At 41.7% G+C, this 57,671-nt stretch carries 42 protein-coding genes (2 of these 42 cut by a window edge); 29 read left to right on the forward strand and 13 right to left on the reverse strand.

What is annotated here, in order from left to right; genetic code table 11:
• From R2Q78_RS18960 to R2Q78_RS18980, 5 genes are all read left to right on the forward strand, one after another.
• Positions 1 to 982, forward strand: partial view of a S8 family serine peptidase gene (locus R2Q78_RS18960; RefSeq protein ID WP_316794126.1) — the 3' portion only. It extends 392 nt beyond the left edge of the window; the window shows 982 of its 1,374 coding nt (coding positions 393-1,374); its start codon lies off the left edge, out of view; the stop codon is at positions 980 to 982.
• A gap of 7 nt (positions 983 to 989) precedes the next feature.
• Positions 990 to 3,749 carry a CHAT domain-containing protein gene (locus R2Q78_RS18965; protein WP_316794127.1) on the forward strand — a complete coding sequence of 920 codons (2,760 nt, stop codon included), beginning with the start codon at positions 990 to 992 and terminating at the stop codon, positions 3,747 to 3,749.
• A gap of 91 nt (positions 3,750 to 3,840) precedes the next feature.
• Positions 3,841 to 4,233, forward strand: a complete 393-nt coding sequence (locus tag R2Q78_RS18970; RefSeq protein WP_316794128.1) for a hypothetical protein — start codon at positions 3,841 to 3,843, stop codon at positions 4,231 to 4,233.
• Positions 4,234 to 4,289: 56 nt separating this feature from the next.
• A complete protein-coding gene (locus tag R2Q78_RS18975; protein WP_316794129.1) occupies positions 4,290 to 4,763 on the forward strand; it encodes a hypothetical protein in 474 nt (157 codons plus the stop codon).
• A gap of 23 nt (positions 4,764 to 4,786) precedes the next feature.
• The gene (locus tag R2Q78_RS18980) at positions 4,787 to 5,737 is read left to right on the forward strand and encodes an HTTM domain-containing protein (RefSeq protein ID WP_316794130.1); all 951 of its coding nucleotides are present in this window, start codon (positions 4,787 to 4,789) and stop codon (positions 5,735 to 5,737) included.
• Here the strand turns inward: R2Q78_RS18980 and R2Q78_RS18985 are convergent.
• The 9 genes from R2Q78_RS18985 to R2Q78_RS19025 are packed head-to-tail and all read right to left on the reverse strand — an operon-like array spanning position 5,727 to position 20,259.
• Positions 5,727 to 6,668 (reverse strand): metallophosphoesterase family protein, encoded by a 942-nt coding sequence (locus R2Q78_RS18985; protein WP_316794131.1) that lies wholly within the window; start codon positions 6,666 to 6,668, stop codon positions 5,727 to 5,729. The genes R2Q78_RS18980 and R2Q78_RS18985 overlap by 11 nt on opposite strands.
• A 37-nt stretch (positions 6,669 to 6,705) precedes the next feature.
• Positions 6,706 to 8,322 (reverse strand): DUF5008 domain-containing protein, encoded by a 1,617-nt coding sequence (locus R2Q78_RS18990; protein WP_316794132.1) that lies wholly within the window; start codon positions 8,320 to 8,322, stop codon positions 6,706 to 6,708.
• Between the two features lie 26 nt (positions 8,323 to 8,348).
• A complete protein-coding gene (locus R2Q78_RS18995) occupies positions 8,349 to 9,038 on the reverse strand; it encodes a fasciclin domain-containing protein (RefSeq protein ID WP_316794133.1) in 690 nt (229 codons plus the stop codon).
• A gap of 17 nt (positions 9,039 to 9,055) precedes the next feature.
• Positions 9,056 to 10,525 (reverse strand): RagB/SusD family nutrient uptake outer membrane protein, encoded by a 1,470-nt coding sequence (locus R2Q78_RS19000; RefSeq protein WP_316794134.1) that lies wholly within the window; start codon positions 10,523 to 10,525, stop codon positions 9,056 to 9,058.
• Positions 10,526 to 10,535: 10 nt separating this feature from the next.
• Positions 10,536 to 13,658 carry a SusC/RagA family TonB-linked outer membrane protein gene (locus tag R2Q78_RS19005; protein ID WP_316794135.1) on the reverse strand — a complete coding sequence of 1,041 codons (3,123 nt, stop codon included), beginning with the start codon at positions 13,656 to 13,658 and terminating at the stop codon, positions 10,536 to 10,538.
• Between the two features lie 41 nt (positions 13,659 to 13,699).
• Positions 13,700 to 14,746 carry a DUF5007 domain-containing protein gene (locus R2Q78_RS19010; protein ID WP_316794136.1) on the reverse strand — a complete coding sequence of 349 codons (1,047 nt, stop codon included), beginning with the start codon at positions 14,744 to 14,746 and terminating at the stop codon, positions 13,700 to 13,702.
• A 12-nt stretch (positions 14,747 to 14,758) separates the two neighbouring features.
• Positions 14,759 to 15,775 carry a BT_3044 domain-containing protein gene (locus R2Q78_RS19015; RefSeq protein WP_316794137.1) on the reverse strand — a complete coding sequence of 339 codons (1,017 nt, stop codon included), beginning with the start codon at positions 15,773 to 15,775 and terminating at the stop codon, positions 14,759 to 14,761.
• A 13-nt stretch (positions 15,776 to 15,788) separates the two neighbouring features.
• Positions 15,789 to 17,294 carry a RagB/SusD family nutrient uptake outer membrane protein gene (locus R2Q78_RS19020; RefSeq protein WP_316794138.1) on the reverse strand — a complete coding sequence of 502 codons (1,506 nt, stop codon included), beginning with the start codon at positions 17,292 to 17,294 and terminating at the stop codon, positions 15,789 to 15,791.
• Positions 17,295 to 17,304: 10 nt separating this feature from the next.
• A complete protein-coding gene (locus R2Q78_RS19025) occupies positions 17,305 to 20,259 on the reverse strand; it encodes a SusC/RagA family TonB-linked outer membrane protein (RefSeq protein ID WP_316794139.1) in 2,955 nt (984 codons plus the stop codon).
• Between the two features lie 365 nt (positions 20,260 to 20,624).
• Here R2Q78_RS19025 and R2Q78_RS19030 point away from each other — a divergent pair, with 365 nt between their 5' ends.
• The 11 genes from R2Q78_RS19030 to R2Q78_RS19080 all read left to right on the forward strand — a co-directional run bounded on the left by R2Q78_RS19030 (position 20,625) and on the right by R2Q78_RS19080 (position 34,960).
• On the forward strand, positions 20,625 to 22,283 hold the full coding sequence (locus R2Q78_RS19030) for an alkaline phosphatase family protein (RefSeq protein ID WP_316794140.1): 1,659 nt from the start codon (positions 20,625 to 20,627) through the stop codon (positions 22,281 to 22,283).
• A 23-nt stretch (positions 22,284 to 22,306) separates the two neighbouring features.
• Positions 22,307 to 23,185 (forward strand): hypothetical protein, encoded by an 879-nt coding sequence (locus R2Q78_RS19035; protein ID WP_316794141.1) that lies wholly within the window; start codon positions 22,307 to 22,309, stop codon positions 23,183 to 23,185.
• 229 nt (positions 23,186 to 23,414) lie between these two features.
• Positions 23,415 to 24,536 (forward strand): TlpA disulfide reductase family protein, encoded by a 1,122-nt coding sequence (locus R2Q78_RS19040; protein WP_316794142.1) that lies wholly within the window; start codon positions 23,415 to 23,417, stop codon positions 24,534 to 24,536.
• A 269-nt stretch (positions 24,537 to 24,805) separates the two neighbouring features.
• Positions 24,806 to 26,890, forward strand: coding sequence for a nitrite reductase (locus R2Q78_RS19045; RefSeq protein WP_316794143.1), 2,085 nt, complete (start codon positions 24,806 to 24,808; stop codon positions 26,888 to 26,890).
• Complete coding sequence (gene cobA / locus R2Q78_RS19050; RefSeq protein ID WP_316794144.1) at positions 26,890 to 27,675, forward strand: uroporphyrinogen-III C-methyltransferase; 786 nt, start codon at positions 26,890 to 26,892, stop codon at positions 27,673 to 27,675. Before R2Q78_RS19045 ends, cobA begins: the two co-directional genes overlap by 1 nt.
• A gap of 6 nt (positions 27,676 to 27,681) precedes the next feature.
• Positions 27,682 to 29,145: a TSUP family transporter gene (locus R2Q78_RS19055; protein WP_316794145.1), complete on the forward strand. Its 1,464-nt coding sequence runs from the start codon at positions 27,682 to 27,684 to the stop codon at positions 29,143 to 29,145.
• A gap of 2 nt (positions 29,146 to 29,147) precedes the next feature.
• Positions 29,148 to 29,852 (forward strand): phosphoadenylyl-sulfate reductase, encoded by a 705-nt coding sequence (locus R2Q78_RS19060; protein ID WP_316794146.1) that lies wholly within the window; start codon positions 29,148 to 29,150, stop codon positions 29,850 to 29,852.
• Positions 29,853 to 29,867: 15 nt separating this feature from the next.
• Positions 29,868 to 30,773: a sulfate adenylyltransferase subunit CysD gene (gene cysD / locus R2Q78_RS19065; RefSeq protein WP_316794147.1), complete on the forward strand. Its 906-nt coding sequence runs from the start codon at positions 29,868 to 29,870 to the stop codon at positions 30,771 to 30,773.
• The gene (locus R2Q78_RS19070) at positions 30,773 to 32,023 is read left to right on the forward strand and encodes a sulfate adenylyltransferase subunit 1 (protein WP_316794148.1); all 1,251 of its coding nucleotides are present in this window, start codon (positions 30,773 to 30,775) and stop codon (positions 32,021 to 32,023) included. Before cysD ends, R2Q78_RS19070 begins: the two co-directional genes overlap by 1 nt.
• 249 nt (positions 32,024 to 32,272) lie before the next feature.
• The gene (locus R2Q78_RS19075; protein WP_316794149.1) at positions 32,273 to 33,679 is read left to right on the forward strand and encodes a glycogen synthase; all 1,407 of its coding nucleotides are present in this window, start codon (positions 32,273 to 32,275) and stop codon (positions 33,677 to 33,679) included.
• Between the two features lie 12 nt (positions 33,680 to 33,691).
• Positions 33,692 to 34,960, forward strand: a complete 1,269-nt coding sequence (locus tag R2Q78_RS19080) for a glucose-1-phosphate adenylyltransferase (RefSeq protein ID WP_316794150.1) — start codon at positions 33,692 to 33,694, stop codon at positions 34,958 to 34,960.
• A 22-nt stretch (positions 34,961 to 34,982) separates the two neighbouring features.
• Here R2Q78_RS19080 and R2Q78_RS19085 read toward each other — a convergent pair whose 3' ends face one another.
• Both R2Q78_RS19085 and R2Q78_RS19090 read right to left on the reverse strand, forming a co-directional pair.
• Positions 34,983 to 36,338 (reverse strand): sensor histidine kinase, encoded by a 1,356-nt coding sequence (locus tag R2Q78_RS19085; RefSeq protein WP_316794151.1) that lies wholly within the window; start codon positions 36,336 to 36,338, stop codon positions 34,983 to 34,985.
• A complete protein-coding gene (locus R2Q78_RS19090; protein WP_316794152.1) occupies positions 36,338 to 37,711 on the reverse strand; it encodes a sigma-54 dependent transcriptional regulator in 1,374 nt (457 codons plus the stop codon). The genes R2Q78_RS19085 and R2Q78_RS19090 overlap by 1 nt, the downstream gene beginning before the upstream one ends.
• 178 nt (positions 37,712 to 37,889) lie before the next feature.
• Here R2Q78_RS19090 and R2Q78_RS19095 point away from each other — a divergent pair, with 178 nt between their 5' ends.
• From R2Q78_RS19095 to R2Q78_RS19135, 9 genes are all read left to right on the forward strand, one after another.
• Positions 37,890 to 39,134, forward strand: a complete 1,245-nt coding sequence (locus tag R2Q78_RS19095) for an efflux RND transporter periplasmic adaptor subunit (RefSeq protein ID WP_316794153.1) — start codon at positions 37,890 to 37,892, stop codon at positions 39,132 to 39,134.
• A gap of 9 nt (positions 39,135 to 39,143) precedes the next feature.
• Positions 39,144 to 39,842: an ABC transporter ATP-binding protein gene (locus R2Q78_RS19100; RefSeq protein WP_316794154.1), complete on the forward strand. Its 699-nt coding sequence runs from the start codon at positions 39,144 to 39,146 to the stop codon at positions 39,840 to 39,842.
• 10 nt (positions 39,843 to 39,852) lie between these two features.
• Positions 39,853 to 42,246 (forward strand): ABC transporter permease, encoded by a 2,394-nt coding sequence (locus R2Q78_RS19105; protein WP_316794155.1) that lies wholly within the window; start codon positions 39,853 to 39,855, stop codon positions 42,244 to 42,246.
• 17 nt (positions 42,247 to 42,263) lie between these two features.
• Positions 42,264 to 44,630: an ABC transporter permease gene (locus tag R2Q78_RS19110; protein WP_316794156.1), complete on the forward strand. Its 2,367-nt coding sequence runs from the start codon at positions 42,264 to 42,266 to the stop codon at positions 44,628 to 44,630.
• A 19-nt stretch (positions 44,631 to 44,649) separates the two neighbouring features.
• Complete coding sequence (locus R2Q78_RS19115) at positions 44,650 to 47,019, forward strand: ABC transporter permease (RefSeq protein WP_316794157.1); 2,370 nt, start codon at positions 44,650 to 44,652, stop codon at positions 47,017 to 47,019.
• Between the two features lie 10 nt (positions 47,020 to 47,029).
• Positions 47,030 to 47,707: an ABC transporter ATP-binding protein gene (locus R2Q78_RS19120; protein ID WP_316794158.1), complete on the forward strand. Its 678-nt coding sequence runs from the start codon at positions 47,030 to 47,032 to the stop codon at positions 47,705 to 47,707.
• Positions 47,708 to 47,716: 9 nt separating this feature from the next.
• Positions 47,717 to 50,128 (forward strand): ABC transporter permease, encoded by a 2,412-nt coding sequence (locus R2Q78_RS19125; RefSeq protein WP_316794159.1) that lies wholly within the window; start codon positions 47,717 to 47,719, stop codon positions 50,126 to 50,128.
• 34 nt (positions 50,129 to 50,162) lie between these two features.
• Complete coding sequence (locus R2Q78_RS19130; protein WP_316794160.1) at positions 50,163 to 50,960, forward strand: helical backbone metal receptor; 798 nt, start codon at positions 50,163 to 50,165, stop codon at positions 50,958 to 50,960.
• A gap of 187 nt (positions 50,961 to 51,147) precedes the next feature.
• Positions 51,148 to 51,498: a TfoX/Sxy family protein gene (locus tag R2Q78_RS19135; RefSeq protein ID WP_316794161.1), complete on the forward strand. Its 351-nt coding sequence runs from the start codon at positions 51,148 to 51,150 to the stop codon at positions 51,496 to 51,498.
• Positions 51,499 to 51,521: 23 nt separating this feature from the next.
• Here the strand turns inward: R2Q78_RS19135 and msrA are convergent, their stop codons facing one another.
• Positions 51,522 to 52,019: a peptide-methionine (S)-S-oxide reductase MsrA gene (gene msrA / locus R2Q78_RS19140; protein WP_316794162.1), complete on the reverse strand. Its 498-nt coding sequence runs from the start codon at positions 52,017 to 52,019 to the stop codon at positions 51,522 to 51,524.
• 337 nt (positions 52,020 to 52,356) lie between these two features.
• On the opposite strand from msrA, the gene R2Q78_RS19145 reads away from it, so the two are divergent.
• Together R2Q78_RS19145 and R2Q78_RS19150 are read left to right on the forward strand one after the other, a co-directional pair.
• Positions 52,357 to 52,944: a DUF1572 family protein gene (locus R2Q78_RS19145; RefSeq protein WP_316794163.1), complete on the forward strand. Its 588-nt coding sequence runs from the start codon at positions 52,357 to 52,359 to the stop codon at positions 52,942 to 52,944.
• Complete coding sequence (locus R2Q78_RS19150; protein ID WP_316794164.1) at positions 52,898 to 54,517, forward strand: GxGYxYP domain-containing protein; 1,620 nt, start codon at positions 52,898 to 52,900, stop codon at positions 54,515 to 54,517. Before R2Q78_RS19145 ends, R2Q78_RS19150 begins: the two co-directional genes overlap by 47 nt.
• A gap of 106 nt (positions 54,518 to 54,623) precedes the next feature.
• Here the strand turns inward: R2Q78_RS19150 and xth are convergent, their stop codons facing one another.
• Positions 54,624 to 55,400: an exodeoxyribonuclease III gene (xth, locus tag R2Q78_RS19155; RefSeq protein WP_316794165.1), complete on the reverse strand. Its 777-nt coding sequence runs from the start codon at positions 55,398 to 55,400 to the stop codon at positions 54,624 to 54,626.
• Positions 55,401 to 55,529: 129 nt separating this feature from the next.
• Here xth and R2Q78_RS19160 point away from each other — a divergent pair, with 129 nt between their 5' ends.
• Both R2Q78_RS19160 and R2Q78_RS19165 read left to right on the forward strand, forming a co-directional pair.
• On the forward strand, positions 55,530 to 56,576 hold the full coding sequence (locus R2Q78_RS19160) for a sensor histidine kinase (protein WP_316794166.1): 1,047 nt from the start codon (positions 55,530 to 55,532) through the stop codon (positions 56,574 to 56,576).
• Between the two features lie 25 nt (positions 56,577 to 56,601).
• Positions 56,602 to 57,671 carry the 5' portion of a TlpA disulfide reductase family protein gene (locus tag R2Q78_RS19165; RefSeq protein ID WP_316794167.1) on the forward strand. It continues 76 nt past the right edge of the window, so only the first 1,070 of its 1,146 coding nucleotides appear in the window; the start codon lies at positions 56,602 to 56,604; its stop codon lies off the right edge, out of view.

Below are 57,671 nucleotides of genomic sequence, written 5' to 3' on the forward strand. Positions count from 1 at the left end.
AGGGGATTTGCAAAAGCCTTCAGGCGGAAAAAAAGAAGAAATTATAGTTGCCGTATTGGATACGGGTGTAGATATCGCCCTCGTAGATCCCGGGTATTTATGGAAGCAAACTGATGCAATTCCAGGACTGAAGTGCTATGCGAATGTGCGTGAGGGCTGGAATTTCGTAGGCAATACCAGTAATTATACAGATGACAATCCCAATAAACATGGCAGCATTGTAAGCCAGTATATCATCAACCAATTTGCAGGGGCTGAAAATAAGACGGTAAAGATCATGCCACTGAAAACTCACGACAAGGATGGGGTAGGCGATCTGTTCGGTATACTCTGCGCGATTAATTTTGCTATAGCCAAGGGTGCTCATATCATCAATGCGAGCTGGGGATTTTATTATTACTATGAAATTCCTGTGCCTTATCTGAAAACACTGATTACTGCTGTGTTGCGCAAGAAAGGCATTCTCTTTGTCACGGCAGCGGGCAATCAAAGTCCGGCAGATGACGAAATAGCCAAACAAATTTATCAGGCAGAGCATGGAATTACCCTGACTGAAGACCAACTGCGTAATCTTGCTATTCATAATTTTTATCCCGCAAACCTGAGTACTGCAACAAATAGTGTAATTACGGTAACTACAACTGATGAGCATTCCGTGAGTGCCACGCAAAATTACAGCAATAAGTATGTGGATCTTGGTGTGGTGGCCGATCAGGTACTGCGTGAAGGAATGAAGTTTGCAATTCCTTTTGAAGGCGCAGATCCGGCTTTGATCAGTGGATCTTCCTTTGCTACAGCGATAGCCAGCGGGATTATCGGGGCGCATTGTCCAACGAGCTTGTATAGACCGAACATCAAAAAGGCAGATTTTCTTGCATGCCTGGGAAGTTTGCCTGTTTCAGGTAGTTCGGGAACTCATGTTCTTGAAGAGAATTTAGTGCTCGCCAAAAAGTACATCAGAAATGGTGCTTATGTAAAATAGGCGAGCCATGCAGAGATTATTCTTTCGCTCAGCAGTTTTACTGCTGTTTACTTTATGGTATGGTTTGCGTGGCTATACCCAATGCTTGCCCGATTCAGCGGTAGTATATAAGGTAAATGGCATTCATGGAAATTCCGGGCTCAGCAATCATAAAAAGCTGAGCTTGCTGCAGGTGTTGCACCGGGATTACCTGAAATGCCATCAACTCAGAGGGTTTGGTTACGCGCAAATGGCCCATAGGATGGGAGATTTGTATGGCAAAACAGATGACCTGGTAAAGGCCATATTTTTTACTAAGGAAGCTGTGCAGGTCAATATTTCAGGTAGGAAGAACACAGATCCGTCCTTCCTGGCCAATAGCTATTTTAACTTGGGGATATTCTACAAGCGGTTAAATCTGTTAAAAGAATCCCAGGATTACTTCGACAGGTGCATTGCTTCAGGGAGCCAGTTCCCTGATAAATATTTCATTGTTTTTATGGCCTTTGAGCAAAAGTCTTATGCCTGGTACCAGACGGGAGATTATCAGAAAAGCATAGAAATAGCGAATGAAGGTATTTATCTGGCCGAAGAAGTCGGAAACCTGGCTGTTAAAGCACCGTTGCTTGCACAAAAAGCACAGTCAGCTGCAGAGTTGTCGTTGTTTTCCGAAGCTGAATCCTGTATCAATACAGCTATAACGATGCTTGAAAAATCGGGTAATGATCCTGTACACCTTGCGACCAGTTATTCTGTATACGCAGATTTGCTCGGCAAAAAAGGAAGTCCGAAAGCTGCGATCTCTTATTATCAAAAAGCTTACGATCTGAATGCCACCAACAGGAATTTTGAACAATGTTCCAGAGACCTGCTGGATATGGGCAGCGTATTTGCAGATGAGCTGAAGGAATATGATAAGGCCATGGATTGTTACAACAGGGGACTTAAGCTCGCTCATGAAATGGGAGATCAGTACCAGATGGCTGCCTTATATTCCAATATGGGTGTGGTCTATGGCTACCAGGGAAACTACAGTCAGGCACTGTTTTATTACCAAAAGGCATTGGTCACATTGCCTTTGGGATTTAAGAATACCTCGCTGCATGCAAACCTGAATTCGAATATGCTCAAGCTGGTGTCAAATGATTATTTTGTGACTACGATCATCGCCAACAAAGCAAATGCATTGCTGCAACGCTACCATCAGAAAGGCGATAAAAAAGATCTGAAACTTTCTCTGGCTACCTATGAACTGGCAGATGAGTCCCTGGACATGATGCGATGGAAGCAACATGCGGAAGAAAGTAAGCTGGTCTGGCGAAAAAAAACGAGGGAAATGTATGAGAGATGCATCGAAGTATGTTATAACCTAAAAGATGTGGAAAAGGCTTACTATTTTTTTGAAAAGAGCCGGGCAGCATTGTTAAATGACAGGTTGAGTGAAACTATCGCAGAAAACCAGCTTTCCATGAAAGACCGTCAAAAAGAAAAACAGTTGCGTGTAAAAGCCTTTATACTTGGGCAAAAATTGCTGTCCTCTTCGCAGGATGCGAAAGAATATGCCGTATTAAAAGCAGATTGGCGTGTTGCACAGGATCAATGGGAGCGATGTATCAAAAAACTTGAACAGCAGTATCCGGCTTACTATCAATATAAATTTGACCGTAAAGTATTTCCCTATAGCGCTCTTAAGGTCAGGTTAAAGAAAGAGCAGCAAGTATTGGCAGAGTATTTTACCGGAACTGATTGTATTTATACTTTAGTGCTTTCCGGATCACAGCAGAAATTGCTGAAGATCAGGTATCCTGATTATGAAAAAGACACCCGGGAATTGCTGAACCTGTGTTCTAACCGGTCTTTACTCAACCAAAAGTATAGCAGATATACCTTATTGGCGAATAAATTATATCGACGACTTTTCAGGCCTCTGGGTGTTGAAAGAGGCAGGGTCATCATATCTCCGGACGAACAGTTTATACCTTTTGAGGCCCTGCTTACCGATGCTGGTGACCGGGAGAGCTTTTTAGCAAAACAATATGCTTTTAGCTATGCGCATTCTATGCGTACGATGATGAAAAAGCAGCAAAATCAACTTATTGCGAATTCTTTTTTAGGTGTTGCACCGATGCAATATGGTAGCGGTTTGTCTCCTTTGACCGGTTCAGGCTATTCGCTGGAAAGGATAGCGTCTGGTTTTAAGCAGGCACTTTTATTAAAAGGTGCTGATGCGTCAAAAGCCGCTTTTTTGAAGCAGGCCACCCGGTACCAACTTCTGCAGATTTATGCGCATGCTGATGCTGATAGCCTGGCGAAGGAACCGGTATTGTATCTTGCTGACGGCACTGTGAAATTATCCGCAGTTCAGCAGTTGAAATTTACAAACACAGAATTGGTTGTGCTTTCTGCATGCAATACTGGAATAGGCCGGAATGCCAGCGGAGAGGGGATATTTAGTATGGCCAGAGCCTTTATGATTGCCGGAGTACCTGCAAGTGTAACCAATCTCTGGCAAATTGACGATCAGGTGACTTATAGGGTTACGGAATCTTTTTACAAGTATCTGCAGGAGGGTATGACCAAAGATGTGGCTTTGAATAAAGCAAAACTGGCCCTGCTGGATGATGAAGATGGATTGCATGTATTGTCTTATTTCTGGGCTGCTACCATAGTAATAGGGAATACAGATGCTATTGAATATGAAGCCGGCTTTAGTCTGTTTTTGTGGATTACAGCTGGCGGTATCCTGATGCTGGCAGGGGTGTTATTGATGAAAAATAAAAAAAGTTAAAAATGTTGTTTCCCTTTTTTAGGTAGTCACGACTAATGTAGTAAGTCATGACAATAAACTTTAATTATTTAAACCTTTAAAAAACAACAACATGAAAAAGTTATTCATCCCAACATTGTGCGCAGGTCTTTTATTATTTGGCGCAACTGCTTCTAAAGCTCAAACTGCAAAAGCTTTGATCGTAAACACTACTTCAGAAGCTGAAGTCAACAAAATCGTGGAATCTTTAAAAGGTGCTGATCCTTCGACCTATCGCCTGACTGTAAATTATGGTACTGCCCCGCTTTCATCGATTGGAAAAATTGGAGGAGCCACAGTAGGCGCAGGAGGTGGATTTAATGCATCTGATGTGATCGTGATCCAAAAGATCATTACCAATGGTAAGGACTTGCAAAATTCAATCATCTCTAAATTGAATACCAACCTGAGCAAACAATCATTCAAATCAGTAAAACTGTCGGCAGTACGCGGCAGGGGACTGTAAAGGAATATTCTGATGACCAGGAGCAGGTGTGAGCCTGCTCCTTTATTTTAAAAGCCATGAAATACACTTTGATTAAATCGTTTTTTGCCCTTCATCTGCTGATTGTGTTATTGGGATCAGGATTGATCAAACAAAATAGTAAACTGGCTGAAGCTTTTTTGCTCCGTTATGCGTCGTATACAGGCGGAGGTTTTGGCTACAGTTTCTTTTCTCCGAATGTGGGAAATCAGACGGTTGTAAAGGCTTATACACTGGATAGCAAAAAGCATTTGAGGCAGGATGCCTATGGCATAGGAAAGAACCTGTTTGACTCCCGGTTATCAGCAGTCATCCATACTTTTAGAAACCAGAAGGCTTACGAACTTACTTCCAGAATGATTGCCTCTCACGTTTTCGTCAGCCGGCCAGGTACGGGAGTAGCCTTCATTTCCATCGGAGAGTATGTTCCTCCTTTGATGAAAGATTACCGCCTTTACCAAAAAACCAGCATTTTCCGTGAAGTGTATAACGGAACTTACAAGCTGCAATAATTATTCGTCTTAAAATTTTTGTTATGAAAGCATTAGCCGCCAATTCGCCCCTACAGTTTGCCGCCTTAAGGATAGGTGTGGCACTTACCATACTGTTTAAAATCTATTCGGAGTTCGGTCAGCTGGATTTGCTCTACAGCAAGACTGGCATCATTCAGGATTTTGTATCCAGGCCATTGCAGGTGTCTTATATCATATCCCTGCCAAAACTGATTGATTTTCTGGGAATCAATAACGAACACAATTTTCTTTCTGCACTCTACCTGCTTTTTGGTCTCTCCGCAGTTTTATTGCTGCTTGGTTTAAAAACGAAGATCAATATCGCAGTTTGCCTGTTTATTCATTTGCTGGTTTTTAATGGCTATAGCTTGTTGACTTTTGGCTTCGACGGCTTCTTGTTCACCTTGTTGTTTTATAGCTTATTGTTCCCTGTAGGCCGTGTCTGGTCTCTTGATAATTTGATACACAAGCCTCAAAAACCTATAGATCCTGCATACATGAACATTTGTTTCAATGTGCTGCAGCTTCATTTGTGCATAGTTTACTTTACTGCGGGCGTAGCAAAGTTTGGCGGACAGCAATGGATGGATGGCACCGCCATCTGGAGTGCGATCAACCAGCCGCAGTTTTATTCCGTATTTACAGATTTTTTTAAAGAACTGATCAGTCGCCCCGGAGTATCGGCCATTTTCTCATGGACTACCTTATTTGTAGAAATCATGTTTCCGGTGCTGATATGGGTTAAATGGGGTAAGGTCAGGATAGTAATCTTAGTTAGCGTAATATTAATGCACGTTTTTATTGGTGCAGTTATGGGCTTACAATTGTTTGCCTGGATCATGATCGTGTTTGATCTTAGTGCTTTCGGAGGTGTATTTGCAGGACTGAAAGGGTTTTTCAGAAAGCATGCTTATTTTTCTTCAGGCCTGCCAGCTGATTTGGCTGAAAGACAAAAAATCTTAGTTATAAAGTAATGTGCCTGTCCGAGATCCAAGGCACTGTTGGATATCCGTTGTATTCAGGAGAATTGGAATTCATGTCAAAGCTTACATAGGTTGATTTTGTTCCCTTTAGATCCATCGTGCCATTAGGATTGATGGTCAGTACTGCCCAGAGTGGATCTTCTGTATGCGCGAAGGCATAACCTTTCTCCGGATGGGAAAACTGGTAAGCCATACTGTTGATCTGCAGGTAGGGGATATTGTTATAGGTATTCAGATAGTCCTCGTGATTGTGCCCGCTCAGGACTAGCCTTATCTTTTTAAAGCTTGCTTTTTTATTGATGTTTTCGAATACCAAACGGAGTAATGCACCTTCTTTAATCCCGTCCATATCGTTGTCGATTCCCTGGTGGCAAAAAACTATAACAGGTAAACTGGTGCTTTCAATATCTTTTTTCATCCATTGTACCTGTTGTTTTGTAATCGACCTCGGATAGCCTTTGGAAGTATCTCCCTCTGGTCTTTCATTGCCATTTAATACGACGAAGTGATATCCATTGGTATCAAAAGAGTAGTATTTCCCTTTTGCACCCCAAAAATCAACCACCTGATCATGCGTAAAACCGCCGTCGGTATCGTGGTTGCCAATGACATGGTATTTAGGACCTTTAAACTGGTTCCAGATATCCATAAGTGGCCGGTTCTTTTCCTTTGGTACGCAGAAATCCCCGATCTGGATGATGAAATCAGGCTTCAGGATGTTCATTTCATCAATGAAGGCCTGGATTCTCTTTTCGCCGTCTTTGATCAGATCATGGTGCAGGTCGGTACAAATGCCAATACGAACAACAGGTTTTTTAACAGCATAAGCAGCTGAATCTTTTACGCTGGCAAGTACCTCTTTCGTACTTGTCATCGCTGCACCCCCTATGAGTGCATTTATTAAAAAATTGCGTCTTTTCATAACTGTATTAATCTATTGTTCGTATCGGCTTTTGAAATTAATAGGTGATCTTAACCAATCTTGTATTCTGGATTAAATTCAGTGAATTGAATCCACCAACCAGCACAGATGCCTCACCATTGTCTACGTTAATGACATCATTTACCGGTGAAATAAAAATATTCGGAACGAAGCCAAATCCCCCAATAGTGTTAAAATTCGGGCTCAGTTGGCCTGATGGCTCAACAATAGCAAAGCCATATCTCGTAATACCGTTGAATTTTTGGAAATCGCCAGTCAGTAAAATTTTTCCATTACCTAGTCTTGTTGCATTATTTATCGATCCGTCTGCTCCAATGCCTGTATTAAAACTTTCATCCACAGATCCATCAGGATTTAGTATTGCAGCTTTTGCAATTGGTTTTCCGTTAAAGGATATAAATTCCCCTGATATAATGAATTTACCATTCACATATGGACGTATAGAATAGATTTGCCCGCTGGGTCCGCTTCCTGTATTGAAAGTATTATCCAGGCTACCGTCAAGATTAATACGTGCAATTTTATTTGCCGGAGCACCGTTATAGGTGCTGAAATTGCCCACAGCTACCATTTTTCCGTCGCTTTGCATATAGGCATCCCTGATCGACCCATTAAATCCATCATTTGCTTTATTCAATGGAGTATTGAAGTTGTAGGTTTTATCCAGCGCTCCATTAGGAGTAATTCTGGCTACGTTATTGACCAGAACTGAATCGGTAATGATGGTGTCTTTTTGATTTGGATAATAAGTTTTACTCATGTAATATTTGAAACTACCTATAACTATGACATTTCCGTCTGGTTGTACCATCATTTTGTTAACACCTCCACTAAAAAATGCGTTAAAAGTTGGAACTGTATCTTTTTTAGGCTCGCCTCCTCGATCCATATAGGTATAAATAGTTGAGTCCAATACACCTGTTAGGGAAATTTTAGCGATATTTCCTATCTTATTTCTCTTATTGTTATAGGTGTTGAATTGACCGCCGATCAAAATCTTTCCATCATTCAATAAAGCTGAATGAAATAGGGTTCCTGATGGAACACCTTTTCCGGGTTTGAAGGATTTGTCCAGAACACCGAGTGGAGAAATAATTGCAAGCTTGCTGTATCCTGCGCGCAGGCCTACATTGTTGTAGTCGTTGAAATCTCCCACGATCAGCATACGCCCGTCCGGCAGCGCGTTAATGCTGTAAATACGGCCGTTGGCTCCCACATAAGATGCAAAGGTTTTATCGGTGCTCACTGCCCCGTTGACCCTGAAATTAGGTCCCGGTAAAAGTTGTGATCCTACCATAAAAGTAACAATGCCTGTGCTGGCCCATTGTGGAACTTTTACCTTAACCTGTGTATCTGTAATCTCAATTACTTCAGATTTTTCTCCATTAAAGAGGACCGAAAGATTTTCTTTATACTTTAGGAAGCCGGTCCCACTCAGAGAAACTACGGATCCGACCTCACCTTCAATAGGGGTGGAGGCTGTATTGTTTACCTTCAGTTCCAGGGCCGGCTTTGCATCAGCATATGGATCCTTGCCTACATATTCATTTTTTTTGCATGAACTTGCCGTAAAGATCAGCAGCAACGCGGCTGATACCAGGGGGCAAATTTTATATCTTAAATTCAAAATCATAAGAATGTATTTTATTTATTGCTTAACTATTGAAAATATTCCTGAACCGCATTGATAAACAACTGATTACTGAAAGCGAAAACGTGTGTGTCGTTAAGAACGTGAATTGCCCCGTTTGTTGTTTGTATGTCCGAGGTTGCTACACTTGCCGTAATGCCAAGTGGGTTGCCCATATCTCCAATATTTCTGAAGATAAGCATCCGCGGCCCAACATCTTTTGTTCCTTGGTAGTCGCTGAACTGCACACCAAGATTCATGACGTAGCCGTCATAGGATGCCATAAATTGCCCCGGAAAAACATTGGGTTGAGCGATGTCATATCTGGCTATATCCTTTAGCAGGTATTTGTCTTTGATAATGTATTGAGACAGGAATTTTTTCCATATAAACTGGGGGATGTCTTTGATGAATACAGAGTCCTTAGATTGGAAATAACGCACCTGATTCAAGGCGTCCATTGTTTTCTTGATCGCATGATCTGTAGGAATGAAAAATGTCACATTTTCCTTATCCAGGACGTCCTTCATTCCTGCTTTATCTATCACCAGCATTACGGTATCAAAATAAAGCGGGTTCGTTTTCAGAAATTCATAAGAACTTACCTTGAATACTCCGTTTTGCACACTGCCACCGTTGAAATATTCTTTTTTACATGATGAGGCTACAATACAAGTAATGATACTAAGCATGAGCAGCCATTGATTTTTTCTTTTCATAAAATTAAAGGTTAGCATTATCTTACCCAGTATTGATTTAAAGTAATATTCGGATTGTTCACTCTTGCTTTAGGGTCTATTGGCCAGGTCCATGCGCCCGCGGCAAACTGATCAGGAGTAAGGAAATCTACGCACTGAGTGTTGTCTGTAATGCGGCCGGTACGTATCAGATCGTACCATCTGACACCTTCACCAATCAACTCCTTTTGTTCTTCCATAAAGACAGCGTCTACCAGATTTCCTTCTGAAGATGCGTATTCAGTTGCACCTGCCCTTTTTCTAACCATATCCAATAACGGAATGGCTTCAGCATCCCTACCCAGGTTCGCCAGTGCTTCAGCACCAAGCAATAATGCGCCTGAATAACGGAAGATGATCATGTTGTCATCGAATAAGTAATTGTTTACATCCGTTACGTTGGAATATTTCAAGAACATCTGTGTGGTATTGTTGATGTAAGGGAGGTAAAACCATACATCACGTCGCTTATCCGGCTTGTTTTCCGGGTAAAGTTTTTGAACATAAGAAGCCAGATAATAGCCATCACTATTGGCTCCGTAATTTACTACTGGTGAGTGGGTACTCCATTGGCCAAGTGATACGTATTTTGTTTCTGAGCCGTAGTTTTTGTTTACCGAAAACTCGAATATACTTTCGCGGGTTCTTCCTTTGAATATCGTTTTAAAATCCTCAATAGGTAACAGGTCGAAATAACCGGAGTTTTTTACCCTTAAAACTGCTTCAGCGGTCTTTTCCCAGCAGAGTTGTTGTTTTGATTTATCAAAGCCTGCAATCCACATGTAGCAGTTGGCCATCAATATTTCAGCTGACGCACGGGAAGCCCTAACGCCCCAATTGGTAGGATCGTCATACTGCCATGGAAGCGCATCTTTTGTCTCGGTAAGGTCTTTTATGCAAAAATTCAGCACTTCTATGAAATTGGTCCGTGGTCTGCGTGTTGCGTCATACGCCTCCGTATATAGGGGTACATCGCCGTAGATCCGTGATATATAAAAATAGGTGAAAGCACGGATAAACTTGACCTCGGCAACGTACCTGGCTTTTTCAGCATCGCTCAAAAAGGCAACATCATTTAACCTGTCAATTGCAATATTACATGCGGCTATTGACTGGTAAAACGGGTACCAGTCTGCCAGCAAACCTCCAAAATATCTCGCAGGATTTCCCAGCTGAGCAGTGTTGCTCAGGTCGTTTTTAGCTACAGTAGGGAATACCGGGAATCCATTGCAGATAAATTCACCAGCTCTGATGTCGCCATTTAGGTTGTGATAAGGTCCTACAGTTAAGCGATCATAAATCAGTCCATAGCAATCCGCTACAGCTGATTCCACATCTTGTTTTGTTTTCCAGAAGGAATTGGAGCCAAGTCTGTCTACAGCTTCGACATCCAGGAATTTTTTACAGGAACCTGCCAGCATTATGCAGCATGTACCTAACATAATAATTGAGTATTTAAGTAATTTCATAATGCTTCTATTAAAATTCTAAATTAAAACCAATGGTATAGGATTGTGAGTTAGGATATGAGTCCAGACGGTCCCTACCCACTTCGGTCACATTTTCCGGATTTGGTCCTGAGTACTTTGACAGAATGAAAAGATTGGCGCCGGTTACGTAAATCCTTGCGTTGGTGAACCCATATCTGCTTAAAAAGTTTTTTTCAAATGCATAGCTCAGTGTGGCTGCATTCAGTTTGAAATACGTACCGTCTTCCTGGAAAAGGGTTTGTGCGACATTATAAGAATCGGTATTACCTAAATATCTCAGGGGATTTGGATAAGTGGCCAGATCGCCAGGGTTTTTCCAATAGTCAAACTCTGAAATATCCACCATAGTATTTTGTGAAAAAGGAGCGTAGTAATTTCCGAGCCTGCTCGACAATGCATTGTTTAACAGGTCACGTTTGATGGTGAAACTTCCATTCATCGTTAAACCAAACTTTCCATAGGTCAATGTGGAGTAAAAACCTCCTGTCATTCTCGGAACAGGATTACCAGCAATTTCAAGATCGTTTTTGTCGGTAATGTAGTTTCCGTCAACATCTTTAAAGATCACATCTCCGCCTTTATAATCTCCGCCGCTCGCATTTTTATAAGAACGTCCTGTTATAGGGTCTACAGGAACATCTGAATCCCTGCTGTAAACCCCCTGAGAAGTGTACAGGAAGTTGCTCAAGGTGTTTCTTCCTACTTTGGTGATGAATGAGCCATCGCCAGATAAGATTTGAGTAGCGCCGCCCGGTAAAGAAAGTAAAATGTCTTTGTTTACCGCTCCATTCAGACTGAAGTTCCAGTATACTTTTGAAGAAGCAGGCAGCGGGCGAAAGCTTAGTGCAACCTCAACACCCTTGTTCATCATGGAAGCATCATTGGTAGTGACTGTAGCGAAACCAGTAGAAGTAGGCAGTGCCTGGGTAAATAACATGTCTGATATTACTTTCTGGTAGGCATCTACCGTAACAGTAGCTTTACCTTTTAACACACTCAGGTCAAAGCCAAGATTGAATTGTTCTACTTTCTCCGGTTTAAGGTATGGATTAGGCATTAGCCCTAAAACAGGACTTATCCTTGGTACATTGTTGTAATTACCCACCACATTATAAGCTCCCAGTGAAGCATAGACATTGGTTGATGGCCTCAAATTGATCCCATAAGAAAAGCGTGTTGAGGCATAATCCAGCCAGCTAAGTGCTTTAATGAATTCCTCTTTCTCCATGTTCCATTTGAATCCTATGGAAGGACTTTTCGCCCATCTTGATTTTACCCCGGCATAGGAGTTTCCATCTACACGGTAATTGAAGTTAACTACGTATTTTTTCTTGAAGTCATAAGATGCATTGGCGCCGGCACCCACAGAATGAGTATCAGTAAATCCTCCTCTGTTGACCCCGACAAACCCATTGTATATGGAGGGGTATCCCAAGGGTCCGTAGTAGTTGTCATTTGGTCCGTTGGACAGGTTTGCCTCCCTGTCCCTGTTTTGCGTGGACGTCAGTTCGGAGAAAACACCTGTATAGATGGTGTGGGCCTCACCAAAAGTTTTGGAATAAGTTAAGGCCGTTCTATTGTAAAGATTTGAATTTTTTGCTACATAGCCGTAGACTGCTGAACGTTCTGAATTTGCAAGTGAAGGTATAAAGGTATCCTCGTTGTTTTGTATGTAAGTATAACTCAGTGTAGTTCCCAGTCTCAATGAAGTAATGATTTCATAGGATGCATCGATGTATGACGAAAGACTATATGTTTTTGCATCATTTTTCCTGTTCAACGCATTTGTGAACCTGCCAACATTTAAAAAGTAGGAAGGGCCGGGAAGTAAGGAAGAAGACAGGTCGCCACCAGCACCTACATCAGTCAATCCATTTCCGCTTCCTTTTAATTTATTACCAAGAGATGCAGTCACCGATCCCGTTACACTTAATTTTGTGTTTGGTTTGTAATTCATCTGTGAAGAAAAAGAATACCTGTCAAACCCGGTATTTTTAATTACCCCACGTTCGTTGTAATAGTTGAGGTTGGTTTTGTAATTCAGCCCTTGATTACCGCCGCTTACTGAAAGGTTATGACTTTGATTGAATGTCGGTTGGTAGTACAAAGCCTGCCAGTCTGTAGCGTTGTTGTAGAATGCATTTAAGCTGTCGGATAGAAATTGAGCTAAAGAGATTCTGTAGATTTCTTCCAAATCGTTGGAACTCATGATCGTTTTGATCCTGTTGTCGCGTTCTTCTTTACCACCAATAGTCGAGCGAAGCTGCGGAACAGTGTTCATGAAGAAATTACTGGTCAGTCGAATCAGCGGTACTTCCGAGTTTCCTCTTTTTGTCGTGATTACGATAACCCCATTCGCACCTCTGGAGCCATATAGAGAAGCCGCGTCTGCGTCTTTCATCACATCTATGGACTCTACATCTTCTGGTGGAATCAGTGCAAGCGGGCTTGTACCCGGGCCTTTAGATTCAAAGCCGTATTCAAATCCGGAGTTGGCATCGATCGGAATTCCATCTACCACGTATAACGGAGAGGAAGGAGTGAGGTAGGCGTCGTTGCCTGCACCCTGGACGCCAATTTGCGAAAGCCCCCTGATGGCTGTTGAACCCCTGAAACCTGGTGCACCTGTATTGTTCTGGATATTCAATCCAGCTACACGGCCCTGTAAAAGCTGTTCTACGCTGGATACCGGCACGTCCTTAATCTGGTCGGCGGTAATCCGCGTAAGCGATCCGGTTACTGTTTCCTTAGTTTTGCGCTGATAACCCACAATTACCGTTTGCTCTAATGTTTGTACATTGGCAACCATTTTAACCGTCAGGTTAGTTTGTCCTTTTACTTCTACTACTTTACTGGTAAAGCCGATGTAATTGAATTCCAGTTTTGCATTATTAGCAATTCTTAGTGTAAACTGACCATTATTGTCTGTGGCAATTAACTGCTGCTTTTTGCCATTTGGATTAATAAGTGAAATGGATACTCCTGGTAGAGGATCATTGCCCTCCAGTACCCTGCCTTTAACTGTGATTACTTCCTGAGCAGTAGCTATCCCTGAAAACAGAAATAACAATGCTGAAGCAATAAGCAGAAATTTTGTAAATCTTGGCATCATAATATCTTGGTTTGATTTGATTTAAATTTTGTAGACTGACATTATTCGTTCTGGAATCGGGGTGTTCGTTTGAATTTAAAAATGATCACCCAGTCACCTTTTTCGTAAATACCAAAGTTGAGCAGCAGATTGGCATCAATCCTCATCTCGTTGAAGCCCTTCCTGGTATACCCGATATTAATTCTTGCTTTTCCTGATTTCGCATACTTTGTATCCAGATCTGTAAGAGGAATTGGATAGGCAACGTTATAAGTTACTTCAGTATCCGTTTTCGTCAAGTTAAATCCATGGATCAATTCATCCCATTTGGTTATGTTAAATTTAGCAGGATTGATCACCACAGAGTCCTGGTCAAAAAATTTAAAAGTCAGTGAATTCCCATCACCTATTTTTCTAAAATAAACCCTGTTCAAGGAATCGTTCATCAAGGTGTCCTTGGTCACATAAACATTAGTCATTGCTGCGTGATTTATAAATGCAGTGGTGTAAGTTGCGCCGTTTGCTCTTATCCTTGTCTCTGTTTTTCTAGCTCTGGTGTAGGAGTCGTATTCAAAAGGCTCATAAGGAATTTCCTGGATAGGTCTTAGTCTGAAATTAGGAATTACCCTTTCATTTCCGTTGTTCGTGATTTTAATGTCGAACAGGTAACCTTGGTTTGGATAAGGAGTAATAATTTGAGAGCTTGATTTATGGAAGATAAAATCACCTGAACCCGGTCTGATCTCAAAGAACGGCTTGTTCACTACTTTCCTCTTGTCTTCAATCTCTTTAAGCGATTTCTCTAGACCCGTGTAAAGCCCAGTCCACTCCAGAGATTCAGAGGTCTGATTCATTTCAGGAGCAGGTGTTCCATCATTATGACGTACGTTTTGCAGGGAAAATGTCAATGGATAGCTGGATCCATCGGCGTTGAAACTGGTTTTTTGTAAAATAGTACGGCCTAAAATTGGTTCATAAATTGCGACGGTGGCAAAAGTTGCCTTGTCACTTAAATAATCCTTTTCTGCCGGTGCTTTTTTGCAAGACACCGTTATCAGCGCAATTAAACTTATGGAAACCGATAAGTTAATAATGCTTTTAAACTTCATTTGTATCATCATTTAATAGTTTCTAAGTTTAATACGTTCGCTTACTTTTCTGTCTCCTGCTGTTGATCCATATCTGTAATTCAATACGAATTCCTGATTGATAGGGTCATAGTAGCAGGCACCATTATTGGTGATGTCCTGGTTTGCCGAACTTGGAGCGGCTCTGACTGTTACAGTATTATCTGCAGGATTTACTTTTAGCCTGATGAAATACAAGCTGGCTTTTAAGTCCAATCCATCAGTCTCAACAGTTACGGCATCAATTGCTTTAAGTTCTTTGCCCAGTTCAAGCCAGCTTCTTGGTACGGCAGGTGCTGGAAAAACCAGTGTTCCGCTGGAAACATAGTAACGGTCTGAATATGGATTCTGCAATGTGCTGGCATATTGTACAAAGGATCTGAAACCAAAAACATGGCTGGGCTCAAGTATATTGATAATACCTGTTTTGGTTTGCAGGTTACTGGTAGTCACGTAAGAAAATACCCAGTCTTTCGTAAAACGTGAACCATTAAGGTCGCTATATTTAAGGAGGTAACTTCCGGAACCAACACCTCCCTGAGTGGTGGTCGCTACAGCATTTACATGTAGTTTTCTCCTGTTTAGGGTAATCACATCTAGCCCATCAGCCAGTGCGAAATCAGGACTTCTGTATTCTCCGGAGATCATGTACCTCATGAGCAGCATCCTCCATACAAAAGGATCAATATCAGGAACTGTGAGTGCAGGTAATCCAGCCGCTGCCCTGTTGGTATTTAAGTTGGTAATAGCCGTCAGGATACTTTTATCCGTAGGTACAAAGAAGGTGATTTTTGATGTCTTCAATGTATCCGCCAGATTGGCCTTATTGATGATATAAACCAAAGTGTCAAATGTCCCTTTCTTACTAACCAGGTAATCGTACATGTTGAGGTCTGTTTTGCTTTCAGGTACACTGTTTTTGTAAGTGTCGTCTGTTTTCTTGCAGCTCTGCATTAACATACAGGCGGCAACTACAACAGAGAAGATGAGTTTTAATCGATTGAGTAACATATGCTTGGATTAATTAATGCCAGAAATTATTTTGAACCAATTTGGAGTTGTTATTTAAGGTCACCTTAGATATAGGCCATTTGGTTGCTCCTGCGGCGATATCTGCATCGGTAAGTTTGCTGAAACTTTTTACACGCTTCAACCTAACGAGGTCAAACCATCTTGAGCCTTCTCCCAGTAATTCTCTCCTTCTTTCTTTGATGACCGATTCCAGTATAGCAGCATTGTCTGTTGAGGAAAACTCCGGCAGGCCCCTGTTTGTCCTTACCTTGTTGAGATTGGTCAGCGCGTCGGATTTAAAATTCAGAAACACATTAGCCTCAGCACGCAGTAAAAGAATTTCTTCAAGCCTGAAGATGACGATGGCCGACTGATAACTTCTAAATATGGGTGCTTGTGTGATGCTCAGGTTTTTGATCTTCGAGAACATTGGAGTAGTGTTACTGAAATTGGTAAAGTAACTTCCTATAGTTGAACCATCTGCTGCCAGTGAAAAACGGGTATCACCTGTTTCATTAAAAATCTTTATGATACTGTCTTTAGGTACGTAGATGTCAGCTGTCTTCTTCGCTATAAAAGGCTCACTCAGTGTCCAGTCTTCCACATGTCCTTTTATTGAAGCTTCTTGATTTTTTGAGGCAAAATTTATGGAAAAGATAACACTGAAACCCTGTCCAGTGAATACGCCGGTAGCAGAGCTGAGCTCAGCTGCGGTAGCAACTGCGTAACCGCCGTTAGAGGCATTGTCTACAATGAGTCTGCAGTTCTTTTCAGTTGTTGCATAATCGCCTTGCCATGCTGCAATGTGAGCGGCAAGTGCATAGGCTGCAGCTTTAGTGGCAATAATAGACCGTATTTGTGCGTCACTTTGTGCATAATAAAGTCCCTGCTGTTCCGGAAATGTGCCATTGTATCTCCATGGTAAATCTATGGCAGCTTCAGCGGCTTCTGTCGCTGCAAATTCCAGTATATCTGCTTCAGAAGACTGGCTTCTCTCGGTAAAGTCACCTTCTATATTGGCTCTGATCAGTGGTACATTTCCCCATACACGTGCCAGATAAAAATAGGCCAGTGCGCGTAAGAAGCGGACATTGGCGATGTCAAGTTTCAGGTCTTCTGCACGGTAGCGAAAATCTGCCTTACTTACCAGCGGTAGTTTTTCAAGACAAAGATTTGCCTGAACAATTACCGCATAAAATCTCCTCCAGTCTTTCCACTCGCTCATCATTCCATATTCAGCATTAAGATCCTGTTTGGTTACGGAAGCAATATCCTGTCTGCTGGTTACGCTGAAATCTCCGCCTCTCAATTCTCCGTAGACGAAGAATGCGTTTTCGTTAGATAATGCTGCACGCATCAGACCATAAGTTGCGAAAACAGCAGATCTCGCGTCATTCTTAACTTTCCACATCTGGTCTGTGGTCACCAGACTGGTGGAATTTATATCAAGTGACTTCTTGCAACCAAACCCCGAAAGCAATAGGAGGCCGGTCATTACAAATAGTAGTTTTGTTTTCATTAGCTTGGGTTTAAAGTGTAAGGTTTAAGCCTAGTGTGTATGTTTTTGGTATCTGCATGCCATATCCCGCATCGTATCCCATAAAGTTTACCAGCTCTGGATCTGTTCCTGAGTAATTGGTGATTGTAAACAGGTTGTTGGCAGTTGCGTATATTTTTAAGCCCGATATTTTACGTTTTTTTACCCATGGATTAGTGCTTAGGTCGTAACTCAATGTAGCAGTCCTCAGTTTTGCATATGAACCGTTTTCAAGAAACAAGGTCTGGTCGGCCTGGTAGGGGTTAACAGAACTCCAAGGATTGTATACTGGATATTTACTATAATCACCGGTTTTAGTCCAGAAGGTGACTTCCTTTATACCCGCCAATTGATCAACACCTTCACGATTTACAAAGTCAAAGCGGTTCGCCATATTGCTGTTGATGATGTCGCGCCCTAAAGCGTAAGTGATCAGGACGTTCAGCGAAAGGTTTTTGTAAACGAAGCTGTTGTTGAAACCTCCTGCAAAACGAGGAGTAAGCTGTCCTTTGCTGATTTTGTCATTGTCGTCTATTACATAATCACCATTCGTATCTTTCCAGATAGGGTCGCCAGCTGTCAACGGGATTCCGTTATAACTTAATTTATTTCCTGTAGAAGGGTTAACCGGTACTTCAGCATCGCTATTGTAAATGCCTTCGTTTTGTAGCAGCCAATAGTTGTCGATGGGCTGACCAACGGTTATCTTTCTGTTGTTGCTCACGAATGAAGTGAAGTTGTTTGGTAGTGCAAGCAGTTTGTTTCTGTTGGTCTGGAAAACAATGCCGGTAGACCAGCTAAAGTTTTTTACATTCACAGCAAGTGCATTTAAAGTGACTTCCAAACCCTGATTTCTCACATCCATTCCGTTCGACAGCTTATTGCTGAAGCCATATTCAGATGGGATAGGGGTATTTAAAGCAAGTTCCCGGTCTGTTTTGTTGTATAGCTCAATGTTTGCAGAAAGCCTGTTGTTGAAAAGAGAAGTTTCCAGTCCCAGGTTGAATTGTTCTGAATACGGCCAGTGGATACCAAAACCAACGTAGCCCTTGCTGAATGGTAAACTAAGCGTAGGTATACCTGCATATGAAGGGATATTTTGGCTTCCGCTCCATCCGATATCTACAGTGTAATTGGTTCCATATCCGTTATTGTTGTCGATAAATGTGCGGCCGATTCGTCCATAACCAGCATATAGCTTTAAGCTGTTAAACAATGTTGATGACTTCAGGAAATCCTCATTTTTTAAGTTCCAGTAAGCATTTACTGATGGAGAGAAAAACCAGCTTACCCCGTTTTGATACAGATTGGAGGTTCCATCTGTACGAAGCATGACATCAATACCATATTTATTCTGATAGTTATAGTTTGCATTTCCGTAAAATGACACCAGATTCTGGTTTACAAAATCCTTGTAAGTAAACACCATCGTTTTGTCGAAAGTATTTTCAATTACATATCCGTTTCTATCCACGGTACCCCCTGATTTGATGATTTTTATGAAGTCTGATGGACCGCGATATCCTTTCGTATAATCATATTTGTATTTGTCGAGCTGTAAGGTCTGGCCAACTGTTACCGCTATGTTATGATTGTCGGCGAAAGTATTTTTATAGGAAATGGAGTTGTCTGTATATATCCTTCTGTTGAATCCAGCATAATAAGAAACAAAACTGTTTCCTTCATTTATGGAAGCCGGAACAAAATATTCCCTGGTATTGTCGTTGATGCCCATTGCAGATGAAGATTTTAGCTCCAGCTGATCAGATATGATGTATTTTACTACCAGCTGCCCCTGCATATAAGAGCTTCTGTTTACATCCATCATCTTTTCACTGTTTCCATAATAAACACCCAGGAAATCCTTGTTTGGGGACAAGGGCGTAGTTAGGTCCGGAAGGTATTCTTCTTCTGTATACCGGCTCATTAAAGATTTGTTGCGCTGTCTGTTCAATATCGAACCGCTGAGGTTGGAGTAGATCTGGAGATTTTTGACAGGAATTACATTGATTTTCAAAAACACATTGTACCTGTCTAATCCTGTTTTATCGGCTACGCCGGCATCTCTTTGTTGTCCTACGCCAAATGAAAAGTTAGCACGTTGTTTACCTCCCGATATAGAGAGTGAATTTCCGGTGATGAAGCTGTTGTTGTAATATAGATTATCCCAGTTGGCCGGACCATAATAGGCTGGCTGAGAAGAATCCGACAAGTAAGTTGGATAATTTAGCTTCTGTGCATTAGATGCATATTTATTGTAAAACTGCATTCTGAATGCGCTTTCAAATACACCGTTAGTGGGACTAATATTTGCTTGCTGACCAAGGCCTGAATAAGTATTGAACAATACTTTTCCTTTGTCGGAGTATGGACGTTTTGTGGTGATTTCTATAATTCCATTCACTCCCAAAGGACCGTATTTGGCGGTCTGGCTGTAATTTTTCAGTACTCTTACGGATTCTATGTCGTTAAAATCCAGTATAGAAGTAATGTCTGTGTTGGTGCCCATGCGCTCAAAATCATACTGCTTCACGTCGAACGCAAAAGGATGCTCTGTTATGAGTGGGATTCCATCTATAACGTAAGTGGGTTGTGCATAGTAACTACTCTTCCCGTTCAGGAACCATGTAGATGTTCCCCGGATCAAGGTAGACGAGTTGACTCCAGGCTCACCGGTGGTTCTGCGGTAATCTAAACCTGCAACATTGCCCTGTAGCAATTGATTAACATTCGAAAATGGAGTTTGCAGCGCTCTTGATATATTCAGATCCGAGACCTTTACCTTGGCGTTAAACCGTCCAAGAGTATCTATTGCCGATCCTGCGGTATCAATTTGCCTGGCAACTTTAACATCTTGAGCGAAACCACTTACATAGAGCATGGAAAAGCTGACTGACAATGCAGCTGTTAGTAGCCTCCTGGAAAATAATGGGTAACAATTTTGCATAAAGCTGGTTTTAGGTAATTTTTACTAATTATTTATTATTGAGATGTCTTGATCTGGTTAGTGGTGTCTTTGAAAATCCCTGTTGTTTTGGTAATACAATTGTAGAATAAAATTTGCAATAAATAAAATATTTTTTTTAATATTTGTAAACTTTGTTTAGTGGATATGTTTTTATTATGTTTGTGCTATTGATCTGTTTATCTGGCATTTAATTGGTGTATATATAATATATGTACTGATGTTAAGTTTTTGTTATTAAAATGATATGTTTATATATACTAAATTAGTATTAAGGAATATGTCAGACTTATTGTTGTTTAATTTTTATTAAAAAAATATTTACAAAGTTTAAAACCGTAAAAAATATGAGAAAATTGTACAAAGGAATTTTTAGCAAAGGAGGTTACCTTTTTATGCTGGGAATATTACTCACGGTTGCGTCATGTAATAAGCCCAGGTTCGATGTGATCGGAGATCTTGATCAGAATAACCCTTCCGCCAAGCACAGAAAAGTCCTGATCATAGGGATCAGTGGTGTGCGTGGTGATGCAATTATGAAGGCTAATGTGCCTAACATCAATCAGATGTTGAATAATTCTATTTACAGCTTTGATGCGCTGACTGAAGCCCCAACACTGGAAGCTCCGGGATGGTCGTCTATGCTTACAGGCGCCTGGAGTGCTAAACATGGGGTTGTAACGAATTCTTACACAGGAAATAAGTTTGATAAATATCCTATGTTCTTTAAGCGTATTAAGGAGTTTAATCCTGATCTGAAAACCATTGCAATATCGTCTACCACTTCGATAAATACCAACCTGGTAAGCAATGCAGACGTGTTAAATAGCTTTGAAAAAGACGATATTTCCGTGAAAAACAGTGCGGTTACCGCACTTACAGATACCACATCTGATGTAGTTTTTGTGAATTTTAATTCCGTGAATACAGCTGGTACACAATATGGCTTTGATCCTTCAATCCCGGAATATATGCAGGCCATTGCAGCTGCGGATGGTTATGTAGGTGAATTGACTGCTGCAATTGATGCCCGCGCTTCTATAAAAAATGAAGACTGGTTGGTGATTATTTCCACTGATCACGGCGGCACGTTAACAGGTACAGGTGGAAATGAGTATGAGTCAAGGAATATTTTTACCGTATTTTATAATAAAAAGTTCAATAAGAACAACATTGCAAAATCGCAAACCAATACCACGTTTGTAAAGTTTTTGAATGCTTCCGGCCAATATGCTTATAGCGATTCAAGCTTTTATTCCTATGATAAGTGGCGTAGGTTTACTGTTGAGTGTCGCATTAAAGTGGATGGTACTCTGTCTAGTGATCCGGCAATATTGGGCAATAAGGATTGGAATTCCGGAACCAGACCGGGTTGGGTGGTATTTGTTAACGGCCAAAGCTGGGGTTTTAATGCGGGTGATGGCACCCGAAGGATTGACCCGAAATTAACAACTCCCGTTTTAAGTGATGGCAAGTGGCATCATATTGCAGTTACGGTTAACAGGAATTCGACAGTGAAATTGTATCAGGATGGCGTTTTTTTACTAAATAGCGCGACAATCACTACACTTACCACTTTAGACAATACATTAAAAGGAAAGTTTGCAGTAGCTAATGAGGGATCTTTAAACTATAGCAAGACCTTGAAAGTAAACATGGCGGATATCAGGATTTGGAATGAGGCATTGGATGATGCAACAATTAAAACCTTCGCTAAATGTGATACTACCATTACTCCCGATCATCCCTTTTATGATAATTTAATGGGTTGGTGGAAAGGTAATGATGGCAAAGGAACCATCATGAAAGACTACAGCTTAAGAAACATCAATCTTAAAATGGCGGGTACGCCAAAATGGGAAGAGACAGGTAAGAACCTTTGCGGTGATGTAATACAGGCCGATGTGCCAAAAGCAGTAGATATAGCTACTCAAGTTTACTCCTGGTTAAAGATTCCTATAAAACCAGAGTGGAACTTGGATGGAAAGCCATGGGTGAATAACTAGCACATTAACGTGAATCAAATAATATGAAAAAAACACTTTTAACGCTTGGAATGGCTGTCAGTTTTATGGCATGTCAAAAAAACAATCAATTTCAGATTGAGGAACAATCAGCAGGATTATCTCGATCTGGTAAGAAAACTAGTAATACAACTTCACAGACATGTAGTTCGGTAGGTATTAGTATTACTAATAGTGCGATTACCGTCGGCAATACAAGCTATTATTATCCAACAAACTATTTGGATCTTTCGTCTTTGACTGCTGATGCTAATGGGAATTACATTTTACTGTACAACTGTAAGGAAAATAATCCTTCTCCTTTGCAAATCGCAAAGCAGTTGAAAGTTGATTCTTTGATGAATAAAGTGGCAAGTTCCTTTAGTAAACTTAATGTCGCTACATCTAAGCTCCCTTCAGCTATTTATTCCCTGCCGCAGTTTGAATTAGCAATGGATACTACTAAATATACTGGAGATGGGGCGGATTATGTAAGTTCTATTTTCAATAAAATTATTTGTAGTAACCCAAATATTCCGAAGTTGCCTGGTGGATCTGCTGTACTTACTTCATTGGTGCTTTCCAAACACAAAAATTTTGAAGAAATTACATTAGAACAGGCAGAACTCTATGCAGCACGGGCTGAAGGATTTATTATTGCAATTCATACTAACCCAATGGATGGGCAATCTGATATTTTTAACTTCACCGGCGATTCACGTATGACGGTCATAGACCATAGACATCCGTCTGGAGAAGGTTTTAAACCGGATCTTGTAGATCGGGTTTGGATACGAGGGGAAGGGGATGGTTCAGTAGGTTCGGCGCCAATAAGATATTCTAATTTTTTTGATATCCCTTCGGTTGTCCGATTTTACGCTTTTTCTGGTTATGTAGAGCCTTGATCATAATCCTGGAATAGCTGTTGGCTTTAATGGCAACTGTTATTCAAAACTACAAATTGATTGTCGTTCTCTTTAAAAAGCTCCACTGACTAGTTTAGTGGAGCTTTTTGATTAAAAGGATAGTTATTGTAATTTTTTTACATTAGATTTATTCACCAAATAACTTATTCTTATGCGCTCAAAGATGATAATTTCGCCAGTTGTATTTTTGCTTTTCGTATTGCTAAACATGACGAATATTAAAACGGTCCAAGCGCAGAGTGACACTACCAATAACTACTTCATTACCGGTAAAATCCATAATCGTCAGGATGGATGGATTTATTTAAGTCATGGCGAGGGCAAAATAAAAGAATCAAAAATTGACTCCACCAAAATAGTGAATCATGTGTTCAGCTTCTCAGGCAGAATTTCAGGGATGGAACCTTTTCTATTGGGAATGCAGGCTAAGGATAGCAAGGGCAATGTGCCCGGTTGGTTTGTATATAAAGGGCCGTTCTTCTTGTCACCCGGAAACCTCTACATAGAAGGCAGCTTTCTTGATCGATCGGAACTTTCCGCTTCGGGAAGTACCGCACAGGATGAGTATAATGTGCTGAATAAGAAGCTGGAAAAGTTAAAGAAAAGATGGTTCTCAATCTCCGATGCTATATATAGTCTAAAGAAGTCTGAAACTAACCGAATTGATAGTCTTACAGCCAGTCGAAAATTGATCAGCCATCAGATTCAGAAGATGACCATAGCGCATATCAATGAATATCCAAACTCTTTGGTTTCCGCCTATATCGCAAAATCTTCATTGGCTGGTGCCGATCTGGATATCCTTAAGCCTGTGTATGACAAGCTGAGCCCTGCTGTAAAAGAATCAGTATATGGCAAAAAGATGCTGGAAATGGTACAATCTTCCGAAAGAACTGCTTTGAATAGTATCGCTCCCTCATTTGCCATTCCGGATCAAACGGGGAAACCGGTGTCTTTAAAATCCGCTCAGGGAACTTATACCTTAATCGATTTTTGGGCAAGCTGGTGCGGTCCCTGCCGGGAGGAGAACCCCTATTTAATAAAAGTCTACAACAGCTATCAGGCTAAAGGTTTTAAGATCATTGGGATTTCCATGGATACCAGTAAAGACGCCTGGTTGAAAGCAGTGAAAGACGATAAGCTAACCTGGCTGCAATTGTCAGATTTGAAGGGTGTGAAAAGTGAAACCGGGAAAGAATATGGAATAACGGCTGTGCCAATGAACTTCCTGATCGATAAGGATGGTAAAATCATCGCCAGAAATTTAAAGCGAAAGGAATTGACAGATAAGTTAAACGAAGTCTTTAATTCTGCCAAATCCTCAGAATAAAATACAAAGGATACAAAATTCTTACGTCCTTTGTATTTGTAATGTAAAATATATTACTGTGTAACAGCTATTTACAGATATTCTGAAATAATATATACTACTATTCCCCTATACTTTATATATTTGCTTCATGAACAAAACAATCAATAGCCTTAATTACATGATCATGCACTGCATGTACGGGTAATATCGTGGGCTGTTGAGATTAGATATACGAACTTCTCCAGTCTCCCAGACAGAGAAGTTTTTTTTTAAACAAACAATTTGACATGCAAAGTTTTAGGACAGAGTTAGAGAATCCTGTAGTCGAGAAAGACATTATTGATCTTGAAAGAAAGATCAGGGCGTTTCGCGAAGGAAAAATCCATGATGAGAAATTCAGAAGTCTGCGTTTAGCGCGTGGTATTTATGGTCAGCGACAGCCGGGTGTGCAGATGATTCGAATTAAGTTGCCTTTTGGAAAGGTTACTTTCAAACAAATCCTCCGTATCTCTGATGTTTCAGACAAATATGCTAGTCGTAACTTGCACCTAACCACGCGTCAGGATATTCAGATTCACTACGTGAGCCTGGACAGAACTCCTGAACTATGGGAAGAATTGGAGCAGGATGACGTAACGATTCGTGAAGCCTGCGGAAACACGGTAAGGAACGTTACCTCATCTCCGGATGCAGGGATCAACCCAATTGAACCATTTGATGTGTCTCCTTATGCACATGCTTTCTTTCTTTACTTCCTGCGCAACCCGATTTGCCAGGAGATGGGTAGAAAAATTAAATTCTCTTTTTCTTCTGATGAGCGTGATACTGCTTTTAGCTATATCCACGACCTTGGCTTTATTCCTAAGATCAATGAGCAGGGAGAACGTGGATTTAAAGTGTTGTTAGGCGGTGGACTGGGTGCACAGCCGTTTTTAGCAAACCTGGTGCATGAGTTTTTGCATGAAGATCAGATCATTCCTTATGCAGAAGCGATGCTTAGGGTGTTCGACCGCTATGGCGAGCGTACCAACCGCAATAAAGCCCGTTTGAAGTACCTGGTACAAAAACTGGGATTAGAGGAAGTATTGAGACTAATCGAAGAAGAGCGGATCGCAAATAAAGTACAGTCATTCAAAATAGACCGCGATGCGGTACCTCAGCCTGAAGCACCGGCGCTGATAGATTATCCTGTACTGGATGTAGTAGAGACACTGGACTATAAACACTGGAGAGCTACGAACATAGTTCCTCAAAAACAGGAAGGTTTCTTTTCTGTATATATTAAAGTAACCAAGGGTGATATTCCTACGGATCAGGCACGTAAGCTTGTTGCGGCCATCAGTCCTTATGTAGCCGATGAAATACGCGTCACTCAAAATCAGGGCCTGATGCTGAAATTCGCGAGGGAAGAAGCTTTACCTGGATTATATGTAGCGCTAAAAGAGCTGGGTTTTGCAAAACCAGGGTTTGATAGTGTGGCGGATGTAACCACCTGTCCGGGAACGGATACCTGTAACCTGGGGATCTCCAATTCTATGTCACTCTCTGTTGCGCTGGAGGAATTGGTGTATGAAGAATATCCTGAACTGGTTTACGAAAAAGACATTAAAATAAAGATCAGCGGATGCATGAATTCATGCGGACAGCATGGACTTGCACACATCGGTTTCCACGGCAGTTCGCTGAAAGCCAATGGTAAAGTAGTACCTGCCGTACAGGTAATGCTTGGAGGCGGAACAATCGGCGACGGTGAAGGAAGGGTAGCTGAAAGAGTGATCAAAGCACCATCTAAACGTGCTACTGATGTACTCAGAACAGTTTTAAATGACTATGCCGGCAATTCGCAAAGTGAGGAGAGCTTCCACGCATACTATGACAGACAGGGTAAGGATTATTTTTACCAGCTGCTGAAACCACTGGCTGATCTTACGACCCTGAAAGATGAAGAGTATGTGGATTGGGGCCATGAAGAAACTTTTGTTACTGCTATTGGTGTGGGTGAGTGTGCCGGTGTAGTGATCGATCTGGTTTCAACTTTGCTGCTTGAAGCTATTGAAAAGCTAGAATGGGCCAATGCTTCTTATGAAGGTAAAGCCTGGTCAGATGCCATCTATCATACCTATGCAGTATATGTGAGCGCAGCCAAAGCACTGTTGCTGGATAAAGGAGTAAACAGCAGTACACAGATCGGAGTGATCAGAGAATTCGATACCCATTATGTACAGACAGGAGAGATCGTATTGAACCAGTCTTTCAATGATGAGGTGCTGCAAATCAATAAAAATGAACCAACGGAGAAATTTGCAACTGCTTATCTGGCATCTGTAAATGACTTTATCAGTCAAATTAAAGCTAAAAGAGGAGACTTGTAATGATTACTCAAAAAAATATAAAAGAACCAAGAATTACCTTGGTTGGTGCTGGGCCAGGTGATCCTGAACTCATTACACTGAAAGCTGTAAATGCACTTAAAGATGCAGATGTGGTATTGTACGATGCACTGGTAAACGAAAGCGTATTAGACTACGCCGGGCCAAATGCCATCAAAGTATATGTTGGGAAAAGATCGGGAGAGCATTCTTATGGTCAAGATACGATCAATAAACTGATGGTTGACTATGCCCTCAACTACGGCCATGTTGTGCGCCTAAAAGGAGGTGATCCCTTTGTCTTCGGAAGAGGGTATGAGGAGCTGGACTATGCGGCAGGATACAGTATTCCTGTAACAGTTGTGCCTGGTTTATCAAGTTCGATCTCAGTTCCTGGCCTGCAGCAGATCCCCGTTACACACAGGGGTTTAAGTGAAAGTTTTTGGGTGGTAACAGGTACTACTGCTTCAGGTATGATCTCCAATGACCTTTATGAGGCCGCAAGATCAAAAGCAACTGTAGTTGTATTGATGGGACTGGGAAAACTAAAGGAAATTGTAAAACTTTTCCAGAATGAAGGCAAAAACAGGTTGCCGGTAGCAGCCATTCAAAGTGGCTCAACAGAAAATGAGAAACTTGCCATCGGAGTCGTAGATACGATAGTAGAACTGGTAGAAGAAAAAGGGATTAAAGCTCCGGCACTATTGGTCTTCGGAGAAGTAGTTTCCCTGCATCCTTCATTCCAGCCGATCAGGGATTTTTACGAGGCATTAAAGGAGGAACTCTAGTAGTATATGGAAGGCAACCAGTTATTTCCTGTTTTCATTAAGTTGAATACCATACGTACTGTGCTGATTGGCGCAGGTAACGTAGGGTTGGAGAAATTGGCAGCTATACTGAGTAATAGCCCTGACGCGAGGGTTGATGTCATCGGTTTGGATGTTTTGCCGGAGCTAAAAGAGCTTGCCGGGAGTTACGAAAAGGTTAATGTCGAGGAAAGGGCATTCAAAGCAGAAGATCTGGATGGTGCTGATCTCGTAATTGCGGCGACAAACAATGCACAGCTCAATGAAGAGATCAGGGTACAGGCAAACCTGCGGAATTTACTGGTGAATTTTGCTGACAAGCCTGATCTGTGCAATTTTTACCTGGGTTCTGTAGTAAAGAAAGGGGATCTGAAAATTGCCATATCTACGAATGGGAAATCTCCAACTATAGCCAAAAGGCTGAAGGAAGTTTTGAATGATGGTCTGCCAAATGAGCTGAATGATACCCTGCAGAATATGGAATCGCTCAGAAATACCCTGAACGGGGATTTTAAAGCCAAGGTGATCAAACTGAATGAAGTAACATCATTGTTGGTTGAGGGTAAGGAGAAGGACAAAAGGGTAAGCCTGAAATGGCTGATCTGGGTGTCGATTGTATTTTCATTTGCCATTGTCGTTACTGCTTTCTGGCATAAAGAACCTGAATTTCAGGCTTATGTAGTGAACCTGAACCCAATCTTTTATTGGTTTTTATTGGGAGGATTTGTTTTTGCCATGATAGATGGTGCTATTGGGATGTCATATGGCGTTACCTCTACCTCATTTTCATTGGCAATGGGTGTCCCACCGGCCTCAGCAAGCATGGGTGTTCATTTGTCTGAGATACTGAGTAATGGAATCGCAGGATGGATGCACTACCGCTTTGGTAATGTCAACTGGAAGCTTTTTCGCCTATTGTTATTGCCGGGAATTTTAGGTGCAGTTACAGGTGCTTATTTATTGTCCTCGCTGGAGCATTACAGTCACTATACCAAACCATTTGTTTCTTTATATACATTGATATTGGGCTGTGTAATTCTTTCAAAAGCTTTTAAGGTCAACGTCAAAAGAAAGGGAGATGGTAAGATCAAAAAAATCTCTTTACTAGGCTTATTTGGTGGTTTTATAGATGCAGTAGGTGGAGGCGGATGGGGTTCTATCGTGCTATCAAGCTTGATCGCCGGGGGCAGAAATGCCAGGTTTTCACTGGGGACGGTAAAGATCACCCGCTTTTTCATTGCGCTGATGAGTTCTCTGACATTCATCACCATGTTGAATGGTGCGCACTGGGAGGCTGTAGCCGGTTTGGTGATCGGAAGCGCATTGGCATCGCCGATTGCAGCAAAGGTATCCAATAAGATTTCTGTGAAGACAATTATGGTTTCAGTAGGCGTACTGGTGATCCTCGTAAGCCTTCGCAGCATCGTTAATTTTATTATCAATTTAATATAATCATGAAGGAGCATTTAGCAGAGATAGCGGCACGAATTAAGGATATGGATCCGGTAGAAGCATTAAAATATTTTGCAGAAGCTTACCCGGGTCAAATCGTTTTTTCTACCAGCTTCGGCTGGGAAGACCAGGTGGTTACCCACATGATCTTCTCCAATGATATCGCTATTGATGTGTTTACTTTGGAAACAGGAAGGTTGTTCCCTGAAACTTATTATGTGTGGAACCGCACCTTAGAAATATACAATAAACCAATTAAAGCTTATTACCCGCAGGCAGAAGCTTTGCAGGAAATGGTAAACAGGAAGGGTCCGAACAGCTTTTACGAATCTGTAGACAACAGGAAAGAATGCTGCGGCATCCGTAAACTGGAGCCTTTAAAAAGAGCATTAAATGGCAATAAGTTATGGGTTACCGGAATCAGGTCTGAGCAATCATTGAACAGGCATGATATGGTCAACCTGGAATGGGATGAAGGCAACCAGATGATCAAGTTTCATCCGATCTTTTTCTGGTCGCTGGACGAAGTAAAAGAGTACATCAGAAAACACAATATTGTTTACAATACGTTACATGACAAAGGTTTCCCAAGCATAGGATGTGCGCCCTGTACCCGCGCGGTAAGGGAAGGAGAAGATTTCAGGGCAGGACGATGGTGGTGGGAAGATCAGTCAAAAAAGGAATGTGGTTTGCACGCGACAAAATAATTTGCAAGAAAAGAGATGAGTAAGTACAATTTAGATTATTTAGACGAATTAGAGGCCGAGGCCATTCACATTTTACGTGAAGTAGCAGGGCAGTTTGAAAAGCCGGCTTTATTGTTTTCCGGAGGAAAAGATTCTATTACACTGGTAAGACTTGCCGAAAAAGCATTCAGACCGGGTAAGTTTCCCTTTCCACTGGTTCATATAGATACCGGGCACAATTTTGAAGAAACCATCACTTACCGTGATGAAATGGTGGAACGTATCGGTGAAAAACTCATCATCGGCCATGTTCAGGAGTCCATAGACCAGGGTAAAGTAGTAGAACAAACCGGTAAGAATGCAAGTCGCAATGCGTTGCAGACAGTAACCTTATTGGATACCATTTCCCTTCATGGCTTTGATGCCTGTATCGGTGGCGCGCGCCGCGATGAGGAAAAAGCACGTGCCAAAGAAAGGATATTCTCTGTAAGAGATGAATTTGGCCAGTGGGACCCGAAACGCCAGCGCCCTGAACTCTGGAATATCTATAACGGGAAGATCCACAAAGGTGAAAACGTACGTGTATTTCCGATTAGCAACTGGACAGAACTGGATGTCTGGAATTACATCAAAAGAGAAAACATAGCGCTGCCTTCTATCTACTTTGCACACAACAGGGATGTCATCACCCGTAATGGTCAGCTTATGGCTGCTTCACCTTTCTTAAATATGGATGATGAGGATATCGTAGAACACAAAAAAGTCAGGTTTCGCACTGTGGGCGACATGAGCTGTACTGCGGCAGTGGAGTCTGATGCTGACCAATTGGATGACATTATCGCTGAAATCAGCGCATCAAAAATTAGTGAACGCGGTGCCCGTATGGACGATAAAGTCTCGGAAGCTGCAATGGAAGACAGAAAAAAGGGAGGATACTTTTAATGAATATACTTAAGTTTTTTACAGCAGGAAGTGTTGATGATGGTAAAAGCACATTGATCGGAAGACTGCTATATGATACAGATTCTATTTTAGCTGATCAACTGGAGGCTCTTCAGGCGAGCAACCGTAAAAATGATGATGGAACAATTGACCTGGCCATTTTAACTGACGGTCTGCGCGCTGAACGCGAGCAGGGCATTACCATCGACGTAGCCTACAAATACTTTCAGACTGATAAACGCAAGTTCATCATCGCTGATACCCCGGGGCATATTCAGTATACCCGCAACATGGTTACAGGAGCCTCGACAGCTAAACTGGCAATCATATTGATAGATGCAAGAAATGGTGTGGTGGAGCAGACCATCAGGCATTCTTACCTGGTATCTTTATTGGGTATTGAGCATGTAGTAGTTTGCCTGAATAAAATGGACATGGTTGGCTATAGCGAAACCGTATTCAATGCTATCACGGATAAATACAAAGCACTGGCTGGAGAGTTGAACTTAAAGGACGTTACATTTATTCCGGTAAGTGCGCTTAAGGGCGATAATGTAGTGAACGAATCTGAACACATGAGCTGGTACCAGGGACGCAGTCTGCTGCATTTCCTGGAGAGTGTGGACGTGGAATCCGGTCCGGATTATAACCTTGCGCGTATGCCTGTACAATGGGTAGTCCGCCCTCAGACAGATGAATTGCACGATTACAGAGGATATGCAGGAAGGGTGTTGAGTGGTTCATTTAATGTGAATGACCGTGTTACGGTTTTGCCTTCCGGAAGCAGTTCTGTGATTGAACGCATTGAGATCTTTGACCAGACGCCATCTGAAGTTCATGCCGGACAGTCAGTTACGCTGCACTTGAAAGATAATATAGACATCAGCAGAGGTGATGTATTGGTGAATTCGGATCATCTGCCTCAAAATTCTAAGGCAATTGAAGCCGATGTATGCTGGATGGATTCCCGTCCTCTTGATGAAAGCATTACTTACCTGCTGCAGCACAATAGCAAAGTAACCAAGTGCAAGATCCGGGAGATCCTGTACAAAGTAGACATCAATACGTTGGAGAAGCAAGATGCTTACGATTTTAAACTGAACGACATAGGACGTGTGATCCTGAAAACTGCGGATGAGCTCGCATTTGATTTTTATACAGAAAATAAAGCCAATGGAGCAGCTATTCTAATAGACAGCAGGACAAATTTAACAGTTGCAGCGTTAATGTTCAGGGCTGTAGCGGATTAGGTTTTTTATTGCTTATACTATTCTACAAAAAAAGATACACTATTCTGCGGCTGGGATAAATTACTTTTCCTTTGGGAAAAGTAAATGAACCCTATGCCGCTTCATAGTATATCCTTTTTTGTAGAGAGCATATCCCGTGCGGCGTCAATAGATTATTGAGCACTCATAGAATCTTAAATTATTTTTCGTCAAATATTTGCTTTACGCTTCTTAATCCCTATTTTAAGATGATTTTTAAAATCTTAAATCATGGAGATTATACACCTTAGTGCGGAATGCTACCCAATTGCAAAAGTCGGCGGTTTGGGTGACGTTGTTGGTGCTTTACCAAAATATCAAAACAAGCTTAGGCACTTTGCTAAGGTAGTTATGCCGGCATATCAGACTAAATTCCTGCAGGAAAATGAGTTCGAAGTAGTTTATGATGGCTGGGGTAAACTCGGATTTCACAATTTCCCGGTAAGGATATTTCGAGAAAAGACGAATAAGCTGGGCTTTGACCTCTATCTGGTGCATATTGCAGGTTTGATGGACAGGGAAAAAGTATATGGCTATGATGATGATACTGAACGTTTCCTGGCCTATCAGATTGCAGTTTTAGACTGGATCACCCAATGGGAGCACAAGCCTGATGTAGTCCACTGTCACGATCACCATACTGGATTAGTTCCTTTCATGATGGCTTATTGCGAACAGTTTAGAAAACTCAGTAATATCCCTACAGTTTTAACCATTCACAATGCACAATACCAGGGACAGTTTGGTTGGGATAAATTGCATTATATTCCTCCCTTTGACCTATGGAAATCAGGTCAGCTGGATTGGAAAGGTTCCATTAATCCTCTAGCTTCTGCCATTAAATGTGCGTGGCGCGTGACCACGGTCTCGCCAAGTTATCTGGATGAGATCAGCTTCAAAGCTAATGGTCTGGAAGATTTGCTGGCACAGGAAAGAAGCAAATCAGCTGGCATCTTAAACGGTATTGATAATGAGGTCTGGAATCCGCAGACAGATCCAATGCTTGAAAAGCAATATAACCTGAAAACCCTGGAAGCAGGGAAGAAAGCAAATAAAGAAGCTTTATGTTCCGTTTTCAATCTTGATCCTGAAAAACCATTGTATACTTTCATCGGCAGACTGGTGGGGGAAAAAGGTGCAGACCTGCTCCCTGAAATATTCTACAATGCACTTATACAGGGAAATGGCGACATTAACGTCCTGGTATTGGGATCTGGAGATCCTCAGGTCGAAGGCAGATTGAATCAATTGACACATGCTTTTCCCGGAAACTACAATGCCTATATAGGTTACAATGAGCAGCTTTCGCACCAGATCTATGCAGGTGCAGATTTTCTGCTGATGCCAAGTAGGGTAGAGCCCTGCGGATTGAATCAGATGTATGCTTTAAGATACGGTACTATTCCTATTGTACGGAGGATTGGAGGCCTCAAGGATACCGTGACAGATATAGGAGACGGCGGTTTCGGAATCTGTCATGACCAAACCAGCGTATGGGACGTAAACCATGCAATCGGGCGCGCATATGATTTATTTTTGGATAAGAAAAAAGTAAAAGAAATCCGTAAGTTTATGATGCAGCTGGATCATTCCTGGGATAAGGCGGCCCAACAATATATTGATCTTTACCAAATATAAATATGAATAAACATGACTGACAAAGTTTTAGGTGTAATTCTTGGCGGTGGCCAGGGCTCTAGGTTGGCTCCTCTTACACAAACCCGCTCTAAACCAGCAGTTCCGATAGGCGGAAAATACAGGCTGGTTGATATTCCCATTTCGAATTGCTTAAACTCAGGTATACATCGTATGTTCGTTTTGACGCAGTTCAATTCGGCATCCTTAAACAAACACATTAAAAATACCTACCATTTCAGTCACTTTAGCTCAGCATTTGTTGACATTCTGGCTGCTGAACAAACGCCAGATAACCCAACCTGGTTTCAGGGAACAGCAGATGCAGTAAGACAAACGATGCACCACCTGTTGAACCATGAATTTGAATATGTGCTGATCCTGTCGGGAGATCAGTTGTATCAAATGGATTTTAATAAAATGGTGCAGGCGCACATTGACAGCGGAGTACAGATCACACTGGCTACCATACCTGTAAATGGGAAGGATGCACCGGAGTTCGGAATTTTGAAATCGAATGAACAGAATATCATTACTTCTTTCATAGAGAAACCTAAAACCGGGTTAGAAGACTGGACCTCAGATACAGGGCCAGAGATGCAGGCTGAAGGACGTAATTACCTCGCTTCAATGGGTATTTATATCTTCAATAGGGATTTACTGATCAAGATTTTCGCAGAGAATGCGGACGAGAAAGACTTTGGTAAAGAGATCATCCCTCGCATGCTGAATACCTATGATGTGCTGAGTTATCAATATGAAGGATATTGGACCGATATAGGAAATATATCTTCTTTTTTTGAAGCAAATCTTGGACTGACAGACGATATTCCTAAGTTTAATCTTTTTGATAGCCATCATAATATCTTTACCCGTGCAAGGATGTTGCCCCCTTCAAAAATATTGGGTACAACCTTAGATAAAACCATGATTGCGGAAGGCTGTATACTGCAGGCCGAGTGCATCAAACATACGGTGATAGGTATAAGGTCCCGTATAGGAAGGGGTACTCATATTGAAAGCTGTTACATCATGGGTAGTGATAAATACCAGACCCTGGATGAGATAGCCAGGGATGTAGAGGCTGGAAAACCACTGATCGGTATTGGCGACCGCTGTAAAATTGTAAATGCGATAGTCGACAAGAATTGCCGCATAGGAAATGATGTACAGATTATAGGCGGATCACATTTACCCGATGGTGATCATAACCTGTATACAGTAAAAGATGGAATTGTTGTGGTTAAAAAAGGCGCAATTATTCCTGACGGTACAGTAGTTTAATGAATTGCCTTTCCCCTGGTCTTTAATCATATTTAAACACCAGGGAAAAGGTAGTTTTTTCCAAAGGAAGGGAGGTCACCTCCAGACTGCCGTGGTGCATTTTCATGATGTTCCTAGTAATGGTCAATCCGATACCTGAACCATTTTTTCTGGTCGTAAAGAAAGGCACAAATATCTTATCCATTAATTCCTGAGCTACGCCTTTACCGTTATCGTGGACATCCAGGTACAGTTTGTTCTGTTCAAGCCTGTAGCCAATCTCTATCACCGGATTATCAATCCCTTCCAAAGCATATATACTGTTTGTAACCAAATTGATCAATGCCTGTTCTATCAGCTTAAGGTCGATCATGGTGCTGATTTTTGAAGAAGTTTGTTCTACTTTAAGCAGGATATTTCTTCCTGAGGCAAATGGCAGCATCAGTACCTTGATGTGCTGCAAGATTTCACCTATGGTATGGTATTTCAGGTCTGGTGTAGGCAGTTCTGCAATCAGGCGGTAATCCTTCACAAAATCCAGTAATCCTTCTGATCTTCTTTTTATCGTTTGTATCGCAGGTTTTAAATCTTCGAGATCATCCTCATTCAATTCCTTTTTATGAATGATCATGCTGTTGACAGTATCGGACAGCGAACTGATAGGAGTGATTGAATTCAGTATTTCGTGCGATATTACTCCAATAAGCCGGTTCCAGGCCTCTGCTTCTTTTTGCTCTATTTCATCCTTTATATTCTGAAAAGATATAATGGTATAATCGGTATGGTAAAGATTCAGGGGAATCACCTCTGTAGAAAGCTGGATCAGCTTATCCTGTATCTTAAGTTCCATGAAACGTTTTCCGCCTTTTCCAATGGATTCTATTTCTTTGGCAAACTGCGGAATGTGCTGTATCAGGCGGTGCCAATATTTATAGGCCGGGATTCCAAGCAGGTTTACTGCTGCCTGGTTGAAAAATACAATTTCAGATTGCCCCCCGGAATCATTGTTTTTTACGACAATAACGCCTACCGGTACCTGTTCGAGTATGGTCTTGATGAGCTGGAACATAGAGTCCTTTTCCAGCTGCATGTCCCGGTGGATCTGGATGATCTCATTGAAAGATTCATATAGTTCCGGGAAGCTGCCTTTGGTCGCTTTGTTTTTGAAATTTAAGGTATTGTCTCTGGTTTTTATAGCAAGTATAAAACGCTTGATGTCTTCCCTGATCTGATTGATATAATTATATAAACTAATCAGGCAACCGATCAGCACAATACTTGTTCCTATAATGGTAAACCAAAGCTGGGTTTTGTTAATCAGATAGAAGAGGATTACCGCAAGTGCGTTGATGACAATAAGCCTGGTCAGCAGACGGAAGGTGAATCTTGAATAAAACATCAGAGGTTGAATTTTTCTATGCGCCTGTATAATGCCGCACGGGTTAAACCAAGGTCATTTGCTGCCCGCGATATATTACCTTTGTGTTTGTCTATCGCTTTTTGTACCATGAGCTTTTCCATTTCTTCCAGACCCATATCCGTTTGTACTACATTGTTTGTTCCCCCGAATTTCTGAGGACTCAATTGCAGATCGCCGGCACTGATCTCCAGTCCGTCAGACATGATAACGGCTCTTTCTATCACATGCTGCAGTTCACGTACATTACCCGGCCAGTGGTAATTCAATAACATTTGTCTGGCTTTCTGATCCAGTGCAACGCTGCTTTTATGATACTTTGAGCTGAAAGTATTCAGGAAATGACCGGCCAGCAGAAGGATGTCATCACCACGCTCTGCAAGACCTGGCAAAAATAGCTCTACAGTATTGATCCTGAACAATAAATCTTGCCTGAAAGTGCCTTTCGCCACCATTTCATTCAATGGCATATTGGTAGCTGTGATCAGGCGCACATTGATCTTACGTTCTTTGCTTTCCCCGAGGCGGTTAACCGTCCTGTTTTGGATCACACTTAGCAATTTTGCCTGTAACGGCAATGATAAATTCCCGATCTCGTCTAGGAAGATGGTGCCTCCTTCGGCCATTTCAAATCTTCCAGGCTTATCGTCCTTTGCATCGGTGAAAGCACCTTTTGCATAACCAAAGAGTTCACTTTCAAACAGGTTTTCATTTAGAGAGCCCAGGTCGACATGCATGAAGATCTGGTTTTTCCGTTGCGATAACTGGTGCAGTTCATAAGCAAATACTTGTTTTCCTGTCCCATTTTCTCCCAGTATGAGCACATTGGCGTCCGTAGGAGCCACTTTAATTAAGGTATTTTGGAGTTGTTTGATCGGTTCAGAATGTCCGATGATGTGTTCAAATTTCCTGTTGATGTCTTTTTGCAGGGAAGAGTGGATCTTTTCCAGTTTCTTTACTTTTTTGTTAGACTGACGCAGTTTGGAAGCTGCCGAAAGGGTAGCAAAGAGCTTTTCATTCTCCCAGGGTTTTAATATGAAATCTGTAGCCCCTTTTTTTATGGCCTGCACCGCAAGTTCCACATTTCCATATGCAGTCATTAAGATCACCACATGGTCCTTGTCTATCGATAAAATGTGCTCCAGCCAATACAAGCCTTCACGGCCATCACTCACTCCCTTCTGGTAATTCATATCCAGAAGAATGATGTCGATTTCGTTTCTGCTCAGTAGAACATTAATTTCTTTGGGTGATTTACAGGTAACGACTTGACTGAAATGCTGCTTCAAAAATAGTTTTGCACTCAGCAGAATATCATCGTCATCATCAATTACTAAAACACTGGCTTCAATCATAACAAACAGGCATTTGATCAAAAATAATAAAAGTGTTCGATGATGTACAGGAACTGTTCGCTAATGAACACCTTTAAATTTCTTTGTTTTTTAATTTACTATAAATCAGTTGTTTGTGTTTCTATTTTTCATTGGCATAACCTTGGCTCAGCGCATTGTGTAAATGCAATAAAGTTCGATGGACAAGATTATAGAGAAAAAGAGATTTAGTAAAAAGAAGCTGCTGACAATGGGAGCGATACTGGTTTTTATTGGCCTGGTAGCTTATGGCTATAGTTTATCCCTGAACAAAACTTATAAAGCGGACGCAGATAAACTAACACTGAATAAGGTAATTTACGGGGACTTTGAGGATGTAGTACTGATCAATGGCAGTGTTGTTCCCCTAACTTCAGTTATTGTGAGTTCGCCCGAAGGTGGCACAGTGGCCGAAATATTTACAGAGAATGGGGCTACCATAGAAAAAGGAACACCCTTACTTAGGATTACCAATCCAAATGCATTGTCCAGCTATACTTCCAGCGAAACCAGCATTACAGAACAGATCAATCAGCTGAGGAAGCTTCGCCTTGATCTTGAACAAAATCAAAGGGTGATGAGCCAGGATATGATGGAAATAGAAAACAGCTTGCGGACTGCGACAAGAAAGTATAAAATTGACAGTACATTATATTCAAAGAAAGTGATTACCCAACAGGAATTTAATGTCTCGAGTCAGGATTATGAATACTATCAGGGGCGTAAAAAGATACTAAAAGAAGCAGTGAGGCAGGAAAACCAAAGCCGTGTGATGCAGTTGCAGCAGATCGATTTTTCAATCGGCAGAATGAATGAAAGCTTAGAAACCATCAGGCAAAATATTGAGAATATGACGATTAAAGCTCCTGTGTCAGGAAAGTTGTCTTCCTATGATCCGGTAATAGGTAAGTCATATGGAGGAAATGAAATGCTGGGCAAGATCGACGTACTACAGGGATACAAGCTTCAGGCGAGTGTTGATGAATATTATGTAAACAGGGTAAAAGAAGGACAATTAGCAACTTGTGAATTTGATGGAAAGACTTATTCCCTTATTGTGCGAAAAGTGATCCCTGAAATTGCCTCGGGACAGTTTCAGGTAGAGCTGATCTTTAACGGAAAAGCACCTGACGAACTAAGAAGGGGACTTTCATTGCAATTAAAGCTAACTTTATCAGACAACAGCAAGTCCTTGCTGCTCGCACAGGGCCAGTTTTTCCAGAGTACCGGAGGGTCATGGGCGTTTGTGGTGAAGGATGGTAAAGCGGTAAAAAGGAATATAAAGATCGGACGTAAAAACTATCAGTATTATGAAGTACTGGAAGGCTTACAAAAGAATGAGGAAGTCATTACTTCATCTTACGATCAGTTTAATCAATATGATATCATAGAACTTAGTAAATAAAATATAACCATGATCAAAATAGAGAAACTGGAAAAGATCTATAAAACAGAGGAAATCGAAACCACGGCATTAAACGACATTAACCTCCAGGTAAAAGGAGGAGAGTTTGTATCTATTATGGGACCTTCCGGTTGTGGCAAGTCGACCCTGCTGAATGTAATGGGACTGCTGGATAAGCCTGAAAAAGGAAGCTATCATTTTATGGATACCGAACTTCTGGGTTTGAACGACAGGGAAAGAGCAAATTTCAGAAAAAAAAATATGGGCTTTGTCTTTCAAAACTTCAACCTGATTGATGAACTGACCGTTTTTGAAAACATTGAACTACCTCTTATTTATAACAAAATAGCCGCATCGGAACGAAAAAGACTGGTCAATGAGATCATTGAAAGAATGAATATTGTAAACCGTAGTGGACATTTCCCGCAACAACTCTCTGGAGGACAGCAACAGCGTGTTGCTGTCGCCAGAGCTTTGGTCACCAAACCGAAGCTGGTACTGGCAGATGAGCCTACAGGTAACCTGGATAGTTCGCATGGTAATGAAGTCATGGAGTTACTTTGTGAGTTAAACGAGGCCGGAACTACCATTGTCATGGTAACCCACTCTTCGCATGATGCGAGTTTCTCTAACCGCATCATCAACCTGAAAGATGGTCATGTGATCTCCGAGAAGGTGAATAAGGGAAGAAATGAAGAATTGATCTAAAATTAATATCATGTTTAGAATTAATCTCAAAATTGCATTCAGAAATATCTGGAAAAACAGGCTTACCGCGTCAATTAAATTGTTCGGTCTTATAGCCGGGCTGGCGAGTGTGGTATTGCTGGTTGCGTATGTGTTGTTTGAACTGTCTTATGATAGACAGCATGTTAATGCCGACAGGATTTACAGGTTGCAAGTTGTGCAGACTGACGGTGAAAATGAAAGTATTCATATGCCTTCTGGGATGGTTGAAATGATGAAACAGGAAATCCCGGAGATAGAAAATGGAACTTATTTAAGTATTTATGAAATACCTATACTGGTTGACAAGAACACGTTTAAAGTAAAGATCGTAAGGACTACAGCATCTTTTTTTGACCTGTTTACGCTTCCCTTAAAAGAGGGGACTGATCGTAATAGGGTGTTAAAAGAGCCTAAGGAAGCCCTCGTTTCTGCTGCCTTTGCCAAACAGGCATTTCCAGGACAATCTGCTATAGGCAAGACCCTTTCTCTAAATTTAAACAGTACTCCATACCTGATCACCGGTATCATTGGAGACATTCCGAAAGCATCGCACTTTCATGGAGACATCATGGTGAAATCCAACCTCAACCCGGTATTGAACTGGAGAGGGTATACCTCAGCTCCCCAATACATCCTGTTAAAAAAGGGAACATCCCCTGCAACAGTATTGGCAAAAATGAAAAGCTTATACAAGAAATACCAGTTTCCTGAAAAGATAACGCTTAAGTTAATGCCACTCACTGATATTCATTTGCATTCTCATACCTCGGGTGAACTGGAGCCAAACAGCGATATTAAATACATTTATATTTTCTCGATTGTGGCTTTTCTGATCTTATTGATAGCTGTGGTCAATTTTATCAACCTGACCGTTGCGGCATCTTTAAAGAGAAGCAAGGAAATAGGTGTTAAGAAAGTGCTTGGCGCATCTATGCGGCAATTGAAGGTTCAGTTTCTGAGCGAGAGCTACATCTATTTTATAGCGGCAACTTTTGTGGTATTTCTGATTATAATAGATCTGATACCCTTATTAGGTAACAGACTGGGTATCGACATCACATTTTCGGAAGTGTTTAACCTGAAGATGATCAGCATTTCGCTGGCGATTATTATACTTTCAGGTTTCATTGCGGCTTTTTATCCGGCTATGGTACTGTCCAGAATGATGCCTGCCGATACACTGAAAGGCTATACCGGACATATTCCCGGCAAAGGAGGGTTCAAGAAAATCCTGGTCGTATTTCAATTTTCTATCAGTGCATTGCTCATTGTATGTACGCTGGTTATTTACAGTCAGCTGAAATACATCAGCAACAAGAATCTGGGTTTCGATAAAGATCAGATATTGGTTACTTCCTATAATATGCTCGACAACAGGTTTACCGGATTTAAAGATGCACTGCTGAAGGAAAAAGGAGTTAAGTCAGTGAGCATATCTACATTTAACCCTGGGGTTTCCTATGGAGGAACGTCCTCCTGGACAAACGATGGTGATACGACCAGATATGAGATGGAAACGGTATACTGTGACCTTGATTTTATGAAAACGCTGGATATTAAGGTGTTGAAAGGCAGGTCTTTTTCTGAAGCCACACCTGCTGAACTAAAGGCGTTCAATACAGAAGGGCTGGGACTGACTGAAAAAGAACAGCGGGAGCTTGAATTGCGGAATCCTATATTACTGAATGAAGCAGCTGCTAAAAGTCTGGATATAAAAAGGATCGATACATTAGTATATGCAGGAGGACTTCAGGGAAAGGTTATTGGCCTGGTGGGTGACTTTAATGGGATGTCACTGCACAACAAAGTTAAGCCGGTTGCACTTTTTTTGCAGCCGAAGACCACTTCAGGATATACCTATGTAAAAATGGAGACTGATGACCTGCCAGCCACCCGTAAAACCATTGAAGCCCTATGGCAAAAGCATTTTCCAGATGTAATAACCGAATTCCAGTTTCTGGATCAGTACCTGGAAAAGCTATACCTTTCAGAAATCCGGCTGGGATCAATATTTATCATTTTTGCCGGCATTGCGATATTCTTATGCTGTATTGGCTTGTTTGGAATAGTGTATTATGAACTCGAGCAAAAAACCAAAGAGATTGCCATCCGTAAGGTACTGGGCGCTTCTTTAAATGATCTTCTTAAACTCATGAACAAGAACTTTGTGATCATGGTGCTCATCGCCAATGTGATCATATGGCCGATCGCCTATTTGCTGATCAATAAATGGCTCAGTACTTTTTACTACAGGATTTCATTCTCTTACTGGCCTTTTGTCTGGGCGATGCTGATTTGCCTGGTACTGACCGTTCTTACGGTTTCATTGAAGGCATTGAGGACAATTAAAAAATCACCTGTTGATACTTTAAAATACGAATAAGGAGCCTTATGTTTAGAATGAACCTGAAAATCGCATTGCGCAACCTTTGGAAAAATAAGGTATATACTGCCATTAATATCGGTGGATTGTCAATTGCCCTGGCAGCATTTATTGTGGTTGTACTCTATGTAAACTATGAGACCACCTATGATAAGGACTTGCCGAATTATGACAGGATTTACCTCGTTGGCCGCAGTATGCCTGATTTTAAAACAGATTACACGCCTGCACCACTGGCTAAGGCAATCAGACAGAATTTTCAGGAAGTGGAGCTGGCAGGGCTGACCAAAAACATGGGATTTGAGCTGCCGGTAACTTCAGATCAGGGGAAAATATTTTCAAGTAATGCCATGCAGGTCGAATCTGAAGTCGCAAAAATGTTCAATATCGATCCCCGGGACGGCTTGCCTGTAAATGATGCTGGTCTGAAAATGTATCTGCCACAACTTTTATTCAGCCAGCTTTTTCCAAAAGAAAGCATGAAGCCTCCGCAAATGGTGGCATTAGGCCCGAGCAATGGCGCACAGGCAGAAAAGGTTTCGGGTACTATCGAAAGAGACGACGCACATTCCAATCTGCAGTTTGATCTCCTGGCCTTGGGCAATGACATTAGTTTTGGAAATCAGGATTATGGAACCAATAATTTTAGAACTTTTATACAGGTAAAAAAGGGTACAGATGTAAAGACCCTGCAGGAAAAAATAGATCGCTTGTATAAAAAAGAAGTGATCAAAGCGGGGATATCACCCACAGACCGGAGAATTGCGGGGAGATCAGTTATATTTCTTGACCCTCTTAAAAACCTGCACCTTAGACCAGCAGTCGGCAGTGATGCAAATTATAAAGTAGTGATGGCTTTATTTGGGTTAGGTATATTGGTCATGGTCATTGCCTGTATTAATTTTACCAATCTGACCATCGCACAAGCTACCAAAAGGGCAAAGGAAGTAGGGGTCAAAAAGGTGCTTGGTGCCTACCGCTTCAACCTTACTTTTCAGTTTCTTACGGAGATATTCATGCAGTGTGTGCTGGCACTCGTACTGGGGTTGATCGTGGCAGAAATCCTGCTTCCGATCTTCAACAATTTGTTCAGCACACCTTTGTCGCTATGGCGAAGCAGCACAACACTTTATTGGCAATTGCCGCTGTTGTTATTGCTGATTACCATTATTTCGGGAATTTATCCTGCAATGGTACTCTCCGGATTTAAGCCTGCGGCTGTGCTGAAGGGCAATCTGCAGACCAGTTATAAAACGTTGTGGCTGAGAAATGCACTGCTGGCCGGACAATTCGGAATCGCAATCATCTTCATCACGGGGTTATTTATTGTCAATGGCCAGTTGAAATACATGCGTACGGAAGATACAGGTTTCAAACCTGAGCAAGTGATCAGCATAAAAAACATGGTGTTGTATTCACAACCCTGGAGCTTCAGGGATGTAAGAGAAAAGATCTCCAAAATACCTGGTGTAAATTATGTCACAGTAGCATCTGATATCCCTGACGGCTCTAAAGCAGGTACAATAAATTATACGATTGACGGAAAGGAAGCCTCAAGCGATTTTCTCTATGTGGATTTTGATTATTTTGAAACACTGGGCATTCGTCTGAAAGAGGGCCGTCTTTTCTCCTGGAAGTTTAATGCGGATACCGCTAATTCTGCGATTTTAAATGAAAGCGCTGTGGCCAGATATGGCATCAAAGATCCCATAGGAAAGACGATCAGGGGCTGCAATATGGATTATAAAATTGTAGGCGTCGTAAAAGATTTCAAATCTCAGGGTTTTCAGACCGCCGTAGAGCCAACGGTTTATACGATCAAAAACCCTTGTGCTAATTTCAAGACCAAAATCATGATCAATGTAGATGAACAGAGGATGGCACTCGTTCTCGCTACTTTAAAGTCCCAATGGTCGTCGATCAATAAACTGGATGGAGATGACTTTAGGTATGATTTTCTGGATGAACTATATGGCCGGTTGTTTAAAAAACAGGAACAATTGCAGGCGGTCTTTTTCTTTGCTGCCTTGCTCACCATTTTTATCGCCGTACTGGGATTATTTGCTTTCTCTGCTTTTACCACAAACAGCCGCATCAAGGAAATTTCTATCCGCAAAGTGCTGGGAGCTACAGATTTTCAGGTGCTGAAATTACTGAACACCTATTTCATCTGGATCATCATTGCTGCCAATCTGATCGCCTGGCCGCTCACTTATCTGCTGGCTAAAAAGTGGTTGCAGACATTTGCTTACCGCATTGAAATGCCTGTGCTGCCTTTTCTTGTTGCTGCACTCGTTACGGCAGTTCTGACCATTGTCATTGTAAGTATACAGGCGCACAAGGCCGTAAGGAGGAATCCTGCAGAGGTATTGAAATATGAGTAACCTTTAAATAATAGACATAATGTTCAGACTCAATTTAAAAATAGCTTTACGTAACCTCTGGAGAAACAAAACTTCTTCTGTGATCAATATCATTGGACTATCGGTGGGTTTGTCGGCCTGCCTTCTACTGTTGTTATATGTGAATTACGAGATGAATTTTGACCGTTATTACAAGGATGCAGACAAAATCTATCAGGTGATGACAAATTTTCAGGATGCATCAGGAAAGATAACAAGAACAGGATTGGCACCAGGCAATGGAATAGCAATGGCCATCAGGGACAAAATTCCTGAGGTAGATCTGATTACGCGTATCGCCGGTGGTGGTGAATCTCTGATTGCCAATAAGGAGAAGGCTTTCAAAAAAATTGACCTTTTCGCCGATCCGGAGATCTTAAAAGTGTTCAGCTATGAATTTATTGCCGGCAATCCTGATGTGGCGCTGAATGCGCCCAATAGTGTGGTGTTAACGGAGGGAACTGCAACGCTGTTGTTTGGAACAACGGACGTGCTGGATAAGACAGTGAGGTATGCCAACAGAATTGATCTTAAGGTAACCGGGGTAATCAAAGACCATCCTGCCAACGGTTCATTGGGGTTTGATTACTTGATGCCCTGGTCTTTTTATCAGACTATAAATGATGAGGCTCGGAATCCAGGATGGGCAAATTATAGTTTTTGGGCCATCGCAAAGGTTAGCAATACAGCCAAATTGGACTTGATCAACAACAAGGTTAAAAAACTATTCAACGAGACCTATAAGAATGATAAAAATCAAAATTTCCTCTTCCCTTTTTCGGATACCCATTTGTATGGGAAATTTGTAAATGGTAAGAGCGTTGGCGGCGATATCGAGCGTATTTACCTGTTTATTGCTTTGGCTTTTGGCATTTTGCTGATTGCCTGTATCAATTTCATGAACATGGCGACAGCCAAATCGGAACGCAGAGCTAAGGAAGTGGGGATCAAAAAAACAATCGGTGCCACTAGAGCTTCCTTGATTACACAATTTTTGACCGAAGCGATGTTACTCACCATCGTTGCCGTACTTATTGCGCTGATTATTGTGGAAGCCAGTTTGCCGGCATTCAATAAACTTCTGGAAATAAAGGTAGCGATCGACTACAGTAATACCGGCTATTGGCTGGGCATTTTATCAGTGGCCTTGTTAACAGGCCTTGTCGCAGGGATTTATCCGGCAATGTTCCTATCTGCTTTCAACCCCATTCAGATCTTAAAAAAGAAAGCCGCACGGGCGAAGCTTATTCCATTCAGCCTAAGGCAGATACTGGTAGTCGGCCAGTTCTGTTTTGCAATTGTGCTGATGATTGCTACGCTTGTCATCTACAGGCAGATACAGTTTATTAAGAACAGACCTGTAGGGTACAACATCAATTTGCTTGTAGAAATGCCACAGAGCGGCGAACTGTCTGGAAAATTTGAATTATTCAAAGAACAGCTGCTCAGGACAGGTGCAGTCATTGCCGTCAACCAGACCTCGCAAAGTATGACGCACGTGAGCAATTGGTTCTATGGGCTAAAGTGGCCTGGAATGGAAAAACAGGGCGAGGAAATTGTATTTAATCGGCTACAGACGCAGTACGACTTAGCAAAAACGAATGGAATCCAAATATTGGAAGGACGCGATTTCTCCAGGGAATTTGCTTCAGACACCGCTGGTATTTTGCTGAGCAGTACTGCGTTGAAAATGATGAAACTCAATGACCCGATAGGAAAGTATGTAGACCTCTTTGACAAGAAGTTGAAAGTCATCGGTGTGTTTAAAGATTTCCTTTGGGATTCACCCTACCACTCAGGAAAACCAATGGTCATCAATTTTAACAATGAAGGTGGAAACATTAATATCCGCCTAAATCCGGCCAATAGTTTGAATAGGAATATAGAACTGATCTCGGCTGTGACCAAAAGAATCAATCCAGAGTACCCTGTAGAAATTAAATTCGTAGATGATCTGTATGCCAAAAAATTGCAATCTGAAAAGATCCTGGGTACTCTGGCCAATTTGTTTGGCGGCATCGCCATTTTAATTTCCTGCATGGGACTTTATGGACTGGTAGCTTATAGTGCAGAACAGCGGACAAAAGAATTTGGTGTACGCCGTGTATTGGGTGCGTCGGTTGCCAATATCATGGGCCTTCTTTCATTCTCTTTTTTAAAAATGGTATTTGTTGCTGCTTGTATTGGTGTGCCTTTGGCTTATTACCTGATGAACAGATGGCTGGTTAACTTTGAGTTCAGGACTACGATTTCGCCCTTAATTGCATTGGTATCAATAACGGGGACTGTAATTATTGCTTTTCTAACTGTTAGCTTTCAAGCCTATAAAGCGGCAAAAAGAAATCCTGTTGAGGCCTTGAAATATGAATAATCAATTGAATATGATCGAATTAAAAAATATAGAGAAATATTACGCCAATAAAGGTGTAAAGAGTTATATCCTCAGACATGTGACTACCAGTATCAAACAAGGGGAATTCGTGTCGATAATGGGGCCGTCAGGGGCCGGAAAATCAACCTTATTGAATATCCTGGGGATGCTGGAAGAGCCTACTTATGGGGATTACGAATTTATAGGCGAAAATGTCCTGTCTCTGAACGAGCGCAAGCGCATCGATCTGTACCGCAGTCATATTGGCTTTGTATTTCAGGCCTACCATCTGATAGATGAAATGACAGTAGCAGAGAATATTGAAGCACCATTGCTGTACAAAAAGATAGGAAGTGCTGAAAGAAAAAGCCGTGTGGCCGATATACTCGACCGCTTTAGTATGGTGGCCAAAAGAGATCTTTTCCCAAATCAACTATCCGGCGGGCAACAACAGTTGGTGGGGATAGCAAGGGCACTGGTGGCCCAGCCATCCATTATACTTGCAGATGAACCCACGGGAAATCTACAGTCGGTACAAGCCATACATATCATGGAACTGTTTAAACGGCTCAATGAAGAAGGAATGACCATTATCCAAGTGACCCACTCTGAACTAAATGCAGGCTATGGCAATCGTATTTTGCATTTGCTGGATGGAGTGATAAAAGAAGACGTGAACTTAAAATAGTCTCTCTAGATGTTTAAACTCAACCTGAAGATCGCACTGCGAAACCTATACAAGAATAAAGCATATACGGCCATTAATATTGCCGGATTGGCACTGGGGTTAGCCGGATTTATTTTTATCCTGCTCTATATCAATTATGAGAGGAGTTACGATACCTGGGACAAAGAACTGGAAAAGGTTTACCAGGTTCAGGAACTTGACCTTCAGACCCTAAAAGAAGGAAAGGCAGAATGGTTGGGAGAATCGGATGGCCGGTTAAGAGAAATGATCAAAACCAGTTTGCCTAATGTAGTTGCAGTAACACATGTGTGTGATCCTCAACAGGATGAAGCAATGGTTGTTGACGATAAAGAACCTTTTTTTATCGATAATATCCGCAGAACGGATAGCACTTTCTTTTCAGTTTTTCCCTATAAATTTATTTATGGTAATCCGGCTACAGCGTTGAAAAATCTCAATGATATGGTCGTTACTGAGGATTTTGCTAAGAAATACTTTGGGGATGTCAATCCAGTTGGGAAGATTGTAAAACTCACTCCACAGGCCTGGATAAACCAAACAACTCCCTACACCATTACTGGCGTAATTGCGAAGCCGGAGACACCCGGTATTTTCGATCTCAGTGTTTTAATTCAAGGCCCTCGAATTAAGTTTAATGATCAGTTCCTTTCTTTTGCGCCTAATTACGTGAAGTTTAGCGGAACGCCAAATGAGCAAGATGTTAATGAATCACTTCGGAAAATCTATGAGCCGTTTCGGGCGGCAATGCTGAAAAAGTGGAAATGGTCGCCATCGGAATATCTGAAAAATGGGAATAAACCTGCGGCGCGCTTAAAGCCTTTTTATAGTGTGCATCAGGAACCTTTGCAGCAGGAAGATTGGTTTACGCAATTGAAACCCATCATTCTGCTATCCTCACTGTTACTCCTGATCTCTATCATAAATTTCATCAATATGTTTACTGCCCAAGCTGTATCCCGGGCAAAAGAGGTCGGAATCAGGAAAGTAACCGGTGCAAGCAGGGCATCACTGATCAAGCAGTTTCTGTTGGAAACGGCGCTACAGTGTTTCTGCGCATTGATATTTGGTGTTATTCTCCTGGAATTGTTCCTGCCTTATTTGAATGAACAATTTTTACTTTCATTGTCAATAACCGACAGCTACAATATTGGATTGGTTGTATTGCAACTCATCAGTCTGGTCATACTGATCACTTTACTGGCCGGAATTTACCCTGCGATATTCCTTTCTTCCTATGATCCTCATAATGTACTAAAGGGCAATTTTGCACAGGGAAAGAAAGGATCTAAATTAAGGGTAATCCTGGTCGGGATGCAGTTCGTAATCGCCGTAGGCTTTTTCATCGGGATCATGATCATTTCCAGTCAGATCAAATACATGGAATCAAGAGACCCGGGATTTGATCCTAAGGGAGTTATTTATGTCAATGAATCTATGGATAAAGTGCTTTCTGAACGTATAAGAAATATAGACGGTGTAAAATATGTGGGAGTTAATAATGGAAATGTACGCAGACATCCGGGTATCACTGCAGATTATAAGTTCAACAATGAGGTAAAGGAACTAACCACCGTATTTGTGAACCTGCACGGACTGCAGGCGGTAGGTGCAAAACTGCTTCATGGTAGATTATTCGACAATATGTACCAACAGGATACCTCAAGTACGGTGATTGTAAATGAAAGCCTTGAGAAATTATATGGCGGCAATATGACGGGCAAGTACCTGACTTATAATAACGATAGTGTAAAAGTCCAGGTGGTGGGCGTGATTAAAGACATCCAGGTCGCTGGATTCGATAAGGCATCGCCGCCAACAGTTTATACAGCATCGAAATTTAACGCGACTTATTATACCAATGACGGCTTTACCAACCTGGTTACCTACGATCCTAAAAAAGAAAAATATGTGCTTGCAGAACTTGACAAAATATGGAAGCAAGCTTCGCCAGACTATCCTTTAAGTTTTAGTTTTCTCGAACACGATTTTAAGAAGTTGTTTGTGAGTCATGAACGTTTCAAACAAATGGTAAAGTTGTTTTCTTTGCTTTCCATTTCGCTTTCCATGATCGGGTTGTTTTCGCTGGCAGCATTCATGACCCGTCAGCGGACTAAAGAAATCGCCGTAAGGAAGATATTGGGGGCAGATGATAAGGATATATTTTTTCTGCTGAATAAAGGCTATTTGTGGCTGATGCTAGGGGCTAACGTCGTGGCCTGGCCATTCATATACATTGCGGTGCAGCATTGGCTGTCGGGCTTTGCTTATCGGATTGAAATGCCTGCTTTTCCATTTTTAATTGCTTTTATTGTTTCCATTCTTGTCACAGCCCTTACCGTAAGTGTACAGGTAAAGAATGCAGTCAGCGCTAATCCTGTGGATGCTTTAAAATACGAATAAATGTGATTTGTGAATACACTGCGTATCTTTGTGTATGGAACGCAGTTTTACAGATCAGCTGGGCAGGATAATTACCCTTAATTATCCGCCTAAAAGGATCATTTCCATTGTTCCCTCCCAAACAGAATTATTGTTTGATCTGGGGCTGGATATCGAGGTAATTGGTATTACTAAGTTTTGTATCCATCCTATAGAAAAGTTTGCCTCAACCGTAAAGGTAGGAGGTACCAAGAAGTTGAACATAGAAATGATCAGGGCGTTGCAGCCTGATTTGATCATTGGCAATAAAGAAGAAAATGAAAAAGATCAGGTAGAAGAGCTGATGGCTGAGTTTCCGGTCTGGATGAGTGATATTTATACGCTGGAAGATGCTAAAAATACCATTGCTCAGATAGGGGAACTGGTAGACAGGCAGCCAGAAGCGGCTTATTTAAATCATTTGATCCATGCTGGTTTTACTGATCTGCAGACCCTGGCTCTCCAAAATGGAATAGAGAAAAAAGTGGCATATTTAATCTGGCGTGATCCTTATATGCTCGCAGGTAAGGATACCTTTATAGATCATATACTCGCCCTGAACGGGTTTAGCAATGTCATGAATGAAAAAAGATATCCTCAGGTTCAGCTTCATGAACTTGCTTTGCAGGAGCCTGACCTGATCTTTTTGTCCTCCGAACCTTATCCTTTTAAAGAAAAACATCTCGAAGAGATTCGAAATATAATCCCCCAGGCCAAAGTGATGCTGGTAGATGGGGAGATGTTTTCCTGGTATGGCAGCCGGCTGGTTAAGGCTGTTCAATACCTCTTTCAGCTGCAGAATGAGATAAGATAGCTCTTGCTTTCGTTTCGCTGTGCGGTCGCTATACCTCCGGTACAACTGGGGTTCATCTGGGGTATTGCTTCGATCGTGATCGCACCAATACCCCAGGAGATACGGAGCAATACTCTAGGTGATACAAGCGCAAGGCGAAGAATTAACACGATCTTAATGTTCTATTGCGTAATTTAGTGAAACTGATATGAAAAGGATAATCAATGAACAAGTAGCAGACCGGGTGAGAGAAATACTGGTCAATGAAGCCGATGTGGAAGAGAAGACCATGTTCAGCGGGCATTGTTTTTTGGTAAATGGTAAGATGTGTATTTGTGTAAACCAGGAAGAACTGCTGTGCAGGATCGGTCATGAACAGGTTGTGGAGGAGTTGGAAAAAGGCAATGCGAGGCAAATGGTGATGAACGGGCGTGCAAGCAAAGATTTTGTTTATGTAGCATTAGCCGATATCACCAGTGGGAGGGAACTGGCCTATTGGATAGATTTATGTTTACAGTTTAATCCCCAGGCAAAAGCTTCTAAGAAAAAGAAGAAATGACTGAGGATTCTGTTATTTCCAATTTATTTATCCAAAAATGTTCCAAACCGCTCATAATGGCAGGTATAACCATTCGGATGTTTTTGTAAATAATCCTGGTGTTCTTCTTCAGCCGGCCAAAATTTCACATAAGGCTCCAGTTTTGTCACTACTTTGCCATCCCATTTCTTTGAATTATCGACAATGCCTATTACTTCCTGCGCTATTTGTTTTTCCTCATCATTTTGATAAAAGATAGCCGAACGGTAGCTAGAGCCTCTGTCGTTTCCTTGCCTATCCACGGTGGTTGGGTTATGGATGCGATAAAAATAATCCAGTATTTCTTTGAAATTGGTTTCGGTACTATCGTAGGTGATCTCAATCCCCTCCGCGTGCCCTGGATGATTCCGGTAAGTTGGGTTTTCATTTTCGCCACCAATGTAGCCCACTTCAGTATCTAATACTCCTTTTTGTTTTCTGAAAAGATCTTCCATTCCCCAGAAACATCCACCAGCGATGTATACTTTTTTACCGTTTTCCATATTTTTATTGTTAGTTAGTCTATTAAGATTTTTTGTTTCTTGTTCCTTATTCCCAGTTGTGCCGCATCCCATAAAGGTAGCGAGTAAAAACAAAGACGGAAACAAGCTGAAAATTTTCATTTTTGCATTCATAATTTTTTAATTGTTATCATTCTCTATTCATTGATTTATTAATCATTATCCCAAGAACTGCACGACAATTTTCGGTTGTTCATCATTCGCTAATTTAGCTATATAATTCCGCAACACATATTTTGCATTGATAGATTCATCTCTCTAATGAATCTGTCCGGCAATCCCGTATATTAGTACGGCTAAGTGCTATTAAATTACGGTTATGAAAAAAGATTATTTAGACAGCGTCATCAAGCAGTTTTTATACTACAAAATGCTGGGTGAAAAGACATTTGATCAAATCCCGGAGGAACAACTGTTCCTGCAGCACAATCCGGATAGCAACAGCATTGCTACCATTGTTAAGCATCTGGCGGGCAACATGCTGAGTCGCTGGACAGATTTTCTAACAACTGACGGAGAGAAATCCTGGCGAAACCGCGATGGAGAGTTTGAGAATGATCTGGGTTCCAAGGCGGAAATACTCAGGTTATGGGAAGAAGGCTGGAAGGTGATGCTGGAAACCCTTAGCTCTTTGTCTGACGAGGATCTGGACCAAATCATCTATATCCGTAACCAGGGTCATACGGTGATGGAAGCGATAAACCGCCAGTTGGCACACTATCCTTACCATATTGGGCAGATTGTTTATATCGGCAAAACGCTGGCGTCCAATTGGCAATCGTTATCTATCCCTAAGGGAAATTCAGCTGAGTTTAATGCGAATAAATTTGCGCAGGACAAGCATATGGGACATTTCACAGATGAATTTTTGGATCCAGCAGATGATAAAACCAGCAAGAATACTTAGAATTAAAGCTGCATGCTTTCTTTTGTTCCATTTGTTTGCCATGCCATCCATGGGCCAGATCAAATGGCCGCGTAATCAGCTGCTTCCATCTTTCCCGGCGCCTGCTCAGGTTCAGGATTTAATCATACTACGGCAAAACTCTCCCTATGCTGCAGCAGAGATGTACCTGTTTGCTTCTTTAAAGGGTATTGTAAACAGGACTAAGCCACGTATTTTCTCCTATGAGGGCGATGCTTTTGCTGAAGGGCCGCATACTTGGCTGCAGTCCCTGGGCTTGAACTGGTCTGAGCCTGCAGACAAATGGGACTTGATTACCAAATACCGGAATGAAATTTCAGGTTTGATCGTTTATGATCCCAACCAGGTACATACAATTAACCTGGCCACAGTACTTGCTAAAAGCAAAGGGGCATTGATTGCCTCACCAATATTGTTATCCAAGTTAACTGCTCCTCCTTATAATTTGCCTGTCTTACTTGATTTGCAGGGAAAGTTTAGCAGTAAGCTGGAAATTTATCAATCACTGTATGATATCTATTGGCCACACCTTGATCATCGTTTGTTAATCGGACTAAACCCTAATGCGCATAAAGCGGCTCTTCGTGAGTATGCAGTAGCATTGGGGGCTGGGGTAATATGGCTCGATCCCAAAGTCGCCGGTGAAAGTGAGTTGCTCAACAAATTTTTATCTTCTATGTCGCCGGGCTCAAACTTTATGGGCTGGTGGCCACAAGAAGGGCCAGGGGTGGAGCGGGCTTCGAAGTATGGTATTGCAACGATCGCCAGTGATTGGTGTTCTAACCTAACGGTACATAGTGGTACTTCCAGAGCCGTAAATACAAAACCGATTCCACCAAAACCAGTGCTTAAAAACAAGATTTATGTTGCATTTGTATTGAGCGATGGAGATAATCTACAATACACTGAACATCTGATGCGTAAACTTTGGAATAATCCAGACCGGGGCGCTGTTCCAATCGGATGGACCGTGTCACCTGCTATGCTGGATGCCATGCCTGCCGCACTTAATTACTATTGGCAAACCTCCACCATCAATGATAACCTGATTTCCGGACCTTCTGGCTATGGTTACACCTATCCCAATGCCTGGTCTGATGAAAATTTACTAAAACAGTTTGTTTCGAAGACCGAGGATTATAATAACCGTGCTGGTTTACGGGTGGTCACCATCTGGAACACAATCGTCGGAGGTATTAATCCTAATGTTGGGAAGATTTTTGCCAGTCAGGCAAAATCGTTGCTTGGTGTAACCGCCCAAAACACAGGTGGTGGGCTCACTATCTATAACAACAGCTTACCCGGAATGGCACTTGCCTGTAATTATTGTACAAATGAAAAGGCGATGAAAGATCATATCGCAACTGCTGCGGCTCGTTGGAATAGAACTTCGCCGCGTTTCATCATTATACAAGCACAGCCCTGGACTAATATATCGCCAACAAGTTTTAAAAATGTAGCTAACTCACTTAATGAAGATTATGTAATAGTTCGCCCTGATCATCTTTTTCAGCTTATTCGTGAAGAAAATGGACTTTTGATTAATCCCAAATAGTTATCTGATTTAGAAAATAAATCTTAAGGTCGCATGGCATTTTTAAGATGACCGGACTTTTTCATGGGCGATGGTTGTTTGGCGCTTAATTAGATCTTTTGAATTGTTAAAGATCCTTTAGTTCAATCCAGACCGGAGCATGGTCGCTGGTTTTTTCCCAGCCCCTTACGTGACGGTCTACACCTGCTTTTAACAATCTTTTCTCCAGTTGCGGATTCAGCAGGAAATGATCAATGCGTAATCCTGCATCCCTTCCATAAGCGTTGCGGAAGTAGTCCCAGAAAGTATAGATTTTATCATTTGGGTGCAGTTTCCTGATGGCGTCTGTCCAGCCCTGTGCAACAAGGTTCTTGAATGCCTCCCTGGTTTCGGGTCTGAATAATGCATCTTCTACCCAGCGCTCTGGCTTATAAACGTCAAATTCCGTGGGGATCGCGTTGTAGTCTCCCGTTAGTACAACAGGAAGATCATATTCCAAAAGTGCGAGGGCATGTTTTGAAAAGCGTTCAAACCAACTTAATTTATAATCATATTTTGGTCCGGGCGCAGGATTTCCATTTGGCAGATAGAGGCAACCTACAACAATGCCACCTACAAAAGCCTCTATATAACGGCTATGCAGGTCTTCAGGATCACCATCGAGTCCGCGCCTGGTTTCCTTGATTTCAAGATTGCGTGCGAGAATAGCTACGCCGTTCCAGCTTTTCTGGCCGTGCCATATCGCATTGTATCCCGCATCTTTTATGGCCTGTTCCGGGAATTTCTCTTGCGGGGCCTTTAATTCCTGTAAACAAACTATATCCGGTTTTTCTTCTTCCAGCCAGCGCAACAGCACAGGGAGCCGGCCGTTTACACCATTGACATTATAGGTTGCTATTTTCATTTCAATCAGGTTGAGTGCTTAAAGATAGGGCAAAGCTGATAATTTCACCACATATTTGATATGGGTTGCCACATTAATTATACATTATTCTTTTAGTTTGGTTCCTTTGATCAGTATCAAAAGACATTTATGATAAAGACGCTAAAAAAACTACTGACAAACTGGACCATTCACTTTTTAATTGTGTGGGTTGCAATTATTGTATTTACACTGATTCCTTACCTCTATCATGTACACATTTGGGGTAATTATATTTATAATGCAGACGGTTCGCCGGTGAGCGGCTGGCAATATGCATTGAATATCAAGCAAGATTTATGGATTGTGGCGCTGTTTGTGTTTTTGACAGAAGTGGTGAGGCAATTTCTATTTAAAAAATATCATTTCATCGTTTTTATAGCAGGATGTTTATTCGCCGGGATAATTTCATTTGCGGGCCTTTATGCGCTGCGACCATACGTGCTTGAAGAGCAGGGCAAATTGTCAGTTATTGAACCTATTTTATATATGACGGCATATGCGTTTATATATTCAATTGTAATCGACTACTACCATCAAAATAAAAACAGAAAGGCGCTGAGGATTCAGCAGTCGGAGAACGAGCTACATGCTTTAAAGGCCCAGTTGAACCCGCACTTTTTGTTTAATGCCTTAAATTACCTCTATGGTACGGCCTTGAAAGAAAAAGCACCAGACACCGCACAGGGAATTGACCTGATGTCTGACATGATGCGCTACACCATTCATGGAATGCATGAAAATTTTGTTTCGCTGTCAGATGAACTGAAGTTCATAGAAAACTATCTTCAGCTTCAGCAGGTGCGTTTGCCGGAAAAGGACAGCATTAAAGTTCGCACTCAGGTAGTCTCAGATGGACGCCAGTACAGGATAGCACCGCTGTTGCTCCTGCCTTTTATTGAAAATGCTTTTAAATATGGCATCAGTATGGATAGTCCATGCGAGGTTGAGGTAAAGGTTATTGTGACAGACCATGAGCTTCATCTCGATGTTTTCAATACCATTGTTCAGAACCGTGCAGAGGTAAAGGGAAACAATACAGGAATAAAGAATGCGGTTAAGCGGCTCGAACTGCTTTATCCCGATAATTACCGGCTGGATCAGAAAAATACCGGATCAGCTTATAAAGTTTCACTCTCATTAAAACTCAACGTTTAGATACCTCACCTAATTTTTTGTAACCATGATAAAAAAAGTAATCTTACTGCTTTTCGGAGCGGCGGTACCCTTTATGTCCGTATCACAGACGGCGGACTCTTTGTTCAGTGTTGAAATCAACGCGATGGCGATGCCTTCAAAGGCTAAGATTTATTTATTGTACCAGCAGGACGGTAAAAAGATCGTGGATTCGGCCGTACGGCATAACGGATTGGTTGTTTTTAAGGGCAAGATCGGGGGGCCGTTGAATGCAACTCTTTTACGCGATACGACCGCCATAGGATTTTCCGGATTGCTAAAAAAACGCAATGAGAAACAGGATGTTTTGCGCATGTATATTTATCCGGGGAAAGTTATGCTGAAAACGAGCCGTTTAATTGCCAATGCTGAGTTCATAGGAAAGGGGATCAATTCAGATTACCTTAAAGTTGAACAAATGCTTAAGCCTGTTGTTGAACAGAGAGCGGAGGTCGGTAACTTGATGGCAAGGGCTAATCAGAAAGATATTGCGGGACTGAATAAGAAGCTGGATAGCTTAAATGCAGTTAAAAAATCCCTGGAGCGACAATTTATACTGGAAAATCCGGACAGCTTTATCGCATTGAGCACGTTGCAGGATTATGCAGGCATTTCTCCGGATGTTACGGTAGTGAGGTCCCTTTTTGATAAGCTCTCTGCCAGGCTGAGGAATATGTCGGCCGGCAAGGAATTTCAGAAATTCCTTTCAGATCAGACTGCGCTTAATCCGGGTTCACGGGCACCAATTTTTACGCAGCCCGATACTGCCGGAAAGTCTGTAAGCCTGGCCTCATTTAAGGGGAAGTATGTGCTGATCGATTTCTGGGCATCCTGGTGTGGCCCTTGCAGGGAAACTAATCCTGAACTTGTGAAGATTTACAATGAATTTAAAGGACGGAATTTTACTATATTGGGGGTATCCCTTGACGATGCAGATAGAAAAGATGCCTGGTTAAAAGCGATAAAAGAGGACGGATTAAAATGGACCCAGGTTTCGGACCTGAAGCATTGGGAAAATGAGGTCGCTAAGCTCTATAGTATCAGGAAAATTCCACAGAGTTTTCTGGTTGATCCAGA

It is taken from the genome of Pedobacter frigoris, from assembly GCF_032678645.1.
GTDB classification, from domain to species: domain Bacteria; phylum Bacteroidota; class Bacteroidia; order Sphingobacteriales; family Sphingobacteriaceae; genus Pedobacter; species Pedobacter frigoris_A.

What these genes read in the sequence shown, in the direction of transcription:
- R2Q78_RS18965 (WP_316794127.1), top strand. Translation starts at nt 990, where the DNA reads ATGCAGAGATTATTCTTTCGCTCAGCAGTTTTACTGCTGTTTACTTTA.
- R2Q78_RS18970 (WP_316794128.1), top strand. Translation starts at nt 3,841, where the DNA reads ATGAAAAAGTTATTCATCCCAACATTGTGCGCAGGTCTTTTATTATTT.
- R2Q78_RS18975 (WP_316794129.1), top strand. Translation starts at nt 4,290, where the DNA reads ATGAAATACACTTTGATTAAATCGTTTTTTGCCCTTCATCTGCTGATT.
- R2Q78_RS18980 (WP_316794130.1), top strand. Translation starts at nt 4,787, where the DNA reads ATGAAAGCATTAGCCGCCAATTCGCCCCTACAGTTTGCCGCCTTAAGG.
- R2Q78_RS18985 (WP_316794131.1), bottom strand. Translation starts at nt 6,668, where the DNA reads ATGAAAAGACGCAATTTTTTAATAAATGCACTCATAGGGGGTGCAGCG.
- R2Q78_RS18990 (WP_316794132.1), bottom strand. Translation starts at nt 8,322, where the DNA reads ATGATTTTGAATTTAAGATATAAAATTTGCCCCCTGGTATCAGCCGCG.
- R2Q78_RS18995 (WP_316794133.1), bottom strand. Translation starts at nt 9,038, where the DNA reads ATGAAAAGAAAAAATCAATGGCTGCTCATGCTTAGTATCATTACTTGT.
- R2Q78_RS19000 (WP_316794134.1), bottom strand. Translation starts at nt 10,525, where the DNA reads ATGAAATTACTTAAATACTCAATTATTATGTTAGGTACATGCTGCATA.
- R2Q78_RS19005 (WP_316794135.1), bottom strand. Translation starts at nt 13,658, where the DNA reads ATGATGCCAAGATTTACAAAATTTCTGCTTATTGCTTCAGCATTGTTA.
- R2Q78_RS19010 (WP_316794136.1), bottom strand. Translation starts at nt 14,746, where the DNA reads ATGAAGTTTAAAAGCATTATTAACTTATCGGTTTCCATAAGTTTAATT.
- R2Q78_RS19015 (WP_316794137.1), bottom strand. Translation starts at nt 15,775, where the DNA reads ATGTTACTCAATCGATTAAAACTCATCTTCTCTGTTGTAGTTGCCGCC.
- R2Q78_RS19020 (WP_316794138.1), bottom strand. Translation starts at nt 17,294, where the DNA reads ATGAAAACAAAACTACTATTTGTAATGACCGGCCTCCTATTGCTTTCG.
- R2Q78_RS19025 (WP_316794139.1), bottom strand. Translation starts at nt 20,259, where the DNA reads ATGCAAAATTGTTACCCATTATTTTCCAGGAGGCTACTAACAGCTGCA.
- R2Q78_RS19030 (WP_316794140.1), top strand. Translation starts at nt 20,625, where the DNA reads ATGAGAAAATTGTACAAAGGAATTTTTAGCAAAGGAGGTTACCTTTTT.
- R2Q78_RS19035 (WP_316794141.1), top strand. Translation starts at nt 22,307, where the DNA reads ATGAAAAAAACACTTTTAACGCTTGGAATGGCTGTCAGTTTTATGGCA.
- R2Q78_RS19040 (WP_316794142.1), top strand. Translation starts at nt 23,415, where the DNA reads ATGACGAATATTAAAACGGTCCAAGCGCAGAGTGACACTACCAATAAC.
- R2Q78_RS19045 (WP_316794143.1), top strand. Translation starts at nt 24,806, where the DNA reads ATGCAAAGTTTTAGGACAGAGTTAGAGAATCCTGTAGTCGAGAAAGAC.
- cobA (WP_316794144.1), top strand. Translation starts at nt 26,890, where the DNA reads ATGATTACTCAAAAAAATATAAAAGAACCAAGAATTACCTTGGTTGGT.
- R2Q78_RS19055 (WP_316794145.1), top strand. Translation starts at nt 27,682, where the DNA reads ATGGAAGGCAACCAGTTATTTCCTGTTTTCATTAAGTTGAATACCATA.
- R2Q78_RS19060 (WP_316794146.1), top strand. Translation starts at nt 29,148, where the DNA reads ATGAAGGAGCATTTAGCAGAGATAGCGGCACGAATTAAGGATATGGAT.
- cysD (WP_316794147.1), top strand. Translation starts at nt 29,868, where the DNA reads ATGAGTAAGTACAATTTAGATTATTTAGACGAATTAGAGGCCGAGGCC.
- R2Q78_RS19070 (WP_316794148.1), top strand. Translation starts at nt 30,773, where the DNA reads ATGAATATACTTAAGTTTTTTACAGCAGGAAGTGTTGATGATGGTAAA.
- R2Q78_RS19075 (WP_316794149.1), top strand. Translation starts at nt 32,273, where the DNA reads ATGGAGATTATACACCTTAGTGCGGAATGCTACCCAATTGCAAAAGTC.
- R2Q78_RS19080 (WP_316794150.1), top strand. Translation starts at nt 33,692, where the DNA reads ATGACTGACAAAGTTTTAGGTGTAATTCTTGGCGGTGGCCAGGGCTCT.
- R2Q78_RS19085 (WP_316794151.1), bottom strand. Translation starts at nt 36,338, where the DNA reads ATGTTTTATTCAAGATTCACCTTCCGTCTGCTGACCAGGCTTATTGTC.
- R2Q78_RS19090 (WP_316794152.1), bottom strand. Translation starts at nt 37,711, where the DNA reads ATGATTGAAGCCAGTGTTTTAGTAATTGATGATGACGATGATATTCTG.
- R2Q78_RS19095 (WP_316794153.1), top strand. Translation starts at nt 37,890, where the DNA reads ATGGACAAGATTATAGAGAAAAAGAGATTTAGTAAAAAGAAGCTGCTG.
- R2Q78_RS19100 (WP_316794154.1), top strand. Translation starts at nt 39,144, where the DNA reads ATGATCAAAATAGAGAAACTGGAAAAGATCTATAAAACAGAGGAAATC.
- R2Q78_RS19105 (WP_316794155.1), top strand. Translation starts at nt 39,853, where the DNA reads ATGTTTAGAATTAATCTCAAAATTGCATTCAGAAATATCTGGAAAAAC.
- R2Q78_RS19110 (WP_316794156.1), top strand. Translation starts at nt 42,264, where the DNA reads ATGAACCTGAAAATCGCATTGCGCAACCTTTGGAAAAATAAGGTATAT.
- R2Q78_RS19115 (WP_316794157.1), top strand. Translation starts at nt 44,650, where the DNA reads ATGTTCAGACTCAATTTAAAAATAGCTTTACGTAACCTCTGGAGAAAC.
- R2Q78_RS19120 (WP_316794158.1), top strand. Translation starts at nt 47,030, where the DNA reads ATGATCGAATTAAAAAATATAGAGAAATATTACGCCAATAAAGGTGTA.
- R2Q78_RS19125 (WP_316794159.1), top strand. Translation starts at nt 47,717, where the DNA reads ATGTTTAAACTCAACCTGAAGATCGCACTGCGAAACCTATACAAGAAT.
- R2Q78_RS19130 (WP_316794160.1), top strand. Translation starts at nt 50,163, where the DNA reads ATGGAACGCAGTTTTACAGATCAGCTGGGCAGGATAATTACCCTTAAT.
- R2Q78_RS19135 (WP_316794161.1), top strand. Translation starts at nt 51,148, where the DNA reads ATGAAAAGGATAATCAATGAACAAGTAGCAGACCGGGTGAGAGAAATA.
- msrA (WP_316794162.1), bottom strand. Translation starts at nt 52,019, where the DNA reads ATGGAAAACGGTAAAAAAGTATACATCGCTGGTGGATGTTTCTGGGGA.
- R2Q78_RS19145 (WP_316794163.1), top strand. Translation starts at nt 52,357, where the DNA reads ATGAAAAAAGATTATTTAGACAGCGTCATCAAGCAGTTTTTATACTAC.
- R2Q78_RS19150 (WP_316794164.1), top strand. Translation starts at nt 52,898, where the DNA reads ATGAATTTTTGGATCCAGCAGATGATAAAACCAGCAAGAATACTTAGA.
- xth (WP_316794165.1), bottom strand. Translation starts at nt 55,400, where the DNA reads ATGAAAATAGCAACCTATAATGTCAATGGTGTAAACGGCCGGCTCCCT.
- R2Q78_RS19160 (WP_316794166.1), top strand. Translation starts at nt 55,530, where the DNA reads ATGATAAAGACGCTAAAAAAACTACTGACAAACTGGACCATTCACTTT.